We start from the raw sequence: 57,671 nt of genomic DNA on the forward strand, positions 1-57,671 counted from the left end.
GGCTGCGCGAGAATCCGGGCCCTGTGATCACCACCGACACCAAGGTGGCGCCGCCGTCGCGTGAAAGCATGAAGACGAATATGGAGGATCTGATCCACCACTTCAAGCTGTTCACCGAGGGTATGCACGTGCCCGAAGGCGAGGCGTATGCCGCCATTGAGCACCCGAAGGGCGAGTTCGGCATCTATATGGTGTCCGACGGTGCCAACAAGCCGTACCGGCTGAAAATTCGCGCGCCGGGCTTTGCCCATTTGGCCGCGCTCGACGAAATGGCGCGTGGCCACATGTTGTCCGACGTTGTCGCCATTATCGGTACGCAAGACATCGTTTTCGGGGAGATTGACCGCTAATGGTTACCAGTAATCTGACACCGGCAGCTACGCTGAGTGCCGATTCGCAAGCGCGGATCGATCGCGAGCTTGCCAAATATCCTGCGGACCAGCGTCGCTCGGCCTTGATGAGCGCCTTGCGCATTGCTCAGGTTGAACATCGCTGGTTGTCGAACGAGATCGTCGCTGTCGTCGCCGACTATGTTGGCGTTGCGCCGATCGCGGCGATGGAAGTCGCCACGTTCTACAACATGTTTGATCTTAAGCCCGTGGGTCGCCATAAGATTACCGTCTGTACCAACCTGCCCTGTGCCTTGTCGGGCGGGTATCAGGCCGCTGATTACCTGAAGAGCAAACTCGGCATCGGTTTCAATGAAACCACCGCCGACGGCAAGTTCACGCTGAAGGAAGGTGAATGCATGGGCGCTTGCGGGTACGCGCCGGTGATGCTGGTGAACAACCACAGCATGTGCAATCACATGACGCCTGAGGCGATCGACAAGAAACTGGCGGAGCTCGAATAAGATGACCGTTTACGTCAAAGGCGTCGTATTCGAGGGTGTTGATCTGGATGATCAAAACAGCTGGAAGCTCGACTCATATGTGCAGCGTGGCGGTTATGCCGCGCTGAAGAAAATCATCGCCAACAAAATCACGCAGGATGAAATCATCGCCGAGATGAAAGCATCCGGCTTGCGTGGCCGTGGCGGTGCAGGCTTTCCGACCGGGCTGAAGTGGTCGTTCATGCCGCGCAGCTTCCCGGGTCAGAAGTATCTCGTCTGCAATACCGACGAGGGCGAACCGGGTACCTTCAAGGATCTGGATATCCAGGTGTACAACCCGCATGCGCTGATCGAAGGCATGATCATCGGCGCGTATGCGATGGGCATCACCGTCGGGTACAACTACATCCACGGCGAAGTGTTCGAGGCTTATGAGCGCTTTGAAGTCGCGCTGGAAGAAGCCCGCGCTGCCGGCTTCCTCGGCGACAACATCCTGGGTTCGGATTTCTGCTTCCAGTTGCACGGCCATCACGGTTACGGCGCCTATATCTGCGGCGAAGAAACCGCCTTGCTCGAATCGCTCGAAGGCAAGAAAGGCCAGCCGCGCTTCAAGCCGCCATTCCCGGCCAGTTTTGGCCTGTATGGCAAGCCGACCACAATCAATAACACCGAAACATTTGCCTCGGTGCCGTACATCATCCGCGAGGGTGGGCAGAAATTCCTTGAGCTGGGCAAGCCGAACAACGGCGGCACCAAGCTGTTCTCGGTCTCGGGGCATGTGAACCGCCCGGGCAACTACGAGATTCCGCTCGGCACACCGTTCAGCGAACTGCTGGAAATGTGCGGCGGCATGCGCGACGGCAAGAAACTCAAGGCGGTGATTCCCGGCGGTTCGTCCTCCCCGGTCTTGCCGGCCGACATCATCATGCAGTGCACGATGGACTATGACTCGATTTCCAAGGCGGGGTCGATGCTCGGCTCCGGTGCGGTCATCGTCATGGACGAAACCACCTGCATGGTGAAGGCGCTCGAGCGTTTGTCGTACTTCTACTTCGAAGAGTCATGCGGTCAGTGCACGCCTTGCCGTGAAGGCACGGGCTGGCTGTATCGCGTTGTCCACCGGATCGAACGCGGCGAAGGCCGTCCGGAAGATCTCGATCTGCTGTTGTCCGTTGGCGGTAATATCGCCGGTCGGACCATCTGCGCGCTCGGCGATGCCGCCGTGATGCCGGTGCAGGGGATGCTCAAGCATTTCCGCAGCGAATTCGAACACCACATTGAACACAAGCAGTGCCTGGTTCCAGGCTTCTGAGTGGGTTTGGTTAAAAATTTGCCATTGAATCGAGTCGATCATGCTGGAAATTGAAATCGACGGTAAGAAACTGACAGTTCCGACGGGTAGCACCGTGATGGACGCCGCCAATTCCATTGGCGTGCACATCCCGCACTTCTGCTACCACAAGAAGCTGTCGATTGCCGCGAACTGCCGGATGTGCCTGGTTCAGGTCGAGAAAGCGCCCAAGCCGCTACCCGCCTGTGCTACCCCCGTCACCGACGGGATGAAGGTCTACACCCACTCCGATATGGCCGTGAAGGCCCAGAAGGGGGTGATGGAATTCCTGCTGATTAACCATCCGCTCGACTGCCCGATCTGCGATCAGGGCGGCGAATGCCAGTTGCAAGATCTGGCGGTCGGTTATGGTCAGTCGGGCTCGCGCTATGAAGAAGAAAAGCGCGTCGTCACCAACAAGAACCTCGGTCCGCTGATCTCGACCGACATGACGCGTTGCATCCATTGCAGCCGCTGCGTGCGCTTTACCGAAGAGATCGCCGGCTACCAGGAGCTCGGCATGCCGGGCCGTGGTGAGCACGTCGAGGTGATGAGCTTCATCGGCAAGACCGTGAACTCGGAAATCTCCGGCAACGTCATCGACCTGTGCCCGGTCGGCGCGCTGACCAGCAAGCCGTTCCGCTACAGCGCCCGGACGTGGGAACTCTCGCGTCGCAAGAGCGTGGGTGCGCACGACGGCTTGGGTGCCAATCTCGTTGTTCAGGTGAAGAACAACAAGGTGATGCGCGTTCTCCCGCTGGAAAACGACGCCATCAACGAATGCTGGTTGTCCGACCGCGACCGTTTCAGCTACGAGGCGCTCAACAGCGACGCCCGTCTGACGCAGCCGATGGTCAAGGATGGCGGCGAATGGAAGGTCGTCAGTTGGCAGGCCGCGCTCGAGCTGGTTGCGACCAAGCTCAAGGGCATTACCGCCAGCCACGGCGCCGACAGTGTTGCCGCGATCGCCTCGCCGAACAGCACGCTCGAAGAACTGTACCTGCTGCGCAAGTCGCTCGCCGGTCTGGACATCCGCAACCTCGAAGCGCGCACCCGTCTCGGCGACGTGCGCTTTGAGACCAAGGCTGCCGGCTGGCTCGGTCAGAGCATTGTCGACCTCGCCGCGAGCGAGACTGTGCTGGTGATCGGCTCGACCTTGCGCAAGGAACAACCGCTGCTGGCGCAACGGCTGCGCCAGTCGGTGAAGAAGGGCTTGAAGCTTGCCGTACTGAATCCGCACGACGATGAGCTGCTGACCAAGCTGGCCGGCAAGCTGATCGTTCGCCCTGACCAACTGGTCGAAGGCGTGCTGGCAGTGTTGAAGGGCACAAGCGAGATCACCGGCAAGGCCGTGCCGGCCGAGATCGATTTGGCAGGCGTTGACGTCTCGCTTGAGGCGCGTGCGCTGGCCGAGCTGATCGTTGCCGGTGAGAAGAAAGCACTGGTGCTCGGCAATATCGCCTTGCAGCACGAACGTGCTGCCGAACTGCATGCTGCCGCCGCTGCGCTGGCCGAGATCGCCGGTGCGACGCTGGGTCTGCTGCGTGACGGCGCCAACAGCGTCGGTGCCGATATTGTCGGTTTCGCCACGGGCAAGGATCTGATCGGCGCGAACAAGAAGGCCTACGTGCTGCTGCACAGCGAACTGGCCGATTTGCGCAACGGCGCCGCCGCCAAGGCTGCGCTGACCGGTGCCGAATTCGTCGTCGCGATGACGTCGTTTGCCGACGAAGCGCGTGACTACGCCGATGTGCTGTTGCCGGTGTCGCCGTTCTCGGAGACCTCGGGCACCTTCATCAATATGGAAGGCAAGCCGCAGAGCTTCAACGGCGTGGTTCGTCCGTTGGGTGAGTCGCGTCCGGCGTGGAAGGTATTGCGCGTGCTTGGCAACATCCTCGGCCTGAATGGGTTTGACTACGACAGCTCCGAAGCCGTGCGTGCCGATGTGCTCAACGACGATATTGCCAAGGTGCTGAACAACGCACCGGCCAAGGCAGCCGCGGTCAAGGCACAGGCCGCTACCGGTCTGGTTCGTCTTGCCGAGGTGCCGCTGTACGAAACCGATGCACTGGTTCGTCGTGCACCTAGCCTGCAAGCCACGGTTGACGCCGAATCGGCAGGGCAGTTGCGCGCGAATGCGGCAACGCTGGCTTCGTTCGGTCTGGTGGCTGGCGGGAACGCCCGCGTTCAGCAAGGCGGTGCTGCGGTGACGCTGGTCGTTGCCGAAGATCAGGGCCTTGCCGATCAGGTCGTGCGCGTGCCGTTCGGCCGTGCCACGCTGCTGCTCGGTTCGGGCGCCATCGAAGTAGTCAAGGCATAAGGGGACAAGCATGGAATTTCTGCAAACCACGCTGGGCCTCAACGAAAGCCTTGCATTCTTCCTCTGGACGCTGGCGAAGATCCTCTGCATCGTCGCCCCGCTGATGGGCGCAGTCGCCTACGCCACGTACGCCGAGCGCAAGGTCATCGGCTACATGCAGATCCGGATCGGCCCGAACCGGGTCGGCCCGTTCGGTCTGCTGCAGCCGATCGCCGACGGCGTGAAGCTGCTGCTGAAGGAAATCATTACGCCGAGCGCCGCGAGCAAGGGGCTGTATTTCCTTGCGCCGGTCATGGTGCTGGTGCCGGCGCTGGCGGCTTGGGCGGTCGTGCCGTTCTATCCGGGCTTCGTCGTCGCCGATATCAACGTAGGCTTGCTCTATGTGATGGCGATCACCTCGATGGGTATCTACGGCGTGATCATCGCCGGCTGGGCGTCGAACTCGAAGTACGCCTTCCTCGGTGGCCTGCGTGCCGCTGCGCAGGTGGTGTCGTACGAACTGGCGATGGGCTTTGCGCTGGTCGGCGTCATCATGGTGTCGGGTTCGCTCAACCTGACCGAGGTCGTCAACCAGCAAGGGCACGGTATCGGCGGTGGCTCGATCCTGTCGTGGAATTTGATCCCGCTGTTGCCGCTGTTCGTCGTTTATTTCATCTCCGGTGTCGCCGAAACAAACCGCGCGCCGTTCGATGTGGTGGAAGGCGAATCGGAAATCGTTGCCGGCCACATGGTCGAGTACTCGGGGATGAGCTTTGCGCTGTTCTTCCTTGCCGAGTACGCGAACATGTGGCTGATTGCCGCGATGGCGTCGGTGATGTTCCTCGGCGGCTGGCTGTCGCCGTTCCCAGAAAGCTGGCCGATCCTCGGCGCCCCATCCTTCCTGTGGTGGGTCGCCAAGGTCGCCTTCATGATGTTCCTCTTCCTGTGGTTCCGTGCCACCTTCCCGCGTTATCGCTATGACCAGCTGATGCGTCTGGGCTGGAAGGTGTTCATCCCGGTAACGCTGGTGTGGATTGTTCTGATCGGCGCGTGGATGCAAACCCCGCTGTCGCTGTGGAAGTAAGAAGGGATAGACATGGAAAATATTGCTCATTTCTTCAAGACCTTCCTGCTGGTCGAACTGGTCAAGGGGCTGATGCTCACGGGCCGGCACTTCTTCCAGCGCAAGATCACGGTGCAGTTCCCCGAGGAAAAAACGCCGTACAGCCCGCGTTTTCGCGGTCTGCACGCCCAGCGTCGTTATGCCAACGGGGAAGAGCGCTGCATTGCCTGCAAACTGTGTGAAGCGGTTTGCCCGGCGGTGGCGATCACCATCGAATCGGAAGCGCGCCCGGACGACAACACCCGTCGCACCACGCGTTACGACATCGATCTGACCAAGTGCATCTTCTGCGGTTTCTGTGAAGAAGCCTGTCCGGTTGACGCGATCGTCGAAACGCACATTCTCGAGTATCACGGCGAGAAGCGCGGCGACCTGTACTACACCAAGCCGATGTTGCTGGCCGTCGGTGACAAGTACGAGTCGCAGATTGCAGCCAACAAGGCGGCAGACGCCAAATACCGTTAACAGGGCCGATTCGCTATGACCGAAGTAATTTTTTATGTGTTCTCCGCGATCCTGCTGTTTGCAGGTTTGCGGGTGATCACCGCCAAGAACCCGGTGCACGCCGCTTTGTATCTGGTGCTGTCGTTCTTCAACGGCGCGGTGTTGTGGATGTTGATGCGCGCCGAGTTTCTCGCGGTGTCGCTGATCGTCGTCTACGTCGGCGCGGTGATGGTGCTGTTCCTCTTTGTGGTGATGATGCTCGATGTCAACTTCGAAGAGCTGCGCAAGGGCTTCTGGAAGTACGTTCCGGTTGCCGGCACCGTTGCGGTGGTGATGGCCGTCGAGATGGTGCTGATCCTGACGCACCGCGCCGCGCAGATCGAAGGTGCGCAGCTGGTGGATCATCCGGCCGGCTACAACAACGCCAAGGTTTTGGGTGAGCTGATCTACACGCAATACTTCTTGCCGTTCCAGCTTGCCGCTGTGCTGCTGCTCGTTGGCATGATTGCGGCGATTGCGCTGACACTCAGAAAGCGCAAGAACACCAAATATCAGAATCCGGCCAAGCAGATCAAGGTCAAGCGCGACGATCGCATCAAGATCGTCTCGATGCCGACCGAGGCACGTCCGAGCGTCGATGCCCCCAAGGCCGACGGCGGCGAAGTCTGAGCGGGCAGGGGAGAATAAATTGATCACACTGACTCACTACCTCGTGCTGGCGGCAATCCTGTTTGCGATTTCCGTGTTCGGCATTTTCATGAACCGCAAGAACCTGATCGTGTTGCTGATGGCCATCGAACTGATGCTGCTGGCGGTGAACATGAACTTCATCGCCTTCTCGCAGTTCCTCGGCGATACCGCGGGCCAGGTCTTCGTCTTCTTCATCTTGACCGTGGCGGCTGCTGAATCGGCAATCGGCCTTGCGATCCTCGTGGTGCTGTTCCGCAGCCTGCGTTCGATCGACGTCGAAGACCTCGATAGCCTCAAGGGCTGACCCGATAACAAGATCGACACAACAGGTAATGCCAATGGACATGAAAACGATCTACCTGCTCATCCCGCTCGCGCCCTTGTTCGGCGCGCTGGTAGCAGGTCTCTTCGGCTGGGCGATCAGTCGCCGTGCCGCACACTGTGTGACGATTGCCGGGGTAGCGGCATCGTTGCTGCTCTCCATCTTCGTGCTGAAAGGCATTCTTTTGGACGGCGTGCAGCCATTCAATGGGACGGTCTACACCTGGCTGACAGTCAACGGCGTTGAGTTCAACGTCGGTTTCCTCGTCGACAGCCTGACCGCGATGATGATGTGCGTGGTGACCTTCGTGTCGCTGATGGTGCATATCTACACCATCGGCTACATGCAGGAAGACCCGGGCTACAACCGCTTCTTCAGCTACATCTCGCTGTTTACCTTCTCGATGCTGATGCTGGTGATGGCCAACAACTTCGTTCAGTTGTTCTTCGGCTGGGAAGCGGTGGGTCTGGTCTCGTATCTGCTGATCGGCTTCTGGTTCAAGCGCCCGACCGCGACGTTTGCCAACCTGAAGGCTTTCCTGATCAACCGCGTTGGCGACTTCGGTTTCCTGCTGGGTATCGGTCTGGTACTGGCTTACTTCGGCACGCTTGATTACGCCGCCGTGTTTGCCCAGGCGCCTGCGCTGAAAGATGCCACCGTCACCTTGTTCCCGGGCGCGACCTGGTCGCTGCTGAGTGTGACCTGCATCCTGCTGTTCATCGGTGCAATGGGTAAGTCGGCGCAGTTTCCGCTGCACGTGTGGCTGCCCGATTCGATGGAAGGCCCGACACCGATTTCGGCGCTGATTCACGCCGCAACGATGGTGACGGCCGGTATCTTCATGGTCGCGCGCATGTCGCCGATGTTCGAGCTGTCGGATACCGCGCTGAACTTCATTCTGGTGATTGGCGCGATTACCGCGCTGTTCATGGGTTTCCTTGGCATCATCCAGAACGACATCAAGCGCGTGATCGCGTACTCGACGCTGTCGCAGCTCGGCTACATGACTGTGGCACTGGGCGCTTCGGCCTACTCGGTCGCAGTGTTCCACCTGATGACGCACGCCTTCTTCAAGGCGCTGCTGTTCCTTGGTGCGGGTTCGGTGATCATGGGCATGCACCACGATCAGGACATCCGCAATATGGGTGGTCTGCGCAAGTACATGAAGATCACTTGGATCACGTCCTTGCTCGGTTCGCTGGCGCTGATCGGTACGCCGTTCTTCTCGGGCTTCTACTCCAAGGATTCGATCATCGAAGCCGTGGCTGAGTCGCATCTGCCGGGCGCGAGCTTCGCGTACTTCGCTGTGGTTGCCGGTGTGTTCGTGACTGCGTTCTATTCGTTCCGGATGTACTTCCTGGTGTTCCATGGCAAGGAGCGCTGGATGCAGAATCACGATGCACACCAGCATCATGACGACCATGCGGATGAAGAAATCTCGGCCGACCATCATCACGGTCTGGGTCCGAATGACAAGCCGCACGAGTCGCCATGGGTTGTGACGCTGCCACTGATCTTGCTGGCGATCCCGTCGGTGCTGATTGGTTACTTCGCGATCGAGCCGATGCTGTACGGCAACTTCTTCGACGGCGTGATCTTCGTGAATCACGGTGCGCACGACGCGATGGCCCTGATGAAGGAAGAGTTTCATGGCCCGCTGGGCATGGTGACGCACGCTTTCTCGACGCTGCCGCTGTGGCTGGCGATCGCCGGTGTGGTCTCGTCCTACGTGTTCTACATGGTGGCACCTGCGATCCCGGCAGCAATCGACCGCTTCTTCACCACCATTGGTGTACGCAAGCTGCTGGAAGAGAAGTACTACATGGATCATCTGTACATCGACGGCTTTGCCCGCTTCGGTCGCGTGCTCGGCACGCTGTTCTGGAAGGTGGGTGACGTGTTGCTGATTGATGGCTTGATGGTCAACGGTACGGCCAAGGTGATCGGCCTCTTCTCGAAGATCACTCGCCGTTTGCAGACCGGCTACATCTACCACTATGCGTTCGCGATGATTCTTGGCGCGCTGGTGTTGATGACCTGGTGGCTCGGTGGCGTGCTGGTTAGCCAGTAAGCTCGGTTTGAATTGATAACAAATAGGTAAACTATGACGGGTAATCTTCTGAGCCTGACGATCTGGGTGCCGATCGTCGCCGGCCTCGTCGTGCTCGCAACAGGGGGAGACCGCAACGCCAACGCCGCGCGCTGGCTTGCTCTCCTTGGCGCGCTGGCCGGCCTTTTGGTCTCGGTACCGCTCTACACCGGTTTCGATGCGCTGCACGGTGGTTTGCAGTTCGTTGAATTCACACCGTGGATTTCGAGCTTCAACATCAACTACGCGCTCGGTGTCGATGGTTTGTCGATGCTGTTCGTGATCCTCAACAGCTTCACCACGCTAATGGTGGTGATTGCTGGCTGGCAGGTGATCCAGAGCCGCGTCGCCCAGTACATGGCGGCGTTCCTGATCATGTCGGGCCTGATCAACGGTGCGTTCGCCGCATCCGATGCGATCCTGTTCTACGTGTTCTTTGAAGCGATGCTGATTCCGATGTATCTGATCATCGGCGTCTGGGGTGGTCCGAACCGGATCTACGCATCGGTGAAGTTCTTCCTGTACACGCTGTTCGGTTCGCTGCTGACGCTGGTTGCCTTTGTGTATCTGTACCAGCAGGCTGGCGGCAGCTTCGTGATCGCCGACTTCCAGCGTTTGCCGCTGAGCATGGGCGCACAGGTGATGTTGCTGATCGCCTTCTTCTTCGCCTTCGCGGTGAAGGTGCCGATGTGGCCGGTGCATACCTGGCTGCCGGATGCGCACGTCGAAGCGCCGACCGGTGGTTCGATGGTGCTGGCCGCGATCACGCTCAAGCTCGGCGCCTACGGCTTTCTGCGGTTTGCGCTGCCGATCGCACCGGATGCTGCACGCGAGTACGCCTGGGTCTTCATCATCTTCTCGCTGATCGCCGTGGTGTATATCGGCCTCGTCGCGCTGGTGCAGACCGATATGAAGAAACTGGTCGCTTATTCATCGATCTCGCACATGGGCTTCGTCACACTGGGCTTCTTCATGTTTGCCGGCGGCACGCAGCTGAATCCGTACGCGGTTGAAGGTGCGATCGTGCAGATGCTTAGCCACGGCTTCGTGTCGGCCGCGATGTTCTTCTGCATCGGCGTGATGTACGACCGCGTGCATAGCCGCAAAATCGCCGATTACGGTGGTGTGGCTAACAAGATGCCGATCTTCGCCGCCTTCATGATGCTGTTCGCGATGGCCAACTCCGGCTTGCCGGGCACCTCGGGCTTTGTCGGTGAATTCATGGTCATCCTTGGCGCGATGCAAGTGAACTTCTGGTACGCCTTCGCTGCGGCTAGCACGCTGATCTTTGGTGCTGGCTATACGTTGTGGATGTACAAGCGGGTGATCTTTGGTGACGTTGCCAATGACCATGTGGCCGAGTTGCAGGATGTGAACAAGCGTGAGTTCGTTGTGCTTGCCATCCTTGCCATCGCCGTCCTTGGCATGGGTCTGTACCCGAAGCCTTTTGTCGACGTGATGCATGTGTCGGTCAATGACCTGATCTGGCACGTCTCGCAGTCCAAGCTCCAATAAAGAGTCACCGATGAATACCATGACCTGGACCAGTCTCAACGCTGGCGTCGCGACCCCGGAGATTTTCCTGCTCTGTGCGACCTGCGCCATCCTCTTGATCGACGTATTTATGAGCGACGCCAAACGCCACATCAGCTACATGCTGACGCTGGCCGCACTCGTCGCAACCGGTTGCCTGCTGGTAACCGGCTACTCGCTGCAACCGCAACTCGCTTTCAATGGCATGTTCGTCGCCGATCCGCTCGCTTCGCTCGCCAAGCTCGGCATGGTGGTCGGCGTGATCCTAATGCTCGTGTACGGTCGCGGCTATGCCGCGGCGCGCGGCCTGTTCCGCGGCGAGCTGTTCACGCTGACGCTGTGTGCGCTGCTCGGGATGATGGTGATGGCTTCGGCCGTCAACTTCCTCGTGCTGTACGTTGGCCTCGAGCTCTTGTCGTTGTCCCTGTACGCACTGATTGCACTGCAACGGACCTCAAGCCGGGCAACCGAAGCGGCGATGAAGTACTTCATCCTCGGCGCGCTTGCCTCCGGCCTGCTGCTGTACGGCATGTCGATGGTGTACGGTGCAACCCAAAGCCTGGACGTGTTCGAAATCGCGCAAAAGATTGCCAATGACGAAGCCAATCGTTTGCTGGTGGTTTTCGGCCTCGTTTTCATCGTCACCGGTCTGGGCTTCAAGCTGGGCGCCGTGCCGTTTCACATGTGGGTGCCGGACGTATACGACGGTGCGCCGACGCTGATCTCGCAACTGATCGGCTCGGCGCCGAAGCTGGCTGCATTTGCCTTCATCATGCGCATCCTCGCGCAGGCGCTCGAGGGTTTTGCCTTCGACTGGCGTTCGATGCTGATGGTGTTGGCGGTGCTGTCGCTGGTGATCGGCAACCTGACCGCGATTGCCCAGGTGAACATCAAGCGGATGCTCGCCTACTCGACGATCTCGCACATGGGTTTCCTGATCCTGGGCATCATGGCGGCGACGCCGGACGGTTATGCTGCGGCGTTCTTCTATGCCATGACCTACATGCTGACCACGGCGGCCGGTTTCGGCATCATCATGCTGCTGTCGCGTGAAGGCTTCGAAGCCGACCAGATCGCCGATTTCCGTGGCCTGAACAAGCGCAGTCCGTGGTTCGCCGCGATGATGCTGATCGTCATGTTCTCGATGGCGGGTATTCCGGTGTTTGTTGGCTTCTTTGCCAAGCTGGCCATCATTCAGGCCATCGTTGGTCTGGGGCTGGTGTGGCTGGCGGTGATCGCGGTACTGATGTCGGTGATTGGCGCGTTCTACTACCTGCGCGTCGTCAAGGTCATGTACTTCGAAGATCCGACCGATACCGCACCGGTACAGGCCGGAACCGATGCCAAGCTCGTGCTGTCGCTCAACTGCCTGATGCTGCTGGGCTTGGGGATCATGCCGGAGCGCTTGTTGTCGGCACTGGCTACGGCATTGCAGTTCTCGCTGCACACCGGACTCTAAAGCACGATGCTGGAAGTCATCCTTCTAGGCACATTGGCGGCGTTGGCCGCCAATGTGCCTTTTGTCTCCGCACGGCTCTTTTGCCTGCTGCCGCTGGCGAGCAAGCATTTCGGCTGGCGTTTGCTCGAGTGGTCGGTTTATTACGCGGCGATCGGTGCGCTGGCGTGGTTGCTTGAGTCTCGCCTGGCGACGCCGCATTCGCAAAACTGGCAGTTTTTCGTCACCACGCTGGCGATGTTTGCCGTGCTGTCGTGGCCCGGTTTTGTCTGGCGCTATTTCTGGCGTAAGCCAGGGCTGTAAACGCCAAGGTAAAGATCAAATCGAATCAAGGGTTTATCGAGTTGATCTTCGATTTTTTGCAGAGAGTGCTTGCTGAATCTTAGTCTTGCTGCTAATATGCAGCCTCTTCGTTAGGCACGTAGCTCAGCTGGTTAGAGCACCACCTTGACATGGTGGGGGTCGTTGGTTCGAGTCCAATCGTGCCTACCAACGAATTTGGAGATCAAATCATGTTTCGAACTCGCACTACTATCCAAGACTAAGTGGGTGGCCGTGCTGGCGGATTGATTTGATTGAATGAAAAAAGTGCGGCCTGGCCGCACTTTTTTTTCGTCTTCACTTATCGTTAACGACCAATCTCCCCGGTCTTGTTCAAAGGCGCTTGCCATGCCCGTCGTCACGCTTCCTGATGGTTCCCAACGCCAATTCGATGCCCCGCTGAGCGTGCACGATGTCGCCGCCAGTATCGGCGCTGGCCTCGCCCGTGCCGCTTTGGCCGGCAAGGTTGACGGTCAGCTGGTCGATACCAGCTATTTGATTGACCGTGACGTCCGCTTGGCCATCATTACCGATCGTGATGCGGACGGTCTTGAGGTGATTCGCCACTCGACCGCTCACTTGCTTGCCTATGCGGTAAAGACGCTCTTCCCCGATGCGCAGGTGACGATTGGTCCGGTGATCGAAGATGGCTTCTATTACGACTTCAGCTATACGCGCGCATTCACGCCGGAAGATCTGGTGTTGATTGAAAAGAAAATGTCCGAGCTGGCAAAGAAAGACCTGCCGGTCGAGCGCTATGAGCTGAGTCGCGACGAGGCGGTGGCCTACTTCAAGAGTATTGGTGAGGCGTACAAGGCCGAAATTATCGAAAGCATCCCGGCCGATCAGGCCTTGAGCCTGTATCGCGAGGGTGACTTCACCGACTTGTGCCGCGGCCCGCATGTGCCGTCGACCGGCAAGCTCAAGGTATTCAAGTTGATGAAGGTGGCTGGCGCCTATTGGCGCGGTGACTCGAAGAACGAAATGCTCACCCGGATCTATGGCACGGCTTGGGCCAAGAAGGAAGACCTCGAGGCCTACCTGCACCGGCTGGAGGAGGCCGAGAAGCGCGACCATCGCAAGATCGGCAAGGCGCTGGATCTCTTCCATCTGCAGGACGAAGCACCGGGTATGGTGTTCTGGCATCCGAAGGGTTGGGCGCTGTGGCAGTCGATCGAGCAGTACATGCGTCGCAAGCTGAATCAGCACGGTTATCAGGAAATTCGCACGCCGATGGTGATGGATCGCTCGCTGTGGGAGAAGTCCGGTCACTGGGAGAACTATCGCGATGGCATGTTCACAACCGAATCGGAGAAACGCGATTACGCGGTGAAGCCGATGAACTGCCCGGGTCATATCCAGGTGTTCAATCAGGGGTTGCGCTCATACCGCGACCTGCCGGTGCGCTATGCCGAGTTTGGTTCTTGTCATCGTAACGAGCCGTCCGGTTCGCTGCACGGCATCATGCGCGTGCGCGGCTTTGTTCAGGACGACGCACACATCTTCTGTACCGAAGCACAGGTGCAGCAAGAGGCTGCAGCCTTTATCGATCTGCTGAAAGAGGTGTACGCCGACTTCGGTTTCGACGAAATTCTCGTCAAGCTGTCGACCCGTCCCGAAAAGCGTATCGGTACCGAGGAGAGCTGGGATCGTGCCGAGGCCGCATTGGCTGCCGCGCTCGACTCCAAGGGTTTGGCATTCGAGTATTTGCCGGGCGAGGGCGCCTTCTATGGCCCGAAAATCGAGTTTACGCTGAAGGATTGCCTTGGCCGCTTGTGGCAGTGCGGTACCTTGCAGATCGATCCGAACCTGCCTGAGCGTCTGGGCGCCGAGTATGTGGGCGAGGACAACAGCAAGCATCGCCCGATCATGTTGCATCGCGCCGTGCTGGGTTCGCTCGAGCGCTTTATCGGTATTCTGATCGAGAACTTCGCCGGCTCCTTCCCGCTGTGGCTGGCGCCAACGCAGTTCGTCGTGATGAATATCTCTGACGCGCAGCGTGATTATGCCGACTTCGTTGCTCAAGCACTGCGTGAGAAGGGTTTCCGTGGTGAAGCCGACTTGAGAAATGAGAAAATAACCTATAAAATTCGCGAACATAGCATGCAGCGTCTTCCTTATCAGCTCATCGTGGGTGACAAGGAAAAGGCTGCCGGCTTGGTGGCCGTGCGTAGCCGCAGTGGCGAGGATCTCGGGCAAATGACGCTGGAGGCGCTGATTGAGCGTTTCAGCGGCGAATTGCTGTAACCCGTCCGCTGAAACGCACGGTTTTTCTTTTTCCAGATTTGGAGAACTGCAATAGCTGCGCAAGATAAAGAACCGCGGATCAACGGTGAAATCACCGGCCGTGAAGTGCGACTGCAAGGGGCCGAGGGTGAACAACTCGGTATCGTGGGCTTGCTTCAAGCAATGTCGATGGCCGAAGAGGCCGAGCTCGATCTCGTAGAAATCGCCCCAAATGCGCAGCCGCCCGTTTGCCGCTTGATGGATTACGGCAAATTCAAGTTCCAGGAATCGAAGAAGAAGGCTGCTGCCAAGTCGAAGCAGAAACAGATTCAGATCAAGGAAGTCAAATTCCGTCCAGGGACTGACGAAAACGATTACCAGGTCAAACTGCGTAATCTGGTTCGCTTCCTTGAGGAAGGCGACAAGGCCAAGATCACGCTGCGTTTTCGCGGTCGTGAAATGGCCCACCAGGAGATCGGCATGGCGCAGCTCAAGCGCGTCGAGGCTGATCTGACCGAACTGGCGGTTGTGGAGCAATATCCGCGACTCGAAGGTCGGCAAATGGTGATGATGCTCGCGCCGAAGAAGAAGTAAGCGCTAGCAGCAGAATAACGGCGTGGCGACAGCCGCCGTCGAGTTCCGGAAACGGAATCGTTGTCGCAACAAAAGCGGGGTGGCGGGCTTTAAGTCTCTCAGGAGCGCCTGTCGCCTGATCCAACACAACTTGGAGTGCATATATATGCCCAAGATGAAGACCAAGAGTAGCGCCAAGAAGCGCTTCAAGGTTCTTGGTGGCGGCGGCGTCAAGCGCAGCCACGCGTTCAAGCGCCACATCCTCACCAAGAAAACCACCAAGACAAAGCGCCAATTGCGCGGCACCAGCATGGTCGATCCGTCGAACATGGGCCACGTACGTGCAATGTTGCCCTACGCGTAACTCAAGGAGATAAGAGATGCCTCGCGTTAAACGTGGTGTAACAGCCCGCGCTCGTCACAAGAAGATCCTGAAACTTGCTAAGGGCTATCGCGGCCGTCGCAAGAACGTATACCGCGTTGCCAAGCAAGCGGTAATGAAGGCCGGCCAATACGCCTACCGTGACCGTCGTCAAAGGAAGCGTCAGTTCCGTACTCTGTGGATCGCCCGTATCAACGCGGCGTCCCGTGAGTGTGGTCTGGCGTACAGCCGCTTCATGAACGGTCTGAAGAAGGCCGGTATTGAAGTTGACCGCAAGGTGCTGGCGGATCTCGCCGTGTTCGACAAGCCGGCTTTTGCCAAGTTTGTTGAGCAAGCCAAGGTTAGCCTCGCTGCCTGATCGGTAAGTGCTTGAGAAGGGAGGCTTTCCGGCCTCCCTTTTTTATTGCCGTCGCACAGGCGGTGCTTTGTCGAGATGCGATAAGCGAATGGTTTGCCCAGACCCTTCGCTTATCGTTTTTCCTGACCCATCCGGGACCCCGACCATGGTTGCGAACGTACAAACCCTTCTTGAAGAAGGTCTGGCCGCGCTGGCGGCGACGAACGACGCGCAAGAGCTGGAGAACGCCAAGGCGCGTTACATCGGCAAGGAAGGCGCGATCACCGCCTTGCTGCGTCAGCTCGGCAGCTTGCCGCCGGAAGAAAAGAAAACCTTTGGTGCGACCGTCAATCAGGCCAAGCAAGCGTTTGAAGCCGCTTTGCAGGGTCGGCGCGATGCGCTGACCGCCGACAAGCTGGCGCGCCAGCTGGCTGCCGAAGCCCTCGATGTGACCTTGCCCGGCCGCGGTCTGCCGTCCGGCGGTCTGCATCCGGTGACGCTGGTGCAGCAGCGCATCGAGGCGCTGTTCCGCTCGATCGGTTTCGATGTCGCCGACGGCCCGGAAATCGAGAACGATTTCCACAATTTCGAAGCGCTGAACATTCCCAAGGATCACCCGGCGCGCGCGATGGCCGATACCTTCTATATCGAGGGTGAAGCCGGTGGCGAGCCGCTGGTGCTGCGTACGCATACCAGCCCGATCCAGGTGCGCTACATGCTGAACAATCAGCCGCCGATCAAGATCATTGCACCGGGCCGCGTATACCGCGTCGATTCCGATGCCACGCATTCGCCGATGTTCCATCAGATGGAAGGTCTGTGGGTCGAAGAGGGGGTGTCGTTTGCCGATCTCAAGAGCGTGATCGTCGACTTTCTGCGCAACTTCTTCGAGCGTGATGACCTGCAAGTGCGTTTTCGCCCTTCGTTCTTCCCGTTCACCGAACCGTCGGCCGAGATCGATGTGCTGGGCGAGCGCGGCTGGCTAGAAGTTGGCGGCTGCGGCATGGTGCACCCGAACGTGCTGAAGAATGTTGGCATCGATGCGGAAAAGTACACCGGCTTCGCCTTCGGCATCGGTCTCGACCGTTTCGCCATGCTCTATTACGGCGTTAACGATCTGCGCTTGTTCTTCGAGAACGATCTGTCGTTCCTCGCCCAGTTCGAGTAAATCCCGAACTACCGTATTCCTTTTCCTATGCCTGAATGCGGCTGTCGCCCGGCGACGGCCGCGCTTATCGGAGCAAGCGATGAAATTTTCCGAACAATGGCTGCGTAGCTGGGTCGATCCCCAGCTCGATTCGGAGCAGCTGGCGCATCTGTTGACCATGGCCGGCCTTGAGGTCGAAGAGAACGAACCGGCTGCGCCGGCGTTCGACAATGTGTTCGTCGCCGAGGTGTTGTCGATTGCCAAGCACCCGGATGCCGATCGCCTGAATATTTGCAGCGTCAATGTCGGTGAAGCCGAGCCGATCACCATCGTCTGCGGCGCACCGAATGTCGCCGCCGGCCTGAAAGTGCCGTGCGCGCGCATTGGCGCGACTTTGCCCGGTGACTTCAAGATCAAGCGTGCCAAGGTGCGCGGGATTGAATCGTCCGGCATGTTGTGCTCGGGTGATGAGCTTGGCATTCCCGACGGTATCGACGGTCTGCTGCTGTTGCCGGCCGATGCGCCGGTCGGTGCGCCGATTCGCGAGTATCTGAATCTCGATGACCGTTTGTTGACGCTCAAGCTCACGCCAAACCGTGCCGATTGCCTGTCGATCAAGGGTATTGCCCGCGAAGTCGCCGCACTGACCGGGGCTGTGGTCAAGCCAGTGTTGCCACAAGCCGTTGTGCCGACGATCGACGATGTTCGCGCCGTGTCGCTGCGCGCTGCCGAAGCGTGTCCTCGCTACGCTGGCCGGGTGCTGCGCAATGTGGACACCTCCGCACCGACGCCTGACTGGATGAAGCAGCGTCTGGCGCGCTCAGGGCTGCGCTCGATTTCGGCCGTCGTCGACGTCACCAATTACGTGCTGCTCGAACAAGGCCAGCCGATGCATGCCTTTGATCTGGCCAAGATCGACGGCGGCATCACCGCGCGGTTTGCCGTTGCCGGCGAGGCGCTGACCTTGTTGAACGAGAAGGAGATCAAACTCGAAGCCGACATGCTGGTGATCGCCGATGAGGCCAAAGCCTTGGCGCTGGCCGGCGTGATGGGCGGGCTGGATTCGTCGGTTGGCGAAACCACGCGTGAGCTATTCCTCGAGTCAGCGTATTTCGCCCCGGTCAATATCGCCGGCAAGGGCCGTCGTCTCGGTTTCTCGTCCGATAGCGCGCACCGGTTCGAACGCGGCGTCGATTTCGGTGCCTGCCGTGAGGCGCTGGAGCGTGCCACGCAACTGATTATCGAGATCTGTGGTGGCGATGCCGGCCCGGTGACCGAAGCCGTCGCCGAATTGCCGGCGCGCCAACCGGTGGCGCTGCGCGTGTCGCGCGTTGCCAGGGTGCTCGGCGTGAGTTTGTCGGCCGACGAGATCGTCGCCATCCTTGGCCGTATCGGCCTACCGACCGCGCTCGACGGTGACGTGGTCACTGTCACGCCGCCGAGCTTCCGTTTCGATATCGAAATTGAAGACGACCTGATCGAAGAAGTGGCGCGTGTTTACGGCTACGAGAATATCCCGGTGTCGGCGTCGAATGCTAAGCTGGCGATGTTGCCGCTGCCGGGTGATGCGCGCGGCAAGATGCTATTGAAGAACCTGTTGGTGGCGCGCGATTACCGCGAAGCGATCAACTACGCGTTTGTCGAAGCAAAGTGGGAAGCCGATTTTGCCGCCAATACCGCGCCGGTGAAGCTGATTAACCCGATTGCCAGTCAGATGAGTGTGATGCGCTCGACGCTGATCGGTGGCCTGGTCGCGGGCCTCAAGCACAACCTCAACCGCAAGCAAGAGCGTGTGCGCCTGTTTGAAGTGGCGCGCGTCTTCCACGGCGTGGCCGCCGAAGTGCAGCCTGAACGAATCGCCGCGCTGGCATGGGGCGCACGTGCGCCCGAGCAGTGGGGTGCCGGCAAGGACAAGGTCGATTTCTTCGATGTGAAGGCCGATGTCGAAGCGCTGATCGCGCCGCGCGTGGCCGAATTCCGCCGCGCCAATCATCCGGCACTGCATCCCGGTCGTTCGGCCGATGTGGTACTCGACGGTATCGTGATCGGTGTCGTCGGTGAACTGCATCCGCAGTGGGTACAGGCATACGAGCTGGGTTTGGCGCCGGTGTTGTTCGAGCTTGATGTGGCTGCTTTGCTGGCCGTGTCGCGGATCAAGGCCGAGGCCGTATCCAAGTTCCAGCCGGTGCGGCGGGATCTGGCGCTGGTGGTCGATGAAGCCATATCGGTGGCCGAGTTGCAGGCAGCATTCCGGGCGGTGAAAAACCCGTTGGTGACCGAGGTCGCACTGTTTGACGTTTACCGCGGCAAAGGTGTTGAGGAAGGAAAAAAGAGCCTTGCATTCAAGGTGTTAATCCAAGATACTCGGAAAAATTTGACCGATGAAGAGGTCGATGCCGCGGTTAGCCAGTTGCTTCGCAAGGCGGAAACGTGCGGCGCGATGTTGAGGGCGTAATGCAGTACGGAATCACAACAATGACGCTGACGAAGGCCGACCTTGCCGACATGCTGTTCGACAAGGTAGGTCTCAACAAGCGCGAAGCAAAAGACATGGTCGAGGCGTTTTTCGAAGAAATTCGCCTTTCGCTCGCCGAAGGGGATGTAGTCAAGTTGTCGGGTTTCGGCAACTTTCAGCTGCGCGACAAGCCGCAGCGCCCTGGCCGCAATCCAAAGACCGGGGAAGAAATCCCGATTTCCGCCCGCCGGGTGGTGACCTTTCACGCCAGCCAGAAGCTCAAAGGGCTAGTCGAACTCCACTATGCAAAGCACCAGCAACGTCGTCCCGACCAATGAGCTACCGCCGATTCCGGCCAAGCGCTATTTCACCATTGGTGAAGTGAGTGAGCTGTGCGGGCTGAAGCCGCATGTGCTGCGTTACTGGGAGCAGGAATTCACCCAGCTCAAGCCGGTAAAGCGGCGCGGCAACCGGCGCTATTATCAGCACCATGAAGTATTGTTGGTGCGGCGCATTCGCTCGCTGTTGTACGAGCAAGGCTTCACCATCAGCGGCGCCCGCAACCAGCTCGCGCATCTGGGTGAGGGCGCGGCGGGCAGCAATGAAATGACGGCTTCGGTGCGGCAGGAGTTGCAAGCCTTACTGGACTGGCTGAAGCTCTAGCGCGACGCGAGCGAAGACGTTATACTTCGCAACTCTCGGAATGTGGCGCAGCCTGGTAGCGCACTTGCATGGGGTGCAAGGGGTCGCGAGTTCGAATCCCGCCATTCCGACCAATTAGATTAAGGGGTTAGCTTCGGCTAACCCCTTTTTCATTCCGCGTTTTATTAGAAGTTCTTCTAATACGCTTTCGATATGTGCATGAAAAAGCCCGCTTCTGCGGGCTTTTTTGCGTCCTATCCGGCTTTTCTAGCGGGTAAATGCAACACCACCTCGCTGACTGGCATATCGCGTAATTTGATGTAGGTTTCCGTCATGCTTGTGTCGGTATGCGTGGCTCCAACACTGATTTGCCCGATGTTATAGCCGGCACGCTTCGCATCGGTCATCTTGGCTTCGCGCTCGATCGCCGGAGCGTGCAGCCGGTCGAACTCGGCCAGAACCCGGGCGCAGAACGGATGCAGCTGGGCCTTCGGGTCCGGATGCAGAAGATAGGCCGAATCGGTCTTGGCCAGATGGTCGCGGTAGATGCCGGAAAGCTTCTTGGCTCCCTCGGCTGGCACCTGAATCCGTGCATTCCCGAGCGGCGCATAGCCCATGTGGCTGAGCGTGCGCGCGGCGACCAGCTCGTGGCCGGCGTCGATCTGGGCCTGCGCCAGCTCGCACACCTGGTCTTCGCTCCAGCCGTGATTGATCAGTGTTTCCACTTTGCCGGCCAGCGATTTCTTGGTGTCGTCATCGATGTCATTGGCGGCATCGATGGTGTCGGACAGCAGTTTGCGGCGGGCGGCGGTGGTTTCGGACAGTTGGCGTGCAGCGGTCGCTTGTTCGGCCAGCGCCTTGTTGACCTGCGCGGTGACGGCATCCGCGTTCAGACCGCCGATCGACAGCTGGATCACCGGTGCGGCACCGGACGGCGCAGCGGCAGCGGCGAATGCTTCGGACAGCTTCACTGCGGCGGCGTCAAGCTCGGCGCAAACGCGCGCACACCGCGTCGTCGTCGGCCGCGAGCTTGATTGCTTCCTCGGCCGCTTTCAGGATCGCCGCGACGGCGGCTTCGGATAGGCCTTTGGCCTGCAGGTCTTGCTGCAGTTTCTTCGGGTGCGTGTTCATGGTCGTTTGAGTCTCGGATAGAAGTGTTCTTGCCGGTTCGGGGTGGATCAGGACGGGGGTCGGGTCGCCGTCGGAATCGCAGGACAGCGTGATGGGGGCGAGGCGCTTGATGACCGGGCGCACGGTCAGGCCCGCGCCGAGCAACACAGGACCGTGGGACTGACCCCGTTTGTTGTCCTGGTAGTTCTCGTGGTATTCGGCAGAGAGGTATTGGTAACCGCGTTGCTTTACGGCTTCGATGCCGAAGGGCGTCCATTCGACTTGCGCCCGCAGCCGGTCACCTTCCACGCGTAGCGCCAGAATCTTGGCGGCGGAGCCGTCGGCAGGCTTGTGGGCGACATCGAGGAAGATGTCGGTGCCAACGGTGCCGGCTTCGAAGTTCTTCACCATCGACAGCAACATGTCGCGGGTGATGTCGAAGCGGCCGTAACGGGGATCGGTGAAGCTGCCAGTGCGGGTGACGGTCACCCAACTGGTGGTTTTGTCGTCACCGGGAAGGCTGGCAATGCCGGCAAGGAGTCGCACTCGCCGGCTGTGGCCGTGGGAAAGTCGGATGTGTCGCGCTTGGGTCATCTCTGCCACCGTTGGAAACCCCAGCGGCCGGGAGGAGACCACTGGGAGCCGGTTGCCCAGCTGGTAGCAGATTACGAGGTGGTGTTACGCGGAATAAGGGGGGGATTGTGTGCGGGTTTCAGAGGTACTGCAATGTAGAGCTAATGTGGATTTTTATACCTCGCTCAATTGCAGCCAGGCGACTTTCAAAGTCTTTTATCCGTACGCCGCTATTTCGGTGCTGTGATAATTCAGAGTTTATCGCCGTATATTCTTTGAATGATTTTTGCAGTTTTTTGTCTTCATTGAAGTGAATTGATGATGACATTTCTAGGCTAAGCTCAGCAAATAGTGCCATTGGTTTTGCATTGGTTTCCAGATTGTATTTCTGGATTAATTCCATCGCTTTTTCGTTTTGCTCTTGGCCCATATTTTCATGCAATAACCTGATGCAGACATCAAGTTCAACCAACGCACGGCCGGCGGCTACCGAGGAACGGATGATCCTGCTTCCTTCGTCAGTGGTTCGCGCATGCTCTGCTTGTTTTTTCCAGCGATCGATTGCCCGTCAGGCAAAAACGGCAGTTGCACAGGTTGCTATGAACGACAATATTTCCAATAGATCACGAAACGTCGCGATCCAGAATGTATCCACTAAGTAATTAACGAATCTGGTCATGTTTTTTGTGCGAGTTATTTCACGGTGGATGCTCAGTCTAATACGGCCGCAACAAAATTCAACGTGTTTGGATGAGCTGGCCATGGGCAACTTGTGCGGTCAGGATACACGCCAGGCCCGAAACCGTATAAATCCGCACTGGCATGCGTGTCGCACACATCCCGCACCCGATGGTTCGGTGACAGCGTGAATTTCACGCCAATTATTCCATCCGTCTGAAACGCCGCGCCCATGTATGCCTCGCCGTGGGCGCGGTTGATCTCCGTCCTGAAAACCCGCTCGGCCTGATACACGATGCCCCGGCCATTCACTGGATCCGGTGCGCCAGTCATGAACTCGCGGATCGATGTCGACAGCGATGTCGCGCGACCGGCGTCTGCCGCGGCCAGTACGGACCTATCGACGGTTTCGCCACGGGCCCGTGCACGCATCGCAGCTTGGTGCGCGCTCTCGCCGTTGATGATGGCGAACTGGATGTGATCGGTCAGCGTCTCTACTGCGCCACGCTGGATGCGCCAGAGCCGCTCGGACAGCTGCAGCCCATCGCCGGCGGTGAAGTGGTGCATGAACGCCACGGCCTGGTGATTGATGCCAAAGAGCTGGGAGGGCGGTAGCAGTTGGCCGAAGGGTGCAGTACCGATGCTCACAGATTGCTCGATGCTGTGGTACAGGGTGCTGTCGCGGCGCCGCTGCAGGTGTTCCAGTTCTTTGCGCACGTCGCCCAGCAGCTGCTGCAGCTGCGCCAATGTGGGCCGGTCACCGGCACCGGCCGCTTGGCGGATACGGGATTCGATGGCATCGCCGGCGTCGTCGTACATCACGATCAGCTCGTCGACCGCCTGGTCGGTGTGAGTGTTGCGCTGGCGTACCGCTTCGAGCGTCGCCTTCCGGATCAGTGCGCCGCGTTCGCTGTTGGTTGGGCGTGCCGCAACTCATTCATGAAGCGGTACTTCACTCGGATTCCCTGGCAAAGTACCGCGGCTTTTTTAAGATGTCGCGCTCTTCTTTGGTACGCCTCAACTGAGCCCGCAGGCGAAGGGTTTCGCTCTTGGCCTCGACTAGATCGGCCGACCGTTTCTCGCTGTCATCCGGCACAACTGCGCTGCCACACTTGTAAAGGCTGTGGCTGGAAACGTCGGGTGCTCATGGACTTCCTCCGATGCACAAATCATGGGGCCGGAACGCTTACGGTCGTAAGGATAGTCCAATGTAATTAATCATTCGGAACTGGGCATCGAGGCCGCTTTCCCCGGCAATTTGTGGAGAACCGAATTTCTTAGGAGATTACTGTATTTCGTGAGTGCCGGATTGTCAGAGCAAGCCTGAACTTCTCCGGGGGGATCGTCGCACCGAGGCTCCCCGGGCGCATTCATCATCATTGCTTTTCTGTTACTAAAATACTATACATCCATTTCATCTTGAGTAAGATTTTGCATGGGCTTTTAACCTATTAGAGTCTGGCCTTTTATTTGACTTGTGCAAGGTGGGCGACATGAATTCGAGAGTAGAGCTGCACGGCGAGTTGGGTGGTGTTCTACGTGAATTCAAACGCACCTTTTGGGTATTGGCCGCTTTCAGTGCGACGATCAATGTGCTGATGCTGACCCCTTCTGTATATATGTTGCAGGTCTATGATCGCGTTTTGGTGAGCAGAAACGTGTCAACGCTATTGATGCTGAGCGTGATGGTGTGTGGCCTGTATATGTTGATGTCATTTATGGAGTTGGCCCGCTCGATTATTCTGATCAGAGTTGGCAATCAACTGGATATGGCGCTGAATCAACGCATATTCAATGCCGCGTTCGAGCGTAGTCTGCGGAGGGCGGGAGGAAATCCGGCACAGGCGCTGCAGGATCTTACGCAGGTTCGTCAATTTCTGACCGGAAATGGCTTGTTTGCATTTTTCGATGCGCCCTGGACCCCCATTTACTTATTGGCGACGTTTCTGATTCATCCCATTTTGGGGCTGATGACGCTGGCAGGTTCGATCATTCTATTCGGGCTTACTTGGTTGACCGAATATGCGACCAGCGGGCCGCTGGCTGAAGCGAACAAGGCTGCGATCGCTTCGGGCGCCTATGCCAACAACAATCTGCGTAATGCCGAAGTGATCGAGGCGATGGGCATGCTGCCGATTATCCGCGAGCGCTGGTTTGAAGGGCACCGGCGCATTCTTGAGCAGCAAACGCTGGCTTCGGATTCTGCGGCCCGGATTAGCGGGGTGACGCGCTTTGTGCGCATTGCGCTGCAATCATTGAGTCTTGGGGTTGGTGCCCTGCTGGCGATCGAAAACAAGATTAGCCCTGGCATGATGATCGCCTGTTCGATCCTGATTGGCCGGGCGCTCGGGCCTGTTGAACTGGCTATCGGTAGTTGGCGCCAATGGCTGGGCTGTCGTGCCGCTTGGGGACGGCTTGATATCTTGTTGCGCGAATTCCCCCCGCAATTGCCGCGTATGCCTTTGCCGAAACCGAAGGGCGCGATCTGTCTGGAGGCGGTCAGTGTTGCTGCGCCGGGAGGGGGGCAGGCTGTGCTTCGCGGCATTTCGTTTTCCCTGCCTGTGGGTGAAATGCTCGGTGTCATCGGGCCTTCCGGGGCTGGGAAGTCAACACTGGCACGGTTATTGGTCGGCGTGCTGACAGCGCAGCAGGGCAAGGTTCGTCTTGACGGTGTCGATGTCGCGCAATGGCCTCGCGAGGAGTTGGGCGCGTGGATTGGGTATCTTCCGCAGGATGTTGAATTGTTCGAAGGAACCGTTGCCGAGAACATTGCCAGATTCAACCCAGTGGATAGCGACGCTGTGATCGCCGCGGCCACCATGGCCGGGGTGCACGAGCTGATCCTCCGGCTGCCATTGGGGTATGAAACGCTGTTGAACGCCGATGGGTCTCCATTGTCCGGCGGCCAGAAACAGCGCATTGGTCTCGCCCGAGCAATATATGGCGAATCATCGCTGATCGTGCTTGATGAACCCAATGCCAATCTTGACGACGCAGGCGAGGGCGCATTGTTGCAGGCCTTAAAAGCGCTCAAGCATGCACGGCGAACGGTGGTACTCATCTCGCATCGACCGGCCGTGCTGGGTGTGGTCGATCAGGTGCTGGTGCTGGCGGATGGGGGAATCAAAATGTTCGGCCCTCGCGACGAGGTATTTAATGCATTGCGTCAGGCGAATGTCATCGCTGCGGCTGGATCGGCCGTAGCCCTGGTCAGGGAGTAATGTGATGACCAAACTCCGCGATTTCTTTCCGAAATCACGTCCCCGCGCAGACGGCGGCATTGATGTCGATGCGCGGCGACCGATGCGTCATGTGCTGTGGGTGATGCTCATTGCCTTGGGCGGTTTTTTCCTTTGGGCTGCCTTTGCGCCGCTTGATGCCGGTGTGGTGTCGAATGCGACAGTGAAGGTGGTGAATGACCGCAAAAAAATCCAGCATGAACGGGGCGGGATTGTTGAGGCCATTTGGGTGCGTGAAGGACAAGCGGTTCAGAAGGGGCAAGTGCTGATCCGATTGAATGCCACGCGTGCGATTGCCGAGCAGGGGGCATTAAGCACCGAATATATCGTGGCCTCTACGGTTGAGGATCGCCTTGAGGCGGAGCGGGACAGGCGCGAAGAAATTCGTTTTTCTCCCGCCTTGCTGGATCGTTTTGGAAATGATGCCCACCTGAAGGATGCGATGGAATTGCAGCGGCGGTTGTTTGCCACACGCCGTATTGCCTTGAGTGGCGAAATCAATATCTTGAAAGAAAGCCTGCGGGCGGCGCAGGAGCAGCTTGGCGGATTCGAGCGCGTCAAGGCAACGCGTGAGGCGCAACTGAGGTTTATTGGCGAGGAGCTGGTTGGTGTGCGGAGTTTGGCCGATGAGGGCTATGTACCGCGCAATCGTCTTCTTGAACTGGAGCGTAATGCCGCGCAACTCAATGGCGCTCTGGCCGAAGATATCGGCAATACCGGCAAGGTTCGGAACCAGATTTCCGAAATCAAGCTGCGGATTTTGCAGCGGGAGCAGGATCATCAAAAAGAACTGCAGTTGCAATTGACCGACGCACAAAGGGATGCGGCGATGCTGATGGATCGGTTGCGCGCAATTGATTACGAAGTCGCCAATGCGCAGGTGTATTCGCCTATCAATGGCATTGTTCTTGGCCTGAATGTGTCGACCCTGGGCGGGGTGATCCAGCCCGGTGCGCATCTTATGGATATCGTTCCCGAGCACGAGCCTCTGCAAGTTGATGCCATGATACCGGTGCATGCAATCGACAAGATGAAGGCGGGTTTGGCGGTGGATATCTCATTCCCGGCCTTTAACCATTCCAGTACGCCGAGTATTCCAGGCAAGGTTTTGACGGTATCGGCGGATAGCCTGATCGATGAATCCAGCAAGCTGCCGTATTACCTGGCCCAGATTGTTGTGACGGCCGAAGGAATGAAAATGCTCGGGGTCAATCAGATTCGCGCCGGGATGCCCGCAACGGTGACGATCAAGACAGGAGAACGCAGTCTGTTGAGCTATTTGCTCAAGCCCTTGCTCGAGCGCCTTGATGGCGCGTTCAAGGAGCAATGAATGCGCGCCGCCAAGCTGATTCTGGCCATGGTATGTACGGTGCCGCTTGCGCAGGCGATGGATCTGAAAGAGGCCTGGCAGCAACTGAAATCACAGGGGCCCGTCTATCAGGCTGCGATGTACGAGCGCGAAGCGGGGGTACTCAATCGCCAGCTGGGACTGGCTGGATTGCTGCCGCAGATCAGTGTAACCGCCTACAAAAACCGTGTTGATGGCCACAGTGATCAGCCCGATGTGCTAGGACGAACGCGGGAAAACAAGCTGGATTACGATGCCCAGGGGGCGGTTGCCCAGCTGCGGCAACCGTTGTTCAACTGGCAAAAATACGCCGAGTACCGCCAGGGCGAACAGCGCGCGCAATACAGCGAGGCGGTGTTCGATGCCCGTGCACAGGATTTGGCCATTCGGCTGGCTAACCGCTATTTCGATGTGCTCTTGGCAAGGGAAAGCGTCAGTCTGGCCGAAGCCAAGGCCCGTGCGTTCGAGGTGCAGCGCAGCGCGGCGATGCGGCGACATGCACTTGGCGATGGTACGGTGACCGATGTCGACGAGGCGACGGCCCGCCGCGACTTGGCACAGGCCGAGTACATTGAGGCGCAGGATAAATTGCTGATCGCGCGGCGCCTGCTGCAGGAAATGCTTGGTGAGAGTCTGACGTCGGTCGCTTCGCTGAATCCTGACCGTTTTGAGACACCGCAGATCGAGCCCCGTACCTTGCCGGACTGGATGGCGTTGGCTGAAACCGAAAATCCGTGGATACGTGCCCGTCGGCGTGCGCTTGCCGTCGCGGATGAGGAGGTCAGCCGCAGTACGGGTGGCCATTTGCCGACACTGGATCTGGTTCTCAGTTACAACGCCGGGGATAGCGAAACCATTTCAACGCTGGATCAGCGCAACCGCTATGGACTGATTGGGGTGCAACTGAGCATCCCGGTCTTCTCGGGCGGTGCGATCAGCGCGCAGGTTCGGCAAGCACAGGCGAATCGTGCCAAGACACAGGCCGAGCTTCATGCCGCACGGGAGGAGGTCATTTCGGATACCACGCGCGAATTTCGCGGTGTGCAAAGCGGTGAAGCGCGTATCCGGGCGCTGGAAACCGCCATCATTTCATCCGAACGCGCACTGCACTCGACGCGCAAAGGATTCATGGCGGGAACCAGTACCAATGTCGATATCCTCAACGCCGAGGAGAAAGTATTCGTTGCCCGGCGTGATCTCGTTGACGCCAAGCTGCGTTATCTGATGGCGCGGCTACGCTTGGCCGCAGCCGCTGGTGCGCTTGGCGACGATGATCTGGGATGGGCGAACGGCTACCTGACCGGAACGTTGGCGCTGGGGCCTTGATCACGTTCAGATCCGGTAAATACGGTTGGGGTGGGTGATGGTCGGGTCGACATGATCAATGGTGTGCAGGATCTGCTCGGGTGCTGCCAGGCCAGGAATCATGGTCCAGCGCGAGGTGGCATCGTTGCCAATGCGGAGCATGCCGGTATGGCTGGACACAATGCGGTCGATCTGCGGATCGGGGTCGAAAAAGCCCAACCGGTAACGCAGCTTGCGTAGTTCATCCGGGGAGCCGGTCAGCAGCAACCAGCCTGGCCCCAGCCGATTGCTTTGGGCATAGGCACGCAGCGTATCCGGGGTGTCAAGTTCGGGCTGCAGGGTGATCGAATACAGGAAGACGCTGCTGCCGACGCGCTCGCCGAGCTGGCGATGGACTTGGCGAAGATTGAACGTGGTCGCCGGACAGATGCCGCCGCACGATGCGTAGATCATGTTGATGACGACAAGTTTCCCGCGGATCAGATCATCGTAGAAGCGCACCGCACGCCCATCGTGGGTCTGGAGTGGCGTATTGGGAAACGGCGTCGCAACGTTTTTGCCTTGCGAGCGGCCGAGCCAGCCGCCCGCCATGAAGGCCAGTGCGCCGAGACTGGCACCGGCAGTGAGCATTCTACGCGTCAGCATAATGGTTCATCCTTACGTTAGACCTTAGTCCTCGATATCCCAACGCAGCATCATGGCGTGGTCCTCGTGGATCAGGTTGTGGCAGTGCATCACGTACTTGCCGGTGAAATCACGAAAGCGCAGGAAAATCCGGATCGTCATGTTCGGTTCGAGTACGAACACATCCTTGCGGCCGCGTTCATGCGGTGGGATGGGAATCTCGACGCCTTCGATGCTCTTCTTGAGAATTCGCCCCTCTTCGAAATGGATGTGAATCGGATGTGCCCAGCCACCGCTGTCGTTAACCAGCTCCCAGATCTCGGCGCTACCCCGTTTGATCTTGATGCGTGGTGCACGCAGGTCTACCACCTTGTCGTTGATGACCCACATGCCGTTCTTGCGTTCGAACTCCCAGCGCCTGACTTTGGCGCTGGCGATTTCGGCGGCGCTGATCGGGGGCAACTGCCGTAGCGTTGACGGGATGACGCTTGCATCCGGCTGCGATGGGTAGCGGTCGACGATGAGCTTAAGAACCCGCACGCCCGGTGCGCGTACATCTTTGGCCTTACGGGTTTCCTCCTGCCGCAGCCGGTTGACGATATAAAGCTCGGTACCGATGGGGTAGGCGGAAAAGTCGATCACGATATCGGCCCGCTCGGCGACGCCAAGACGTACCTTGGTCTGATGCCAGAGCGGTTCGGGCAGCAGGTTGCCGTCGTTGGCAAGGTAGGTGAATGTCTGGGCGACATCGTTGCGGTTGACGAGGTAGAACTCATAGAAACGGCTGGGGCCACTGTTGAGCAAGCGGAAGCGGTATTTGCGCGCGGCGACGCGCAGAACCGGTTCGATTTTGCCGTTGACGACGACCTTGTCACCCAGAATGCCGTCCGGGTTGAGCTGGTCATAAAGCAGCTTGCCCTGCTGGTCGAAGCGCCGATCCATGAAATTGAGCGGGTAGTCGTAGGGGCCGCTGGGCAGGCGCAGTGCCCGGGGATTGGGGTCGCGCTCGTTGCCGGAGTCGAGCTCGTCATACAGCAGGTAGAAGCCGGAAAGGCCGCGATAGACGTTGGGACCGGTGAAATCGAGCGTGTGGTCGTGATAGAACAAGGTACCCAGCGCCTCGCGCACGTCGCCATATCCGTTCTGAAACTGGTCATAGCCGGCGAGGATGTTCGGATAGAAGTGATCCTTGAAGCTCCCGGGGCTGGTCAGGCCGGGGCCGGCCTTGCTGGCGCTGAAGTAGTCGCCGGGAAAACCGTCGCTTTCCGACGCGCAGTGCAGATTATGCAAATGGGTGGAAATTTCCGGCGAGCCAAAGCCGACGTGGTTGCGTGGCAGCTCGTTACGGAAGCGACACAAGATCGGCTTGCCATAGTGGGCTGTGATGACCGGCGAGAAGATGGCCGGATTGCTGTTGGCGCCCTCGTAAACCCAGACCGGCTGGGCGGGGAGCGACGGATTGAACACCCAGCGCGGGCGTTCAACGGCGCGAAGTTCATACAGTTCGAGCTGGGCCGCACTGAGTTCGGCCCAGCGTTGATGCGGCAGGCGTCCGGCCTCGCCGAAGGCGGTATTCGCCTGCATGGTCGGGACGGGATGGAGGGTGGAAACATGAGGAACCGGGGTGATTTCCCGCGGCAGTTCTTCTCGCCATGGCAGTGTTGCCGGGCTGGGTGGCAGCGAGGGCGACGTTGACACATCATCATCGTCACCGGCCTGTCCTTGTCGGATCAGCAGCGCCGGTGCGGCCACCGACCCCAGTTTGAGAAAGCTCCGGCGGGACAGCGCCCACCGCTCTGGGCGCGTGCCCGTGTTCTGTTTTCTGTGCCACATATCCACCCCCGATCATGAATCGGCCATCGCATTTGCGGAATGATCCTGTTCCGGCGTGGTACGGGTTGATTGCCGCACCACGCCGGGTCGGGCTTAGCCCGCTAGGATGAAGTCGCTCTGCGTGATTGCATTGGTGCCCGTGCCATTGACGCCAACCAGCACGATCGTGTCGGCGCCGATCGTGACGCGCGTGTCATTACCGAGATCTTCGATCTGCACGCGGTTGGTAAAGTCGGCGGTGCTGATCCCGAGCGAGGAGATATCGAGCAGCTCCTGGCCGCCACTGACATTGGCATCGAAGTTGTTGATCCTGTCCTGTCCAAAGCTGGGTGCCGAGAACACGAAGGTGTCGTTACCGCCGCCAAAGAGCCCGAACACGCCCGCTCCGCCGGTCATGACATCGTTACCGCCGCCGCCTTCGATGATGTCGTCGCCGTCGCCTCCGTTGATGTTGTCGGCCGCAGCACCGCCGGTGATGCGGTTGGCCCCGGCATTGCCGCTCAGCGTTGCGCCATTGCTGCCGATGTGCACCAGCGTTTCGACGTTGTTGGCGAGGGTGTAGGTGCCCAGGGTTGACATGACCGTATCAATCCCGCCGTTGGCGGTTTCGGTGATCACGTCGCCGGCGACATCGACATAGTAGGTGTCGTTGCCGGCACCGCCGATCATGGTGTCGGCACCTGCACCGCCATTGAGCACGTCGTTGCCGCTACCGCCGCTCAAGCGGTTGGCGAGCGCGTTGCCGGTGCCGGTGAAATTACCCGTGCCGGTATAGCTCAGCTGCTCGACATTGTTGCCGAGCGTGTAGCTGCTCAGTGACGTCTGAACCAGGTCATTCCCGTCGCCGGCACTGGCGCCTTCGGTCACGCTATCCGCGGCATCATCGACCACATAGCTGTCGTTGCCGGCACCGCCAGCCATGGTGTCGGCACCCGCGCCGCCGTTGAGGGTGTCGGCACCGGCTTCTCCGAGCAGCTGGTCGTTGCCGTTGCCGCCGTTGAGCGCGTCGCTGCCGGTACCACCGCTGAGCATGTCGTCGCCATCCAGCCCGTTGAGGGTGTCGTTGCCGGCCATGCCGAGGATGATGTCGGCACCGGCGGTGCCGTTGAGCGTGTTGTTTGCGCCGGTGCCGGTGATCTGGTCACCGACCACGGCCGTTGCCACCGAGGTCAGCACTTCTTGAGTGCCGCGCTGGTCGGTGTAGCGGACGACAACCCGCAGCTGCTGGCCGACCTGTGCCTGGCCTGGCGTGAACGACGCCCCGGTCGCGCCGGCAATGTCGGTGAAGCCGCCGCTGCCGCCCAGCTGCCACTGATAGCTGAAGGTGACGCCCGCCATGCCATCGGCGTCGGCAATATCGCTTGTCGATACGCTCAAGACCTGCCCTTCGGTGGGGGTGGCATCGCTCAGCGCTAGCACGCCGGTCGGCGCATCGTTGACGTTGGCCACTGCCGTGGTCGCAGCCGAGATGATCTCTTCGGCCTGGCCACGATCATCGGTGTAGCGGACGATCACGCGCAGTTGCTGGCCGACGTGCGCATCGCCGGGGGCAAAGCTGGCCGTGGTGGCACCGGGGATATCGCTGAAGCTGTCACCGTTGCCGACTTGCCACTGGAAGGCGAGGGTCGCATTGCTCATGCCGTCGGCATCGACAATGGCACTGGTATCGATCGTCAGCAGCTCGTCCTCGCTCGGCGACGGGTTGCTGATGGCCGGCAGGCCGGTGGGCAGATCGTTGATATTGCTGACCGGCGCGGTGATATCCGACGTCAGCCGCTCGGTATTGCCCTGATTGTCGATGAACGACGCCACCACCCGCAGCGCCTGGCCGACCTCGGCATCGCCGGGCTGGAAGGTCGGGCCGGTGGCGGCTTCACGCCAGCTGCCATCGGCGTTTTGTGCCTCCCAGATGAAGGTGACGTTGGCCGGGTTGATACCGTCCGGGTCGACGATGTTGCCGAGCGATGCCGTCAGTACCTGATCCTCGGCCGGTGTGGTGGCGTCGATCACCGGCTGGCCGCTGGCCGCGCGGCTCTGGTTGATCGGGGCGGTCTGTGCGGAAACGACGCGCTCGGGGGCGCCCTGACCGTCGATGAACGAGGCGATCACGCGCAGCGGCTGCCCCAGCAGCGGGATCTGCAGGTTCTGGCCACCGACCGTGGCACCCGGGGTGAAGTTGGGGCCGGAGCCTATGGTGGCCCAGACGCCTTCGTCGGTGAACACCTGCCATTCATACCGCAGCGAGCCGGCGACAATGCCGTCCGCATCGGTAACGCCGCTGAAATTTGCCGTCAGCGTTTGCCCCATGGACGGACTGGTATCGCTGAGGGTGATTTCGCCATCCGGCAGGGCATTGTCGCCGGCGACGCGCACGGTTTGATCGGCGAACTGCAGCCTTTCGATATTCTGCAAGGTGTCGACGCCGTCGAGCAGCGTGCCGCCGGTGTGCGCGACGGTCATCGTGCCATCGTCGTTCCGGGTGATGGTGTAGTTGTCCATCACTTCGGAAAACACCGCGGTATCGACCTCGCGCGCCGCGTTATCGGTACCGAGTATCTCGCGGATGATGTGCAACTGTTCCGGCTTGATCCTGCCGGCCAGGATCTCCTGCTGCAGCTCGCCCTTGAGCCAGTCATACGAGGCGATGTCCACTGCCGGATTGGCCGGGTCGCGCACGCCGATGCGTACATTCAGCCAGGCGTCGCCATCGATGAAGTCGTCGGCGCCACGGCCTTCGATCCGGTCGCTGCCGGCGCCACCGAGGAGTACATTGCCGGCGGCGTAGGCGAGGCTGTCCGGGCGCGCATCTGTCGCGGCGGGCGCCAGCCCGAGCAATTGCCGCAGCCCGGCAATCCGGTCTATGCCTTCCTGCGTGAGTACATGGGTGTCGAGCGTGAGCTCGGGAACCGTTTGCACAATCGAACGATCGTCGCCGATCAGGGTGTCGTTGTACTTCCAGCCCGACAAGCCCTCGACCTGGTCGAAACGGTTGCGCAGGATGTCGGCCTGTTCGGTGGCGAAGATCGGCACTTCAAGATCGGCAAAGGCGTCGCGCTCCATCCCTTTGTGTATGACCCAGTCGAAGCCGAACATCCCTTCGTTGCGATGGATGCCCAGCCCCTGAACCATGATGTCGTCGCCGGATTCGGCGTCGTAATCACTGTCATTGCCGCCGCCAAACAGGACGTCGTGGCCGATGACCGGGCTGTTGAAAAACAACTCGGAGTTCTCGCCTGCCAGCGTATCGAAACCATCACCGCCTTCGATCCAGTCATCGCCCTCGTTGCCGTGCATGAGGCTGGCCCCGGAGCTGCCCAAGATGAAGTCGTTGCCCTCGCCGGCAAAGATTTCCTTGCTGTCCGAGCCGCCGACGATGAAGTCGTTGCCATCGTTGCCGAACAGCAGGTCCAGGCCGTTGCCGCCGTGGATGATGTCGTTGCCTGCACCGCCCTTGATGACGTCCGCTTCGCCGACGTCGACGCCACGATCGGTCAGATAATCATCGCCGGCGCCGCCGAACAGGTGATCGACGCCGTAACCGCCCTCGATGCGATCGTTGCCGCCGTCGCCCCAGACGGTATCGTCGCCATCGCCGGAGATCAGCCGGTCATCTTCCTCGGTGCCGCCCAGAACAATGTGGCTGCCGCCGTGGTATTCCAGCACGTCCAGATCACCATCACCGTCCAGATCCTTGCGCACGACCAGCGGGCTGAGTGCTTCAAGGATGGGATCGCTGCCGGTTGGATCCGCGCCGATCTGCAGGCTTTGATCCATCTCGAGGATGTGCTCGACGGCCTGGAACAGCGAGCCGGGCAGGTGGGACGAACCCGGCCGGCCGAGGTCGGTATTGGCCATCACCAGTTCGGCGAACGAGTTGCCTTCCAGCTCGTTCAGCAGATTCATGCCCTGGGTGCGGCTGAGGTAGTAGAAGCGGTCGCCGGCCTGGAGTTTCTCCATCTGCGCTTCGAAAACGAAGGTGAAGGTCGAACCGAGCATGCCGCCGAAAGGCATTTTTTCCTCGGCCAGACCGCCGATCCACAGGTCGATGTTGTTGAGCCCGGTCTCGGTGTTGCTCCACCGGTCACCAGTACCGTTGAGGTACTCGACGCGGTCGGCCGGTGCGCCGGCCCCGCCCGTGACCAGCAGCGTTGCCGCCGCGCGCTTTGCATCCAGCGTGTCCGCACCGGTAATGCTCTCGTGGGTGCCGTAAGCGGCGATGAAGTTGATGACCGACGCCGGGTTCTTGATGTGCTGGGCAAAATCGACCCAGCTTGTGTACGGCCTGAGCTGGGTGTCGCCGGTCATTTCATAGAACTGTGCCCGGGCATGGTTCAGCGAGGGAACGCCGGTCTCGCGGGCCCGGGCGATGTTCAGTGCGGCCAGATCCAGTGGCAGGCCGACCAGATTGTTGCGCAGGGCTTCGGTGACGAATTCATCGATTTCATTGCCAACCTGCCGGGTCATGCCGCGGATGATCGCGCCGGCAGCCTCGTCGGCGCTGACGGTTCCGTTCCGGTCGAACTCGATCGGGTTGAGGAAGCCCTGAATCAGGTCGATGCTGGTGTCGTTCATCTCGCTGTCGAGGCGCGCAATCGTTTCGGTGAGCATCGAGTGGCCGAAGCGGTACACCACATGGGCGAACTCGGCAACGATGGCCGGGTTGATGTCGACGCTGTTGGTGAAGACGAAAAGGTCGACGTTGGGGGCGACGGTACGGGCGAACTCCTCGAACACGAGATGCTGATACTGCATCTCATTGGCGAAGCGTGCCGCCTGGAACAAGCGCTCGCCATCCCATTCCAGCGCGGCTATGGCGGCCGGATCGGTCGGAATCGCATCGACATCGGTACGCAGCCAGCTGTTGAGGAAAGCCAGGTCGCCCGATTGCAGAATGATCCCCTGGTTCTGCTCGACCAGCCGATTGTGCTCGGAGTGGAAAACATGATGAACCGTGGTCAGGCCGATGTTTTCGTTGCCGCGGCCGTCGCCGGTGATGAAATGGCGGTCGAGCAGCTCGTTGTCGTACTTGCCGGCGGTCGAGGTGCCATCGCCGTTGGACATCCCCGTTTCGGTGTCGTTGTCCGCATTGAGAACACGCTGGCCGTTGATCGTGGTGAACTTCGGCGCCGCCGCATGGGCGATATCGTCGAGGAACGCATGTCCGGTGCGCAGGGCCATTGCGGTCGAAACGGGCAGATCCGGATTCCCTTCGACCAGGACGATGTTGCCCTCGGCATTGACGACGAACATTTGTGCATAGCCGTTGGGGCCGCGGATGAACATGCCGTATTCATCGGTGAGCAGCTGCGGCACGTTGGTCACATCGGCGTCGGTCAGATCGATGCCAAGCAGCGTGCGACCCTGCTCCTTCACATCGGCCCAGGTGGCCAGACCGCCGTTGCTGCCGTCCAGCAGCAGACCGGTCGCAACGGGCTTGCCGTCATCGAGTGCGTATTCGCGCAAAAAAACCTGATGCGAGGCGCTTGAGGTGTAGGTCTGGTTCTGGTCGATAAAGGGCGTGGTCTGGTTGACGTGTTCGCGCACATCGTCGTCGGTGCCGAGCACACCATCCGCGCCGGGCTGGTTGGTGGCCCGTGTCAGCATCATGAAGTTGGGTGCGCCTTCGACATACAGGGGGTCGTCCGGCAACAGCGGAATCATCACTACGCCGCTGCCACCCTTGTTGACCAGATCCAGCCCATGGTCGAAGAACTGGCCGAACAGCGTCATCCAGCCATTGAACGGCGCGCTCAGCCCTTCGTCGGCGGCGACGTTTTCGATCAGCAAGCTGCCGTTGAGGTCGAAGGCCGGGTTGTCGCCGGCAGCGCCGACCGCGGCGGGATTGCTTGCGGTCTGGTCGGAAATCAGGTTGCTGATCGTACGTGGTTCGCTGTCTCTGACCACGCCGGTGGTGACAAAGTATTCGGCGCGGAATTCCGGGTCGAGCAGGCGCAGCATGATCTGATCGGCCGAGCCGTAATGGGCTTGCCCAGGCATCAGGTTGTTGTAGATACCGCTGACCGTTCGCAAGCCATGGGGAAGCATCGAATTGCCGACGAGATCTGCGAGATTGCCGCCGGCGCTATGCGCCTCGGCGATATGGATTTGCCGGAGAATGAATTCGAGATCGGCTTTATTAAGGGTGATCATTTTGTGCATCTCCATTGATATGTTTTTTTGAGGGGGAGGCCCCCTGTGCATGCGGCATCGCATCATTGATGCGGTGACATTCATGCTTTATTGGCGCGCAGCCGTACGACGCGCCTGCATTTTCGGGTTGCGAAAATGGGCGTCTTATCGGGAATTGCCGATTATTGGGTGCTGACAATACAAGAACGTCAATATGTGCTTTGGGCTGACGTTCGCTGGTTTTATTGGTGACTGTCTTGGTCAGTCGGTGGGGGAAATAACTGGTCGGTAATTGGTATTGCTACATGCTCCATATTGACTCGGCTACAGCCAAGCTAGGTTATGGGCCTGTACGTTAAAAGGCATTTTCAGAATGGTTCCGCCGTTTATCTGCGTATAACAGCATGTTTTTGTTTTTTTGTTGCGCGCTGCTGATTCGTGTGCGTGATTGCATTTCCTTGCGAAGGCTTTATCAAGGCTTTCTGGTAACTATTTAAGAATAGTAGAATTTGATTGTTTAATTATTTTTCGCTGGATGGTTTTTTTTTGTGAACGTGACTACGTCAATGCTGGAATTGCCGGCCATTCCGATTTTGTGAAATAAAAAGAAATTTGGGAGGATTATTTGAAATAAAACTGTAAGAATGTTTTGAGCTGAGGAGGCTGAGCGCTCGGCCCCGTTCATGCCTGACATCACGACATCAGCGTCGTCAGCCGATGAGCGGCTGGCACATTTGCAGCGGCAAACTGGCTTGATTCGTTGTCAGCTGCCAGGACATCCGGTCCGTGTCGTTCAGCGCGGGGTGCTCGGTGGTGTTCGGGCTTGCGTTTGCATTGATCACCAATGCGTCAAGGGGCCGCCAGATTAAATAGGCTGGTGGCCCGGCACGGCTGGTCTGGATGGGGGCCGACTGCTACACTGCGCTCCTTTCTGATACGGGGCCAAGTCATTGTGAATAAAGCACCTTTTTCGAGTTTGGCCCTGTCCGACGCCTTCCTTGCCAACCTCGATAGCCTGGGCTACCAGCACATGACGGCTATCCAGGCGCAGAGCCTGCCGGTGATCCTCGACGGTCACGACCTGATCGCGCAGGCCAAGACCGGCAGCGGCAAGACCGCGGCCTTCGGCATCGGCATGCTCAGCGCGCTGAACCCGCGCTTCTTCGGCATCCAGGCGCTGGTGCTGTGCCCGACGCGCGAACTCGCCGATCAGGTGGCCAAGGAGCTGCGCCGGCTGGCGCGGCATATCGACAACGTCAAGATCGTCACCCTGTGCGGCGGCTCGCCGATGGGGCCGCAAATCGGCTCGCTCGAGCACGGCGCACACATCGTCGTCGGGACGCCGGGACGGATTCGCGACCATCTCGGTCGCGGTACGATCGATCTGACGACCATCAGCACGCTGGTGCTCGACGAAGCCGACCGCATGGTCGACATGGGCTTTTACGAGGACATCGCCGGCATCGCCAGCGCTTGCCCGAAAAAGCGCCAGACGCTGCTGTTCTCGGCCACCTATCCGGACACGATCCGCAAGGATTGCGCGCGGCTCTTGAAGCTGCCGGTCGAGATCAAGGTTGAGTCGCAGCACGATGCCAGCAAGATCGAGCAGCGTTTTTACGAGGTCGAGCACGAAGAGCGCAACGCCACGGTCGCGGCCTTGCTGGCGCACTACCGTCCGAAGTCGGCGCTGGCGTTCTGCAATACCAAAATCCATTGCCGCGAGCTGGTCGAAGAGCTGCGCGACCAGGGGTATTCGGCGCTGGCGCTGTACGGCGATCTGGAACAGCGTGATCGCGACGAGATCCTGCTGCAGTTCGCCAACCAGAGCTGCACCGTGCTGGTGGCGACCGACGTCGCCGCGCGCGGTCTCGACATCACCACGCTCGATTACGTGATCAACGTCGACGTGTCGCGCGATACCGAAATCCACATCCACCGCATCGGCCGCACCGCGCGCGGCAAGGAGCGCGGTCTGGCGCTGAGCATCGCTTCGCCGCAAGAGAAGAAATGGGTCAAGCTGATCGAGGAATACCAGGGCGGCCCGGTGCGCTGGTTCGGCACTGATACGCTTGAGCCGACCAGCGCTGCGCCACTGTTGCCGCAAATGGTGACGCTGTGCATCGCCGGCGGCAAAAAGGACAAGCTGCGTCCCGGTGACCTGCTCGGCGCGCTGACCGGCGATGCCGGCATCAACGGCGAATGCGTCGGCAAGATCAATGTCTTCGATCACCTGACCTATGTGGCGCTCGACCGGCGCATCGCCGACAAGGCCTTCCAGCGCCTCTCAAGCGGCAACATCAAGGGTCGTACCTTCAAGATGCGCTTTATCGAGGGCTGATTTCATAGCAGCTCAGGCGCTGCATTGCGCTGCCCGGTGCGCGAAGCGCCGGGTTCTGACTGCGTGTGCCGGCATGGCTTGTAAGCCGCTCATGTTAGAATCGCCGGCTAAATCAATTCATTCGCGCTTCGGGGAGTTCTCATGTCCGGCAATTCGCTCGGTTTGTTGTTCACCGTTACCTCGTTCGGCGAATCGCACGGGCCGGGCATCGGCTGCATCGTCGATGGTTGCCCGCCGGGGCTGGCGCTCTCGCTTGATGACATCCAGCTGGAACTCGATCGCCGCAAGCCCGGCACCAGTCGCCATGTGACCCAGCGCAAGGAGCCCGACATCGTCGAGATCCTCTCCGGCGTGTTCGAGGGCAAGACCACCGGTACGCCGATCGCGCTGCTGATCCGCAACCAGGACCAGCGCAGCCAGGACTACGGCAAGATCGTCGAAACCTTCCGCCCCGGTCACGCCGATTACACCTACTGGCACAAGTACGGCATCCGCGACTATCGCGGCGGTGGCCGCAGCTCGGCGCGTGAAACCGCGGTGCGCGTCGCTGCTGGCGCGATCGCCAAAAAGTGGCTGAGCGAAAAATTCGGCATCGTCATTCGCGGCTATATGAGCCAGTTGGGCGAAATCGACGTCCCGTTCGTGAGCTGGGATGAAGTGGATCAGAATCCCTTCTTCGCGCCGAACAACGCCATCGTGCCGCAGCTTGAAGACTATATGGACGCGATCCGCAAGGAGCGCGATTCGGTCGGCGCCAAGATCACCGTCGTCGCCGAGAATGTGCCGGTCGGCTGGGGCGAGCCGGTGTACGACCGCCTCGACGCCGATATCGCCTTCAACATGATGAACATCAACGCGGTGAAGGGCGTCGAAATCGGCGCCGGTTTCGCCAGCGTCGCCCAGCGCGGCTCGGAGCATTGCGACGAACTGACGCCGCAAGGTTTTGCCACCAACCACGCCGGCGGCGTGCTCGGCGGCATTTCCAGCGGTCAGGATATTGTCGTCAATCTCGCGGTCAAACCCACGTCGAGCATCGCGCAGGAGCGTCGTTCGATTGACAAGCAGGGCAACCCGGTGATGATGGCGACCACCGGCCGCCACGATCCGTGCGTCGGCATCCGGGCGACGCCGATCGCCGAGGCCATGCTGGCGCTGACGCTGATCGATCATGCGTTGCGCCATCGCGCCCAGTGCGGCGATGTCGTCGTCGATACCCCGCGCATTCCCGGCAAGATTGCCTGATGGCGGGTTGGAAGGGAGGGCGGATGATGCGTGCGCTTTTATTGCTGTCGATGCTGGTTCTGCTGGCCGGGTGCGCAACGTCGCCGCCGACGTTCAAGTCCGAAGTCAGCATCCGCCACCAGATGGCGTCCGAAGTCGCCGGCAAGCGGTTTGCCTTCAAGCGTGACGCCAGCCAGAGTCAGAGCCTGCTGCAACGCGAAGTCGAGCACGATGTCGCCGTGGCGCTGGAGGGCCATGGTCTGCAGCTGGAAACCAGCGCGGCACGCGCCGACTGGCTGGTCGAGCTGGCTTATGGCGTCGATGACGGCAAGACCGTGACCTACAACCAGCCGGTGTGGGGAACGACCTACTACACCTATTACCGCCGGGTGTACTCCGGTAACAGCTATGTCGTGGTGCCGTACTACTATCCGAGCACCGAGGTCGTCGGCTCGCAACAGGTGTCGGAAACGGTGTTCACCCGCTATCTGGCTGTCGACATCTACGACCGCAAGGCGCTGGCCAGGAACGACTTCGCCAAGCTCTACGAGGGCGAGGCGAAGAATCACAGTCGCAGCGACAAGTTCGACAATGCGCTGCCTTACCTGACCCAATCGCTGTTCCAGTCCTTCCCGGGTCTGACCGGTACCCGCACGATTCAACTGGCGCTGCCGCCGCAACCCTGATCCCCATCGACGATGACGCCAGACCAATACTGCGAAGACAAGGCCGCCCAGAGCGGTTCGAGCTTTTACTACAGCTTCCGATTCCTGCCGCTGGAAAAGCGCCGCGCGATTACCGCGCTGTACGCGTTCTGTCGCGAAGTCGACGACGTCGTCGATGAAACGCACGACGAAAACGTCGCGCGCACCACCTTGGCGTGGTGGCGTGGCGAAATCGACCAGATGTACGCTGGCAACCCGCAACATCCGGTGACCCGCGCGCTGCTGCCGGTGCTGAAGACCTTCAATCTGAGCCGTGAGCATTTCCTCGAAATCATCGATGGCATGGAAATGGATCTCGATGAGGCGCGCTACAACAGCTTCAAGGATCTGCAGCTGTACTGTTATCGCGTTGCCTCGGTGGTCGGGCTGATGGCGGCCGAGATTTTCGGCTACACCGATCGTAAGACGCTCAAGTATGCGCACGATCTGGGCATTGCCTTTCAGCTTACCAATATCATCCGCGACGTCGGCGAGGATGCGCGCCGTGGCCGGCTGTACCTGCCGGTGGACGAGCTGCAGCGCTACAACGTGCCGGCCGCCGATATCTTCAATTTCCGCCAGACCGCCGAGTTCAAGTCGCTGATGGCGTTCCAGATCGACCGCGCCGAGCAGTTCTACCGGCAGGCGTTCGAGCAACTGCCCAAGGCCGACCGCAAGGCCCAGCGGCCCGGCCTGCTGATGGCGGCGATCTACCGTGCCACGCTGGAAGAAATCCGCCGCGATGGCGCCGACAAGGTGCTGAACCAGCGGTTGAGCCTGACGCCGATCCGCAAGCTGTGGCTGGCGTGGCGAACCTGGTGGTTTGGCTGAAATCAGGCGGCTGCGCCTGCGCATCTCGCTTCCGTCCGATGCTCGAAATCCTCATGGACATTGAGTCCACTCCGGTTTCTGCGCTTCGGGCGAAACCGACCTGCTTTGGCTCGCTCGCCTGATTCGGTCTATTCCAAGCCTGAAAACCGAAGCGCCTGCTTCGCGTTGAATGTGTCGGTGCCTGAATATCTGCGCATCACCGATTCTGGCCGCCGAGACTGAATGGACGTCCTTTTGCAACGATCCCTGAATACTTCTACCCATATCGCCGTCCTCGGCGGCGGTTACGCCGGCATGGCCGCAGCGGTCGAGCTGGCCGATGCCGGTGCGCGTGTCACGGTGTTCGAAGCCGGGCCGGTGCTTGGCGGCCGGGCGCGGCGGGTGAGTATCGATGGGCGCGAGATCGATAACGGTCAGCACCTGCTGATCGGCGCGTATTCCGAGTTGCTAGGGCTGATGCGTCGCGTCGGCGTCGATCCGGACTTCGCTTTCGTGCGCACGCCGCTTGATCTGGCCGTCGAGCCCGGTTTCCGGCTGCGGGCACCGAAGCTGCCGGCGCCGCTGCATTTGGCCGTGGCGCTGCTTGCTGCCCGTGGCCTGAGCTGGCGCGAACGCTGGGCGCTGATCCGGGCGATGCGCAGCGCCGAAACATCGCGCTGGCGCTTGGTTGACGATCTGCCGGTGGCCGACTGGCTCGCCGCGCAAGGCCAGCCCGTGCGGCTGGTCGAGGCATTCTGGCGACCGCTGACGGTGGCTGCGCTGAATACCCCGCTGGAAACCGCGTCGACCCAGGTGCTCTTCAATGTACTGCGCGACAGCCTCGCCGGCAGCCGCTCGGCGTCCGATCTACTGTTCCCGCGCATCGATTTTTCCGCGCTGTTTCCCGATGCGGCGGCACGCCATGTCGCTGCGTCAGGCGGCGAGGTGCGCCTGAATGCGGCGGTGAAATTGCTCGTCCGGGATGGTGATGGCTGGCTGGTTAATGGCGAGCATTTCGACGGCGTGGTCTGTGCCTTGCCGCCGCACCGTGCCGGCATGGCGCTGGGTAGCGTCGATGCATGTGCGCCACTGGTTGCGCAACTTGCCGCGTGGGATTACCAGCCCATTGTGACGGTCTATTTGCAGTACCCGGCTTCAGTGACGCTGCCGCAGCCGATGGTCGGTCTCGCCGCCGGGGTCAGCCAGTGGATTTTCGATCGCGGCCAGACGCACGATCAGCCAGGGCTGATCGCCGTGGTGCTGTCGGCGCGTGGCGCACACTCCGACTTGAGCCAAGCGCAATTGATATCCGCCGTCGTGGCCGAACTCGATACGGTCTTTGCTTGGGGCGAGCCCGGCTGGCGCCGCGTCATCGCCGAAAAGCGCGCGACCTTTGCCGCGACGCCGGGCTTGTGGCGACCGGCCAATACCACAGCCGAGCCGAGCTTGTGGCTGGCCGGCGATTACACCGCCGGCGATTATCCGGCGACGCTGGAGGGTGCAATCCGCAGCGGCCAAACGGCGTCCCGTGGGATAATCGCCGCATTCTTAGCAGGAACAATACTATGAGCGACTGGAAAAATTATCAGCCTACCGCCGATGCCTTCGTCGGCCGGGTCATTCTCGTCACCGGTGCCGGCCAGGGGCTGGGCGCCGCCGCGGCACTGGCGCTGGCGCGGCAGGGCGCAACGGTGATCTTGCTGGGCCGCAGCGAAAAGAAACTCACCCGCATTTACGACGACATCCGCGCTGCAGGCTGCCCGGAGCCGGCGGCGGTGCCGATGGATCTGGCCAAGATCGGCGAATCCGAGATCGCGCAGCTCGGTGTGCTGATCAACAGGGAGTTCGGCCGGCTCGACGGCATTCTGCATGCGGCCAACGGCTTTACTTTCCTCTCGCCGCTGGCGAACCAGAAGCTCGACGAGTGGGTCGAGCAATTCCGCGTCAACGTGGCCGCGCCATTCGCGATCACCCGCGCTCTGATGCCGCTGTTGACCAAGTCGCCGGATGCCGCGGTGCTGGTGATCGGCGAAGAGCACGCGCTCGACGCCAAGGCGTACTGGGGCGGCTATAGCGTGTCCAAAATCGGCCAGCAAAACTGGGTCAAGATCGCTGCCGACGAGTGGGATGCCTATCCGCAGCTGAGAATCAACTGGTTGATCCCGGGGGCAATCCACTCGCCGTTCCGCACCAAGTCGCATCCGGGTGAATCCCCGGATACACTGCCGGAGCTGGAAGCCCTTGTTCCGTCACTGCTTTATTGGCTCGGGCCGGCAAGCCACGGCCAGAGTGGACAGTCGCTGAGCTTTAAAAATTAAATTTTTGATTGTAAAAATGTACTATGAACTTATTGCGAAAATGAGACACTTACACGTGTGACTCGGGCGCAAGCCCGGAGCAGATTGGTCTGAGCGAGTCCAGTTTGCTTGAGCGTCTCATCTCTCCCTGTAGCAAGTTCCACCCCGCCGCGTGCGGGGTGTTTTTTTGCCTGTTGATTGGGGCGCCGCCCGCTCGGTGATAGCCTGCGGGTGTTGAATACCCGGGCCGACTGCGTGCGATGCAAGCCCGGAATCTGGAGGTGATGTGGACAAGGACGCTTTGCTCAAGATGGCGGACACCGGGCGCGATAGCGCCTTGCTGCGGCTGTCGATCGGCACGATTTATCTGAACGAGGGTGAGGCCGGGCCGGCGGTGCTGCATTTGCGCAAGGCGGTCGAGCTTGATCCGGATTATTCGGCTGCCTGGAAGCTGCTGGGCAAGGCGCTGCTGCTTGGCAATCAGCCCGAGGCCGCCGAGCAAGCATGGCGCGACGGCTTGGTCGTGGCCGAGCGTCGTGGCGATATGCAGTCGGTGCGTGAAATGACCGTGTTTCTGAAGCGGATCGACAAGTCTCGCCAGCGCGGCGACGGCTGATTCTTTGGTGTTTTGATCGGCCGACCGAACGTAAGCCCCGGCGGCGCGCCTGAGCCGTTGCCGGTACAATTGCGAATGCACTTTTTTCCTTTCTGTTTTCGATGACACTCGCCGAGCTATTTGCCGATGACGGCCCCCTTGCCGAGGCATTTCCCGGCTACAAACTACGCCCGCAGCAGCTGCAAATGGCCGAGGCTGTTGAAGCCACGCTGAACGAGCGTGGTCAACTGATCGCCGAGGCGGGCACCGGTACCGGCAAGACCTTTGCCTATCTGGTGCCAGCACTGCTGTCCGGCGGCAAGGTCATCGTTTCGACCGGCACCAAGACGCTGCAAGACCAGCTCTTTGCCCGCGATATTCCGACCGTGCGCGATATTTTGAAGGTGCCGGTGACGATTGCGCTGCTCAAGGGGCGTTCCAATTACGTCTGCCACTATCACCTCGAGCAGGCACGCCACAACGGCCGTTTCCGTTCGCGTGAGGACATCATCGATCTGCAGAAGATCGAGCACTACGCCAAGCTGACCCAGTCCGGTGACAAGGCCGGTTGCGCCGGCGTCGCGGAAAATGCGGCGATCTGGCAGCAAGTGACCAGTACGCGTGACAACTGCCTCGGTCAGGATTGCCCGAGTCACAAGGATTGCTTTGTGATGAAGGCGCGCAAGGACGCGCAGGAAGCCGATGTGGTGGTGGTCAACCATCATCTGTTTTTTGCCGATGTCTGGCTGCGCGACGAGGGCGCCGGCGAGCTGCTGCCGGCGTGCAACGCGGTGATTTTCGACGAGGCGCATCAACTGCCCGAGGTCGCCAGCCTGTTTTTCGGCCAGACGATCGCGTCTGGGCAACTGGTCGAGCTGGCGCGCGATGCGCGCGCCGAAGCGCTGGTCGTCGCCAAGGATTACGTGCATCTGCCGCAGGCGGCCGAGGCGCTGGAAAAAGTGGTTCGCGATTTCCGGCTGGCGTTCCGGCCCGAGCCGGCACGGCACCCGCAGCACGAGCTGGCTGACAAGTACCCGAAATATGCCGACGCACTCGATGCACTGGCGCTGCAACTGGCCAATATCACCGCCGAGCTGGAAAAGCAGGCCGAGCGCGGCGAATCGCTGGCCAAGTGCTTCGAGCGCGCCAAGGCGCTGCGTGACATGCTGGCGGCGTGGCTGGAGCCCGACGATGCCGAGTCGGTGCACTGGATCGACATCACGCCGAACGGTTTCCTGCTGCACGCCACGCCGCTGAATATCGCCGAACTGTTCCGCAAGCAGCTGCAAGCCGGCCAGAAGGCCTGGGTGTTCGCCTCGGCGACGCTGGCGGTGAACAACAGCTTCAAGCATTTCCAGCACGAACTCGGATTGTGGGATGCGCGCTGCGAAACCTGGGACAGCCCGTTCGACTACAAGCAGCAGGCCGCGCTGTACGTGCCGCGCGACATGCCGCAGGCCAATTCGCCTGAATTCACCGCCAAGGTGGTCGAGCGCGCGTGGCCGCTGCTGCAACTGACGCAAGGCCACGCCTTCCTGCTGTTCACCAGCCTCAGGGCGATGCGCGAGGCGCACGAGCTGGTGACGCAGCGCCTCAAGGATGCCGGGCTCGACTGGCCGGTGCTGCTGCAGGGGCAGGGGAGCCGCACAGAATTGCTCGATCGCTTCCGTGCGTCGCCGAACGCCATCCTCGTCGCCAGCCAGACCTTCTGGGAAGGCATCGACGTGCGCGGCGAGCAGTTGTCGCTGGTGGTGATCGACAAGCTGCCGTTCTCGCCGCCCGATGATCCGGTGCTGTCGGCGCGGGTCGAACAGCTGGCGAAACAGGGCCGCAATGCCTTTATCGACTACCAGCTGCCGCACGCGGCGATCACGCTCAAGCAGGGCGCGGGACGGCTGATCCGCGATGAAACCGATACCGGCATCCTGATGATTGCCGACAACCGCCTTGTCGACAAACCGTACGGCAAGGTGTTGTGGAAGAGCTTGCCGCCGATGTTCCGCACCCGCGAGCTGGAAACCGTCCAACGTTTTTTTGAGGCAAAGCGCCAGAATGGCAGCGAAACGGCGTAATCAACGCGGCGGCTTCTTCCGCCGGATCAAACAACTCTTCGTGCTGCTCGTGTTGCTGCTACTCGCTGCGGCCGGCGGGCTGTACTGGTATGCGACCACGCCACAGGCGCAGCCGGTGCCACTGACGTTCAACGTCGGCCCCGGCAGTGTCAAGCGCATCGCCGAACAGCTGGAAAAGCAGGGCGCGACCGATTCGGCGCTGCTGTTCCGCGTGCTTGCGCGCGTCTCGGGCAAGGAGACCAAACTCAAGGCTGGCGTTTACCGTATCGAGGCCCCGATCGCGCCGTGGGCTTTGCTTGATAAGCTGGCGCGCGGCGATGTGGTCGAGGTGGTATTTACCATTGTCGAGGGCTGGAACTGGCGCGAGCTGCGCCGGGCGCTGACCGCCGAAACGCAATTGCAGGGCGATCTGGCGACGCTTGACGATGCGGCGCTGCTGAAGACGCTGAAAATCGACGCCGACAGCCCGGAAGGCCAGTTCTTTCCGGATACCTACCATGTGAACCCTGCCAGCTCCGAGCTGGCACTGCTTGGCCGTGCGCACGCGCGGATGCAGCAGAAGCTTGACGCCGCCTGGGCGCAACGCGCACCTGATCTGCCGCTGAAAACGCCGCAGGAGGCGCTGATCCTGGCATCGGTGATCGAGAAGGAAACCGGCCACGGCGGCGATCGGCCGATGATCGCCGGCGTGTTCGCCAACCGCCTGAAGATCGGCATGCGCTTGCAGACCGATCCGACGGTAATTTATGGCATGGGCGAGGCGTATGCCGGCAAGCTGCGCAAGATCGACCTGCAGACCGATACGCCGTACAACACCTATACCCGCGCCGGCCTGCCGCCCACGCCGATCGCCATGACGGGCGAGGCTGCGCTGATGGCGGCAGTGCGCCCGGCCGCAACGCAGGCGTTGTATTTTGTCTCGCGCGGCGACGGTACATCGCAGTTCTCGGCCAGCCTGGAAGAGCACAACTCGGCGGTGAATCGCTACATCCGCGGCCGTTGATCCTTACCGAGGCGCGCGGAAAAATCATCGCCGAACGCATCGACCGCTGCCCAGTCGGTGTATTCGATCACGGCATCCGGGTCGGTCGGGCCGCCGCTCATTTTCATGATCATGCGGATCATCATCCGGTCATACCAGCGGTAACGCGGGTAATCGAGCCGGCCGGCGAAGGCGATGGCAAGCATGGGCTTCAGTTCGTGCCGCGCCAGCCATTTGCCGAGGTAGACATTGTGCTCGGCAGTGTGGTGGCCGCTCTTGCGGGCACTCAGGTTCACCGAGGCGACCGCCAGCGATTTACGCCCGAGTATCCCCCTGTGCTGCTGTAGAAAGCGCTCCGCCTCGCGCAGGTGGCGCCCGTAGCGAACGGCGGCGATGACCATGATGGCGGATGCATCCTCCAGCATCGTGGCATCGGTCTGCAGGCCGTGCGGGTGCAGCGTCAGATCGTGCCGTCTTGCGGCGATGCCCCGGTTTTCGAGTCGATGGGCAATCCGCTCGGCGATACGGGCGGTCTGACCATCGCGGCTGGCGTAGCAAATCAACGGTATTTTCATGGTGAATCAAGCTTATGCCGCTTGCGACCCGGATGCTTTGTGCCTTGTCAGTCGCGATCACCGGCGTGCAATACCGATTGGTAGTCTCAGGGAAAATCACTACTAAATTATGCTTGATGCTTATGTTGCACTGCGTAAAATCAAATCACGGTTTCGCCTTGGCTATGTATCGAATCCGATACGGCGCTTGATTTGCGGCTGGCCGAGAATGAGCACCTCCGGGTAGAACGACGGCGGTGAAATGCGCTAAAAATCAAGGCGTTATTATGGTCGCCATACCAGGGCGACAAAGGGTCTCGGTGGCCCACCCATAGCTACCGGCGACCAGTGCTCGTTCGACCCCCGGGTAGGGTTACGGAGTTTTCCCTACCTACCGATGAGGTGGTTATTGCATTGCGGTGTAGTTCCGGCAATGCAATTACAAGGAGGTCGCAATGAACGGACAGAATTTAAGGGCGGATACAGGCGGTGCGCGCGGCCACGAAGTCGTGCGATGTCGCGATTGCAGTATCACCCATCAGCGTGTCAACGCCTTGGGCGTATGCACCGCCTGCATGACGATGCGGGCACTTGATTACGCGGCCAGACGCACGACGGGTTATCACAGCGTCGCGTCCCGCAACTGAACATCGATCTGGCCTCCCGGCCGGGGCGTTGTAGCACGGCAATCATCACGGCAATTCAGAGCCGCGCCCACAAGGCGCGGCTTTTTTTTTGCATGGATCGGGGCCAAAAAAAACGGGCCATCAGGCCCGTTTTCTCGCTATGTACCGATCAGTGAATACCGCCACTTTCCCTGTAGCGGTTCTCCAGCCAGCTCACCCCGGCCGCCATCACCAGCGTCAGCACCAGATAAATCAGCGAGATCATCAGGTACGGTTCCCAATAGCGCGAATAGGCGCCGGCGACGGTACGCGCGGCATAAGCAAGTTCGGCAAGGCCGATCGCCGATACCAGCGAGCTATCCTTGAGCAGCATGATCGCCTCGTTACCCAGTGGCGGCAGCATGCGGCGGAAGGCCTGCGGGACAATGATGAAGCGCATCGTCTGCCAGTAGTTCATCCCGAGCGAGCGGCTCGCCTCGAACTGGCCCTTGGCAATCGACTGGATGCCGGCGCGGAAGATTTCGGTGATGTAGGCGCCCGAGTTCAGCGTCAGCGCCACCAGGCCCGACATGAACGCGCCGTGTTCCTGGCGCAGTTCGGCGGCCAGATCGCCGCTGATCAACATGCCGTCGACTGGGTGTACCAAGAGCGGCATCACCGCGAAGTGGATCAGCAGTATCTGCACAAACAGCGGCGTGCCACGGAAAAAGGTGACGTAGGCATTCGCCGGCCACCGTGCAAGGCAGCGGACGACATATTTCCACGGGCCGTGTTTGACCTCGGCAAGCCGGGCCATGCCCATGACCAGGCCGATCAGCGTGCCAAGCACGACAGCGATCAGCGTGATCCCGATCGTCATCTTGGCGCCATCGATGAACAGGGCGCGGTATTCCCAGATGATTTGCAGCTGAAAGTGCTCGAAGAGCGGCACGTTTTGCTGGATCTGAGTCCAGAATTGGTCGAAGTTCATGTTGCTCAGTGTGGTTTCAGCATAAAAGAAGCGCAACCCGGAGTACGAGTTGCGCTTTATGGATTGCAGATTTTACCGTGGCTGGCGCTTACTTGCCGAAGTACTTTTTATAGATCTTGTCGTAGGTGCCGTCTGCCTTGATCGCCGCCAAACCCTTGTTGATTTCCTGTACCAGCGCCTTGTTGCCTTTCTTCACCGCAAAGCCGTAATACTCCTTGGCGAAGGTGGTGTCATCGATCACTTTGAGCTTCTCGGTCTTGTTATTGGCGATGAAGTTGACCACCACGCCGTTATCGGCGACGACGGCGTCGACTCCGCCGTTCAACAACTCTTTCATCGCCAGCGGCGTCGATTCGTAGCGCCTGATATTCGGGTTGGTCTTGCCGACCAGCTTCTGCGTCACTTCATCGCCGGTGGTCCCGGTCTGTACGCCGATCTTCTTGGTCTTCAGGTCGGTGAACTTGGTGATTTTGCTGTTCGGGCCGACCGCGATCAGTTGCTTTGCTTCGAAATAGGGCTCGGAGAAGTCCATGGTCATCTTGCGTTCGGGCGTGATCGTCACGGCCGACGAAATGATGTCGCGGTCGCCGGTCGACAGCGTGGCAAAGATGCCTTCCCATGGGGTGTTGACGAACTTGACCTTGAAGCCGGCCTTGGCCGCGACGGCGCTCAGCACTTCGATGTCAAAGCCGACGACCTCCTGCTTCTCGTTCAGCGATTCAAACGGAGCGTAGGCGGCGTCGGTCGCGACCTGGTAGGTCTTGCCTGCGGCATGCGCCGGGGTGGTGGCGAGCAGGGCTGCAGCCATCATTCCAGCGAACAGGGCAGAGGCGGTCAGCTTCATGGGGAATCCTTTTTTGACTTTGTGAGCATGCGCGGCACATTAGGCCGCGTGAGGCTTACTAGCAGCCTGATTCCCTGAGACTAGAGGGATGTTTCGTTGCGCAGTATAGGGATATACCCTAGTTGCCATATTGGTTTATGGTGTTGATTTCAAAAGACTTTTTGATGATTTTTTCGGCGCTTTCTTTAGCCAGTTTTCTTGGTAAGAATCGGCTCGTTCACTGGAGTGGAAGCAAAAAAACCGCCCCGGAGGGCGGTTTTTATGGCGCTGACATCGATCAGTTATCGCGAGTCTCGATCTGCACCAGCGGCGTATTGCCTGCATCGACTGTTGCATCAGCGGGACGGCGCGGCGCGCGCACGGTATGCGCCGGCGCTACCGGCTCATCGTTCACCACCTCGGCGACCTGAACCGTTTCCACTTGCTGTAGCGACGAAGCCTCAACGCTGACGTGCTGCTTTTGCGTATCGGCACGGCGGCGGCGTGGTTTTGCCACGGTTTCGACCACCGGCTGCGCGAGCTCGGCGTGGTTGCGCGTCGATACCATCACCAGACCAGCTTGTTCCGGTGTGGCAATTTCAAGGTGAGGCGCGGCAGCGGCGGCTGGCTCGAACGACAGGGCGGCTTGGCTCGGCTTGGCAGCCGGTGCTTCGGTCGCCACGACGGATTCTTCTGCCTTGGTCTCGACTTGCGGCGCTTCTGCTGCGGCGACTGGTGCAGCTTCAACTTCAACGGGCTGGACGGCTTCGGTAATGGCCGGAGCCGATTCGACGATGGCCGGAGCTTCGCTGATGATTGCGGCGGGTGCTTCAGCAGCCACGACCACCGCGGCAGCGACGGCGACCGGCTGGGTTGCGATGACTTCGATGGCTGCCGGTGCGCTGGTAATTGCAGCGACTTCAGTCACGGCCGGAGCCGCCTCGACTGCAGATGCGGCGGTTTCAGCGCTGGTTTCAACGGCTTCATCGGTCTGCTCACCGCGCTCACCACGGTTGCCACCACGACGGCCACGACGACGACGGCTACGGCCTTCACCTGCTGCCTCGCTCGCCGGTGCCTGCGGCACATTGCCCTCTTGCTGAACGGCTTCTGCGGCGAGAACTTCGACCTCGACCACTTCATCTTTCACTGGGGCAGGTTGCTGCGGGCGCTCGTTGCGCGGGGCGCGGGGTTCACGCGGCTGGCGTGGTTCACGCGGTTCGCGTTGCTCGCGCGCTTCGGTATTGCGCTCATTACGCGTGTCGTTATTACGGTTGTCACCGCGTTCGGCCCGATCGCCACGCTCACCGCGTTGCTGCTCGCGCGATTCATTGCGCTGCTGGCGGGCATTCAGATCTTCCTCGATGCGCGGCGGCTTACTGCGGCGATCCTGGCGACCCTCGTTGCGCTGCTCGTTATTACGACCCTGACCTTCGCTACGCTCGGCGCGATCGCCACGTTCGTTGCGCTGACCGCGGTCATTGCGTTCGCCACGTTCACGGCGCTCACCACCGCGGCCCTGACCTTCGCGGCGGCTATTGCTCTGCTGCGCGCGCTTGGGTTGTTCGGCTTGCGGTGCCGGAGCTTCGACCTGTGCTTCGCCACGGAACCAGCTGACCACGCGCGTCCACAACGATGGACCGGCGATGACGACCGGCGCAACTTCCGGTTTGGGGGTGTCTTGCTTGGAGATCGGCGCCGGTTGGGCCGGAGTGATGCCCTTGACGGCCGCTTCCGGACGCTTGGCCATCTCTTCCTTGGCCCGGCCCGGCTGGTACGCTTCTTCGCTCGGCGCTTCGACCATGCGGTACGACGGCAGCGATTCGTCAAGCAGGTTCAGATCATCGTGACGCAGGCGAACGATGCTGTAGTTCGGCGTTTCAAGGTGCGTGTTCGGGATCAGCATGACGCCAACCTTCAGGCGGGCTTCGACCGAGAACAGCTCGCTGCGCTTTTCGTTCAGCAAGAAGGTGGCAACGTCGACCGGCACCTGCGCGTGGATCGCGCCGGTGTTGTCCTTCATTGCTTCTTCTTGAATGATGCGCAGGATGTGCAGCGCCGACGATTCGGTGCCGCGGATAAAGCCGGTGCCATGGCAGCGCGGGCAGGCGATATGGGTGGTTTCTTCCAGCGACGGCTGCAGGCGTTGACGGCTCAGTTCCATCAGGCCGAAACGGCTGATCTTGCCGGTCTGTACCCGGGCGCGGTCGTGATGCAGCGCATCGCGCAGGCGGTTCTCGACTTCGCGCTGGTTCTTCGGGTTTTCCATATCGATGAAGTCGATGACGATCAGGCCGCCGACGTCACGCAGACGCATCTGTCGGGCGATTTCATCGGCCGCTTCAAGGTTGGTACGCGCCGCGGTTTCCTCGATATCGGAACCCTTGGTCGCGCGTGCCGAGTTGACATCGATCGAGTACAGCGCTTCGGTCTTGTCGATAACGATGGCGCCGCCGGACGGCAGCGACACTTCGCGGGCGAACGCGGTTTCGATCTGGTGTTCGATCTGGAAGCGCGAGAACAGTGGAACGTCGTCCTGATACAGCTTGACCCGGTTCACATTGCCCGGCATCACGTGGCTCATGAACTGGCGGGCTTGTTCGTAGATGTCTGCCTTGTCGATGAGGATTTCACCGATTTCGGGCTGGAAGTAATCGCGGATCGCGCGGATGACGAGGCTCGATTCCTGATAAATCAGGAAGGCGCCGTTCTGTGTGGTGCCGGCACCTTCGATGGCGCGCCACAGTTGCAGCAGGTAGTTCAAGTCCCATTGCAATTCTTCGGCGGCACGGCCGATCGCTGCGGTACGCGCGATCAGGCTCATGCCGGCCGGGGTTTCCAGCTGGTCCATGGCCGCGCGCAGTTCCTGGCGCTCGTCGCCTTCGATGCGGCGCGAAACGCCACCACCGCGCGGGTTGTTCGGCATCAGCACGAGATAACGACCGGCGAGGCTGATGTAGGTGGTCAGCGCCGCACCCTTGTTGCCACGTTCGTCTTTTTCGACCTGAACGATCAGTTCCTGGCCTTCGCGCAGCTGATCGGCAACGCGACCGCGGCCGCCATCGCCATCGGCGAAGTAGGTACGGGCGATTTCCTTGAACGGCAGGAAGCCGTGGCGATCGCAACCGTAGTCAACGAAGCAGGCTTCGAGGCTGGGTTCGATGCGGGTGATGACACCCTTGTAGATGTTCGATTTCCGCTGTTCTTTCCCAACGGTTTCGATATCGAGGTCAATCAGTTTTTGACCATCGACGATCGCAACGCGCAGCTCTTCGGCCTGCGTTGCGTTAAATAACATGCGTTTCATGAGGGCTCCTGCACGCACTCGCACGGCAGGGAAGCCCGGCTACGCCAGCCGCCCGGCTAGCGTGATGTCGCGGAGCGTCTTCTAGGGCTGCTCGGCGCATCTTTGCATTAAGGCGATTACGGGCGACTGGGGGTGTTCTGGCTCCAGAATCTGACTATTTGAGGGTCAATGTCGGGGCCGGCTTGGCCGGGCAAACCAGCGCCGATCTATGGGCGCTGGCGGGAATCCGATGAGTGCGTGAATGGTATGAATGAATTACCATCGCTACTTAATTTGCGGTGAGCGAAATTAACCGCAACCCGGGACAAGGTCCTCGGTGCAGGACGTCTGGCGATGCCCGCGCTCGCACTCGTTGGCTCGATAAACGATCGAGATGGTGAGGGGTACAGCATGCTGTACGGCGGGAAGGGGGTCGCCGGCGTATCCGGACTTGAGAACCAAAGAACGGGATCAAAAACGGGCCGTGTTGAAGGCCGGCGCTGTCCGGGCGGTGTCGCAGCGATTTCGCCTGCGAAGCCAGCAAAAACGGGCAGCGTGCCAACGAGTATAAGTCAATATGTCTGAAACGAGCAAAGCGTCTGTCACATTCGTCGAGATCGGCCCCGAAGAGGCCGGACAACGGATTGATAACTATCTGATTCGCCATTTGAAAGGCGTTCCGAAGAGCCATGTCTACCGCATCGTTCGCGGCGGTGAAGTGCGCGTCAACAAGGGCCGCATCGACGTGACTTATCGGCTGGCCGAGGGTGATGTGCTGCGGATTCCACCGGTTCGGGTCGCCGAGCGCCCGGCCAGTACCGCTGCGCAGGCGGCCAGTGGGCAGCTGGCGCTGGAGATCCTGTTCGAGGACGATGCGCTGATTGCGATCAACAAGCCCTCCGGGATTGCGGTGCATGGTGGTTCCGGAATCAGTTTCGGGGTGATCGAATTGCTGCGCGCGCAGCGCCCGCAAGCAAAATTTCTGGAGCTGGTGCATCGGCTCGATCGCGATACCTCGGGCATTTTGCTGATTGCCAAGAAGCGCTCAGCCTTGGTCAAAATGCATGAAATGCTGCGTGACAATCATCAGATCGATAAGCGCTATCTGGCGCTGGTTGAGGGCGTTTGGCCCGAGCCGCGCAGCCATGTGCGCTTCAAGCTGCTGAAGTACGAAACGCCCGAAGGCGAGCGCCGGGTGAAAAAGTCGGCCGATGGCCTGACCTCGCATACCGTGGTCAATCGCAAAGCCAAGTTCACCGATTCGTCTTTGCTTGAGTGCGAGTTGAAAACCGGCCGCACCCACCAGATTCGCGTGCATCTGGCCGAGAGCGGCCATCCGATTCTCGGCGACGATAAATATGGTGATCCGGCCGTGAACCGGCTGCTGCCGCGTGCCGGACTCAAGCGACTGTTTCTGCACGCTTGGCGCTTGACGCTGTCGCATCCGCTCACCGCCGAAAAGCTAGAGCTGGAGGCGCCGCTGCCGAAAGAATTGCAAACCTATCTGGATACCCTTGCCGAATGACACGACGCTTTGATTTGCTGGTTTTCGATTGGGACGGCACTTTGATGGATTCGACCGGCACCATTGCCAGATCGATCCAGTCCGCCTTTGGTGATGTGGGCCTGGCCGTGCCGTCGGATCACGATGCCCGCTATGTGATCGGCTACGGCCTGAACGAGGCGATGCAATACCTCGCGCCGGATGCCGACGAGGCGACCATCCGCCGCATCGTCGATGTCTATCGCCATCATTACCTTTCCGGCGACCATGCGCTGATGTTGTACGACGGCGTGCGCGAAGGCTTGGCGGCGTTTGCCGATGCCGGCTTCGAGATGGCGGTAGCCACCGGCAAGTCGCGCGTCGGCCTCGACCGCGTGCTGGCATCGACCGGTCTGGGTGAGTATTTCGTTGCCACGCGTACTGCCGACGAAACCTTCTCCAAACCACATCCGGCAATGCTGGAGCAGCTGTTCGACGTAACCTTCACCAGCGCCGATCGCGCGCTGATGATCGGCGACACCAGCCATGATCTGCAGTTGGCGATCAACGCCGGTTGCGCCAGTCTGGGCATGAGTTACGGTGCGCATCCGCTGGATCAGTTGCAAGCGTGCGCGCCGCTGGCGATTTTTGATGATTTTCCGGCGCTGACACGCTGGGTGCTTGCACATGCTTGAAGTGGCGCCGATCTGTGCTGCCGAGGCGCTGGTCGATGGCGGTATGGGCGTGCGTTTCAGAGCCGAGCGCGCTGGCGTGCCGGTGTCGGCGTTCGCGGTTCGCCACGAAGGCAAGGTTTACGCCTACGAAAACGCCTGCGCGCACATCCCGGTCGAGCTCGATTACCGCGATGGCGAATTCTTCGATCTGTCACGGCGCTATCTTGTCTGCGCCACGCACGGCGCCTACTATGCGCCAGAGACCGGGGTCTGCCTTGGCGGGCCTTGTCCTGGACGAAAACTCGCGCCGATCGGCGTGATCGAACGTGATGGCGCCATCTGGCTTGGCGCTTGATACCGACTGAATCAGATAACTAGATACCGACCTAGAACCGACAAGGCATCGACACATGCAAGAACCTTGGGAACGCCAGGCACTGGCCGATCTGCTGCAAGCAGGCATCAAAGAGCAGCGCCATGCGCGCCGCTGGAGCATTTTCTTCCGGCTGATGGGCTTTGCCGTGCTCTTTCTGTTGCTGGCTGGCGTGTTTGGCTGGTTCGGCTCGACGGAGCTCGATAGTGTCTCGGTCGGTCCGCATACTGCGGTCGTCCGGCTTGATGGCACGATCGCCGCTGGCGACGAGGGTGATGTGGGGCCGACGATCGAAGGCCTCAAGGCTGCGTTCGACGACAAGAACACCAAGGGTGTCGTGCTGCAGGTGAATAGCCCGGGTGGTAGTCCGGTGCAGGCCGGCCAGTTGAACGATGCGATGCGTACCTTGCGCAAACAGCATCCGAAAGTGCCGCTTTATGTTGTCATTGATGATATCTGCGCATCGGGCTGCTATTACGCCGCGGTTGCTGCGGACAAGATTTTCGCCGACAAGGCCTCCATCGTTGGCTCGATCGGCGTGCTGATGGATGGTTTCGGCTTTACCGGTGCGATGGACAAGTTCGGCGTCGAGCGCCGCCTCGTGACCGCAGGCGCGAACAAGGGCTTCATGGATCCGTTCTCGCCGCTGAACCCGGCACAGCGCGGCAAGGCGCAGGCGATGGTCGACGAGATCCATCAGCAGTTCATCGATGCGGTCAAGGCTGGCCGGGGCAAGAAACTGGTGCAGGATGATCCGGATCTGTTCTCCGGTCTGGTGTGGAGTGGGGCGACCGGTATCAAGCTCGGGCTGGTTGATGCGCTC

At 60.1% G+C, this 57,671-nt stretch carries 47 protein-coding genes, 2 tRNA genes and 1 pseudogene (2 of these 50 only partly in view); 38 read left to right on the plus strand and 12 right to left on the minus strand.

All coding sequences use genetic code 11. The annotated features are described in order from the left end of the window. The 22 genes from JLC71_RS01430 to JLC71_RS01535 form a co-directional block, all read left to right on the plus strand. Positions 1-350: the 3' end of an NADH-quinone oxidoreductase subunit D gene (locus tag JLC71_RS01430; RefSeq protein ID WP_200916913.1), read on the plus strand. Its footprint begins 907 nt before the window's first position; the window shows 350 of its 1,257 coding nt (coding positions 908-1,257); its start codon lies off the left edge, out of view; it ends in the stop codon at positions 348-350. Further along, positions 350-853, plus strand: coding sequence for an NADH-quinone oxidoreductase subunit NuoE (gene nuoE / locus JLC71_RS01435; RefSeq protein ID WP_200916914.1), 504 nt, complete (start codon positions 350-352; stop codon positions 851-853). The genes JLC71_RS01430 and nuoE overlap by 1 nt, the downstream gene beginning before the upstream one ends. Before the next feature lies 1 nt (position 854). Then, on the plus strand, positions 855-2,144 hold the full coding sequence (gene nuoF, locus JLC71_RS01440) for an NADH-quinone oxidoreductase subunit NuoF (RefSeq protein ID WP_200916915.1): 1,290 nt from the start codon (positions 855-857) through the stop codon (positions 2,142-2,144). 40 nt (positions 2,145-2,184) lie between these two features. Further along, positions 2,185-4,482, plus strand: coding sequence for an NADH-quinone oxidoreductase subunit NuoG (gene nuoG / locus JLC71_RS01445; RefSeq protein WP_200916916.1), 2,298 nt, complete (start codon positions 2,185-2,187; stop codon positions 4,480-4,482). A 10-nt stretch (positions 4,483-4,492) separates the two neighbouring features. Further along, positions 4,493-5,545: an NADH-quinone oxidoreductase subunit NuoH gene (nuoH, locus tag JLC71_RS01450; protein WP_200916917.1), complete on the plus strand. Its 1,053-nt coding sequence runs from the start codon at positions 4,493-4,495 to the stop codon at positions 5,543-5,545. A 12-nt stretch (positions 5,546-5,557) separates the two neighbouring features. Further along, the gene (gene nuoI / locus JLC71_RS01455; RefSeq protein ID WP_200916918.1) at positions 5,558-6,049 is read left to right on the plus strand and encodes an NADH-quinone oxidoreductase subunit NuoI; all 492 of its coding nucleotides are present in this window, start codon (positions 5,558-5,560) and stop codon (positions 6,047-6,049) included. Positions 6,050-6,064: 15 nt separating this feature from the next. Continuing rightward, complete coding sequence (locus JLC71_RS01460; protein ID WP_200916919.1) at positions 6,065-6,697, plus strand: NADH-quinone oxidoreductase subunit J; 633 nt, start codon at positions 6,065-6,067, stop codon at positions 6,695-6,697. Between the two features lie 19 nt (positions 6,698-6,716). Then, positions 6,717-7,022 carry an NADH-quinone oxidoreductase subunit NuoK gene (gene nuoK / locus JLC71_RS01465; protein ID WP_200916920.1) on the plus strand — a complete coding sequence of 102 codons (306 nt, stop codon included), beginning with the start codon at positions 6,717-6,719 and terminating at the stop codon, positions 7,020-7,022. Positions 7,023-7,056: 34 nt separating this feature from the next. Then, positions 7,057-9,111: an NADH-quinone oxidoreductase subunit L gene (gene nuoL / locus JLC71_RS01470; protein WP_200916921.1), complete on the plus strand. Its 2,055-nt coding sequence runs from the start codon at positions 7,057-7,059 to the stop codon at positions 9,109-9,111. A 33-nt stretch (positions 9,112-9,144) separates the two neighbouring features. Continuing rightward, a complete protein-coding gene (locus JLC71_RS01475) occupies positions 9,145-10,644 on the plus strand; it encodes an NADH-quinone oxidoreductase subunit M (RefSeq protein ID WP_200916922.1) in 1,500 nt (499 codons plus the stop codon). A 19-nt stretch (positions 10,645-10,663) separates the two neighbouring features. Beyond that, entirely contained in the window at positions 10,664-12,121 is a 1,458-nt protein-coding gene (gene nuoN / locus JLC71_RS01480; RefSeq protein ID WP_200918225.1) for an NADH-quinone oxidoreductase subunit NuoN, read from the plus strand. 6 nt (positions 12,122-12,127) lie between these two features. Next, a complete protein-coding gene (locus tag JLC71_RS01485) occupies positions 12,128-12,421 on the plus strand; it encodes a DUF2818 family protein (protein ID WP_200916923.1) in 294 nt (97 codons plus the stop codon). 112 nt (positions 12,422-12,533) lie between these two features. Next, positions 12,534-12,610, plus strand: a tRNA-Val gene (locus JLC71_RS01490). A gap of 177 nt (positions 12,611-12,787) precedes the next feature. Then, the gene (thrS, locus tag JLC71_RS01495) at positions 12,788-14,686 is read left to right on the plus strand and encodes a threonine--tRNA ligase (protein WP_200916924.1); all 1,899 of its coding nucleotides are present in this window, start codon (positions 12,788-12,790) and stop codon (positions 14,684-14,686) included. A 51-nt stretch (positions 14,687-14,737) separates the two neighbouring features. Then, positions 14,738-15,259, plus strand: a complete 522-nt coding sequence (gene infC, locus JLC71_RS01500; protein ID WP_200918226.1) for a translation initiation factor IF-3 — start codon at positions 14,738-14,740, stop codon at positions 15,257-15,259. A 145-nt stretch (positions 15,260-15,404) separates the two neighbouring features. Continuing rightward, positions 15,405-15,602 carry a 50S ribosomal protein L35 gene (gene rpmI / locus JLC71_RS01505; protein ID WP_200916925.1) on the plus strand — a complete coding sequence of 66 codons (198 nt, stop codon included), beginning with the start codon at positions 15,405-15,407 and terminating at the stop codon, positions 15,600-15,602. A gap of 16 nt (positions 15,603-15,618) precedes the next feature. Next, a complete protein-coding gene (gene rplT, locus JLC71_RS01510) occupies positions 15,619-15,978 on the plus strand; it encodes a 50S ribosomal protein L20 (RefSeq protein ID WP_200916926.1) in 360 nt (119 codons plus the stop codon). Between the two features lie 145 nt (positions 15,979-16,123). Further along, positions 16,124-17,125, plus strand: a complete 1,002-nt coding sequence (pheS, locus tag JLC71_RS01515) for a phenylalanine--tRNA ligase subunit alpha (protein ID WP_200916927.1) — start codon at positions 16,124-16,126, stop codon at positions 17,123-17,125. Positions 17,126-17,204: 79 nt separating this feature from the next. Further along, positions 17,205-19,559 (plus strand): phenylalanine--tRNA ligase subunit beta, encoded by a 2,355-nt coding sequence (gene pheT / locus JLC71_RS01520; RefSeq protein WP_200916928.1) that lies wholly within the window; start codon positions 17,205-17,207, stop codon positions 19,557-19,559. Between the two features lie 20 nt (positions 19,560-19,579). After that, complete coding sequence (locus JLC71_RS01525; protein WP_200916929.1) at positions 19,580-19,897, plus strand: integration host factor subunit alpha; 318 nt, start codon at positions 19,580-19,582, stop codon at positions 19,895-19,897. Next, complete coding sequence (locus tag JLC71_RS01530) at positions 19,863-20,222, plus strand: MerR family transcriptional regulator (protein ID WP_200916930.1); 360 nt, start codon at positions 19,863-19,865, stop codon at positions 20,220-20,222. Before JLC71_RS01525 ends, JLC71_RS01530 begins: the two co-directional genes overlap by 35 nt. 36 nt (positions 20,223-20,258) lie before the next feature. Beyond that, positions 20,259-20,335 (plus strand) — tRNA-Pro (locus tag JLC71_RS01535). A gap of 120 nt (positions 20,336-20,455) precedes the next feature. Here JLC71_RS01535 and JLC71_RS01540 read toward each other — a convergent pair. The 5 genes and pseudogenes from JLC71_RS01540 to JLC71_RS16370 form a co-directional block, all read right to left on the minus strand. Further along, positions 20,456-21,118 carry a hypothetical protein gene (locus tag JLC71_RS01540; protein WP_200916931.1) on the minus strand — a complete coding sequence of 221 codons (663 nt, stop codon included), beginning with the start codon at positions 21,116-21,118 and terminating at the stop codon, positions 20,456-20,458. 64 nt (positions 21,119-21,182) lie between these two features. Beyond that, a complete protein-coding gene (locus tag JLC71_RS01545) occupies positions 21,183-21,905 on the minus strand; it encodes a phage protease (RefSeq protein ID WP_200916932.1) in 723 nt (240 codons plus the stop codon). Between the two features lie 118 nt (positions 21,906-22,023). Beyond that, the gene (locus JLC71_RS01550) at positions 22,024-22,356 is read right to left on the minus strand and encodes a hypothetical protein (RefSeq protein ID WP_200916933.1); all 333 of its coding nucleotides are present in this window, start codon (positions 22,354-22,356) and stop codon (positions 22,024-22,026) included. Positions 22,357-22,595: 239 nt separating this feature from the next. Then, complete coding sequence (locus JLC71_RS01555; protein WP_200916934.1) at positions 22,596-23,381, minus strand: hypothetical protein; 786 nt, start codon at positions 23,379-23,381, stop codon at positions 22,596-22,598. Between the two features lie 107 nt (positions 23,382-23,488). Next, positions 23,489-23,697: pseudogene (locus JLC71_RS16370) on the minus strand (IS3 family transposase); the annotation flags it as partial. Between the two features lie 358 nt (positions 23,698-24,055). Between JLC71_RS16370 and JLC71_RS01560 the strand changes: the two are divergent. The 3 genes from JLC71_RS01560 to JLC71_RS01570 are packed head-to-tail and all read left to right on the plus strand — an operon-like array spanning position 24,056 to position 28,475. Continuing rightward, positions 24,056-25,783 (plus strand): type I secretion system permease/ATPase, encoded by a 1,728-nt coding sequence (locus JLC71_RS01560; protein ID WP_200916935.1) that lies wholly within the window; start codon positions 24,056-24,058, stop codon positions 25,781-25,783. A 4-nt stretch (positions 25,784-25,787) separates the two neighbouring features. Further along, on the plus strand, positions 25,788-27,131 hold the full coding sequence (locus JLC71_RS01565) for an HlyD family type I secretion periplasmic adaptor subunit (protein WP_200916936.1): 1,344 nt from the start codon (positions 25,788-25,790) through the stop codon (positions 27,129-27,131). Beyond that, positions 27,132-28,475 (plus strand): TolC family outer membrane protein, encoded by a 1,344-nt coding sequence (locus tag JLC71_RS01570; protein ID WP_200916937.1) that lies wholly within the window; start codon positions 27,132-27,134, stop codon positions 28,473-28,475. It begins immediately after the preceding gene. Positions 28,476-28,481: 6 nt separating this feature from the next. On the opposite strand, the gene JLC71_RS01575 is transcribed toward JLC71_RS01570, so the two are convergent. From JLC71_RS01575 to JLC71_RS01585, 3 genes are all read right to left on the minus strand, one after another. Beyond that, positions 28,482-29,099, minus strand: a complete 618-nt coding sequence (locus tag JLC71_RS01575; protein WP_200916938.1) for an SCO family protein — start codon at positions 29,097-29,099, stop codon at positions 28,482-28,484. A gap of 24 nt (positions 29,100-29,123) precedes the next feature. After that, the gene (locus JLC71_RS01580; RefSeq protein WP_200916939.1) at positions 29,124-30,662 is read right to left on the minus strand and encodes a multicopper oxidase family protein; all 1,539 of its coding nucleotides are present in this window, start codon (positions 30,660-30,662) and stop codon (positions 29,124-29,126) included. Between the two features lie 342 nt (positions 30,663-31,004). Then, entirely contained in the window at positions 31,005-37,061 is a 6,057-nt protein-coding gene (locus JLC71_RS01585) for a peroxidase family protein (protein WP_200916940.1), read from the minus strand. A gap of 931 nt (positions 37,062-37,992) precedes the next feature. Between JLC71_RS01585 and dbpA the strand changes: the two genes are divergently transcribed. The 9 genes from dbpA (at position 37,993) to mltG (ending at position 48,080) form a co-directional block, all read left to right on the plus strand. Continuing rightward, the gene (gene dbpA, locus JLC71_RS01590; RefSeq protein WP_200916941.1) at positions 37,993-39,378 is read left to right on the plus strand and encodes an ATP-dependent RNA helicase DbpA; all 1,386 of its coding nucleotides are present in this window, start codon (positions 37,993-37,995) and stop codon (positions 39,376-39,378) included. Positions 39,379-39,519: 141 nt separating this feature from the next. After that, positions 39,520-40,620, plus strand: a complete 1,101-nt coding sequence (aroC, locus tag JLC71_RS01595) for a chorismate synthase (protein ID WP_200916942.1) — start codon at positions 39,520-39,522, stop codon at positions 40,618-40,620. A gap of 26 nt (positions 40,621-40,646) precedes the next feature. Next, positions 40,647-41,285 carry a DUF4136 domain-containing protein gene (locus JLC71_RS01600; protein ID WP_200916943.1) on the plus strand — a complete coding sequence of 213 codons (639 nt, stop codon included), beginning with the start codon at positions 40,647-40,649 and terminating at the stop codon, positions 41,283-41,285. A gap of 12 nt (positions 41,286-41,297) precedes the next feature. Beyond that, positions 41,298-42,134 (plus strand): presqualene diphosphate synthase HpnD, encoded by an 837-nt coding sequence (gene hpnD / locus JLC71_RS01605; protein WP_200916944.1) that lies wholly within the window; start codon positions 41,298-41,300, stop codon positions 42,132-42,134. Positions 42,135-42,368: 234 nt separating this feature from the next. Beyond that, the gene (gene hpnE / locus JLC71_RS01610) at positions 42,369-43,682 is read left to right on the plus strand and encodes a hydroxysqualene dehydroxylase HpnE (protein WP_200916945.1); all 1,314 of its coding nucleotides are present in this window, start codon (positions 42,369-42,371) and stop codon (positions 43,680-43,682) included. Further along, the gene (locus JLC71_RS01615) at positions 43,679-44,431 is read left to right on the plus strand and encodes an SDR family NAD(P)-dependent oxidoreductase (protein ID WP_200916946.1); all 753 of its coding nucleotides are present in this window, start codon (positions 43,679-43,681) and stop codon (positions 44,429-44,431) included. Before hpnE ends, JLC71_RS01615 begins: the two co-directional genes overlap by 4 nt. Positions 44,432-44,696: 265 nt before the next feature. Beyond that, on the plus strand, positions 44,697-45,026 hold the full coding sequence (locus JLC71_RS01620; protein WP_236250940.1) for a tetratricopeptide repeat protein: 330 nt from the start codon (positions 44,697-44,699) through the stop codon (positions 45,024-45,026). A 101-nt stretch (positions 45,027-45,127) separates the two neighbouring features. Beyond that, a complete protein-coding gene (yoaA, locus tag JLC71_RS01625; protein ID WP_200916947.1) occupies positions 45,128-47,077 on the plus strand; it encodes a DNA repair helicase YoaA in 1,950 nt (649 codons plus the stop codon). Beyond that, positions 47,058-48,080: an endolytic transglycosylase MltG gene (mltG, locus tag JLC71_RS01630; RefSeq protein ID WP_236250941.1), complete on the plus strand. Its 1,023-nt coding sequence runs from the start codon at positions 47,058-47,060 to the stop codon at positions 48,078-48,080. The genes yoaA and mltG overlap by 20 nt, the downstream gene beginning before the upstream one ends. Here mltG and hemG read toward each other — a convergent pair. The 4 genes from hemG to JLC71_RS01650 form a co-directional block, all read right to left on the minus strand. Next, positions 48,062-48,634 carry a menaquinone-dependent protoporphyrinogen IX dehydrogenase gene (hemG, locus tag JLC71_RS01635; RefSeq protein ID WP_200916948.1) on the minus strand — a complete coding sequence of 191 codons (573 nt, stop codon included), beginning with the start codon at positions 48,632-48,634 and terminating at the stop codon, positions 48,062-48,064. The genes mltG and hemG overlap by 19 nt on opposite strands. Positions 48,635-49,408: 774 nt before the next feature. Next, entirely contained in the window at positions 49,409-50,209 is an 801-nt protein-coding gene (locus tag JLC71_RS01640; RefSeq protein WP_200916949.1) for an amino acid ABC transporter permease, read from the minus strand. 88 nt (positions 50,210-50,297) lie between these two features. Then, entirely contained in the window at positions 50,298-51,020 is a 723-nt protein-coding gene (locus JLC71_RS01645) for a basic amino acid ABC transporter substrate-binding protein (protein WP_491523251.1), read from the minus strand. 310 nt (positions 51,021-51,330) lie between these two features. Next, on the minus strand, positions 51,331-54,339 hold the full coding sequence (locus JLC71_RS01650; RefSeq protein WP_200916951.1) for an Rne/Rng family ribonuclease: 3,009 nt from the start codon (positions 54,337-54,339) through the stop codon (positions 51,331-51,333). 556 nt (positions 54,340-54,895) lie between these two features. On the opposite strand from JLC71_RS01650, the gene rluC reads away from it, so the two are divergent. The 4 genes in view from rluC to JLC71_RS01670 are tightly spaced (at most 55 nt apart) and all read left to right on the plus strand, a layout consistent with a single transcriptional unit that may run on beyond the window. After that, on the plus strand, positions 54,896-55,843 hold the full coding sequence (gene rluC / locus JLC71_RS01655) for a 23S rRNA pseudouridine(955/2504/2580) synthase RluC (RefSeq protein ID WP_200916952.1): 948 nt from the start codon (positions 54,896-54,898) through the stop codon (positions 55,841-55,843). Then, a complete protein-coding gene (locus JLC71_RS01660; RefSeq protein WP_200916953.1) occupies positions 55,840-56,496 on the plus strand; it encodes an HAD-IA family hydrolase in 657 nt (218 codons plus the stop codon). Before rluC ends, JLC71_RS01660 begins: the two co-directional genes overlap by 4 nt. Continuing rightward, positions 56,489-56,830 carry a Rieske (2Fe-2S) protein gene (locus tag JLC71_RS01665; protein ID WP_200916954.1) on the plus strand — a complete coding sequence of 114 codons (342 nt, stop codon included), beginning with the start codon at positions 56,489-56,491 and terminating at the stop codon, positions 56,828-56,830. The genes JLC71_RS01660 and JLC71_RS01665 overlap by 8 nt, the downstream gene beginning before the upstream one ends. A gap of 55 nt (positions 56,831-56,885) precedes the next feature. Further along, positions 56,886-57,671, plus strand: partial view of a S49 family peptidase gene (locus JLC71_RS01670; RefSeq protein ID WP_200916955.1) — the 5' portion only. 156 nt of this gene lie beyond the right edge of the window; 786 of the gene's 942 nt are visible here — the first part of the coding sequence; it begins with the start codon at positions 56,886-56,888; the stop codon falls past the right edge of the window.

Origin of the sequence: Jeongeupia sp. HS-3, assembly GCF_015140455.1 — a bacterium.
Lineage (GTDB): Bacteria > Pseudomonadota > Gammaproteobacteria > Burkholderiales > Chitinibacteraceae > Jeongeupia.

Bases quoted from the DNA above. Each gene is read 5' to 3' on its own strand.
- JLC71_RS01485 (WP_200916923.1), top strand. From the start codon at position 12,128: ATGCTGGAAGTCATCCTTCTAGGCACATTGGCGGCGTTGGCCGCCAAT.
- JLC71_RS01525 (WP_200916929.1), top strand. From the start codon at position 19,580: ATGACGCTGACGAAGGCCGACCTTGCCGACATGCTGTTCGACAAGGTA.
- JLC71_RS01585 (WP_200916940.1), bottom strand. From the start codon at position 37,061: ATGATCACCCTTAATAAAGCCGATCTCGAATTCATTCTCCGGCAAATC.
- nuoN (WP_200918225.1), top strand. From the start codon at position 10,664: ATGACCTGGACCAGTCTCAACGCTGGCGTCGCGACCCCGGAGATTTTC.
- JLC71_RS01650 (WP_200916951.1), bottom strand. From the start codon at position 54,339: ATGAAACGCATGTTATTTAACGCAACGCAGGCCGAAGAGCTGCGCGTT.
- aroC (WP_200916942.1), top strand. From the start codon at position 39,520: ATGTCCGGCAATTCGCTCGGTTTGTTGTTCACCGTTACCTCGTTCGGC.
- JLC71_RS01660 (WP_200916953.1), top strand. From the start codon at position 55,840: ATGACACGACGCTTTGATTTGCTGGTTTTCGATTGGGACGGCACTTTG.
- JLC71_RS01530 (WP_200916930.1), top strand. From the start codon at position 19,863: ATGCAAAGCACCAGCAACGTCGTCCCGACCAATGAGCTACCGCCGATT.
- thrS (WP_200916924.1), top strand. From the start codon at position 12,788: ATGCCCGTCGTCACGCTTCCTGATGGTTCCCAACGCCAATTCGATGCC.
- hpnD (WP_200916944.1), top strand. From the start codon at position 41,298: ATGACGCCAGACCAATACTGCGAAGACAAGGCCGCCCAGAGCGGTTCG.
- JLC71_RS01615 (WP_200916946.1), top strand. From the start codon at position 43,679: ATGAGCGACTGGAAAAATTATCAGCCTACCGCCGATGCCTTCGTCGGC.
- pheS (WP_200916927.1), top strand. From the start codon at position 16,124: ATGGTTGCGAACGTACAAACCCTTCTTGAAGAAGGTCTGGCCGCGCTG.
- pheT (WP_200916928.1), top strand. From the start codon at position 17,205: ATGAAATTTTCCGAACAATGGCTGCGTAGCTGGGTCGATCCCCAGCTC.
- nuoH (WP_200916917.1), top strand. From the start codon at position 4,493: ATGGAATTTCTGCAAACCACGCTGGGCCTCAACGAAAGCCTTGCATTC.
- JLC71_RS01555 (WP_200916934.1), bottom strand. From the start codon at position 23,381: ATGTACGACGACGCCGGCGATGCCATCGAATCCCGTATCCGCCAAGCG.
- JLC71_RS01575 (WP_200916938.1), bottom strand. From the start codon at position 29,099: ATGCTGACGCGTAGAATGCTCACTGCCGGTGCCAGTCTCGGCGCACTG.
- rplT (WP_200916926.1), top strand. From the start codon at position 15,619: ATGCCTCGCGTTAAACGTGGTGTAACAGCCCGCGCTCGTCACAAGAAG.
- JLC71_RS01475 (WP_200916922.1), top strand. From the start codon at position 9,145: ATGACGGGTAATCTTCTGAGCCTGACGATCTGGGTGCCGATCGTCGCC.
- hemG (WP_200916948.1), bottom strand. From the start codon at position 48,634: ATGAAAATACCGTTGATTTGCTACGCCAGCCGCGATGGTCAGACCGCC.
- JLC71_RS01665 (WP_200916954.1), top strand. From the start codon at position 56,489: ATGCTTGAAGTGGCGCCGATCTGTGCTGCCGAGGCGCTGGTCGATGGC.
- JLC71_RS01640 (WP_200916949.1), bottom strand. From the start codon at position 50,209: ATGAACTTCGACCAATTCTGGACTCAGATCCAGCAAAACGTGCCGCTC.
- nuoF (WP_200916915.1), top strand. From the start codon at position 855: ATGACCGTTTACGTCAAAGGCGTCGTATTCGAGGGTGTTGATCTGGAT.
- JLC71_RS01645 (WP_491523251.1), bottom strand. From the start codon at position 51,020: ATGATGGCTGCAGCCCTGCTCGCCACCACCCCGGCGCATGCCGCAGGC.
- JLC71_RS01570 (WP_200916937.1), top strand. From the start codon at position 27,132: ATGCGCGCCGCCAAGCTGATTCTGGCCATGGTATGTACGGTGCCGCTT.
- JLC71_RS01545 (WP_200916932.1), bottom strand. From the start codon at position 21,905: ATGACCCAAGCGCGACACATCCGACTTTCCCACGGCCACAGCCGGCGA.
- mltG (WP_236250941.1), top strand. From the start codon at position 47,058: ATGGCAGCGAAACGGCGTAATCAACGCGGCGGCTTCTTCCGCCGGATC.
- JLC71_RS01565 (WP_200916936.1), top strand. From the start codon at position 25,788: ATGACCAAACTCCGCGATTTCTTTCCGAAATCACGTCCCCGCGCAGAC.
- yoaA (WP_200916947.1), top strand. From the start codon at position 45,128: ATGACACTCGCCGAGCTATTTGCCGATGACGGCCCCCTTGCCGAGGCA.
- rpmI (WP_200916925.1), top strand. From the start codon at position 15,405: ATGCCCAAGATGAAGACCAAGAGTAGCGCCAAGAAGCGCTTCAAGGTT.
- rluC (WP_200916952.1), top strand. From the start codon at position 54,896: ATGTCTGAAACGAGCAAAGCGTCTGTCACATTCGTCGAGATCGGCCCC.
- JLC71_RS01600 (WP_200916943.1), top strand. From the start codon at position 40,647: ATGCGTGCGCTTTTATTGCTGTCGATGCTGGTTCTGCTGGCCGGGTGC.
- nuoI (WP_200916918.1), top strand. From the start codon at position 5,558: ATGGAAAATATTGCTCATTTCTTCAAGACCTTCCTGCTGGTCGAACTG.
- nuoL (WP_200916921.1), top strand. From the start codon at position 7,057: ATGGACATGAAAACGATCTACCTGCTCATCCCGCTCGCGCCCTTGTTC.
- JLC71_RS01560 (WP_200916935.1), top strand. From the start codon at position 24,056: ATGAATTCGAGAGTAGAGCTGCACGGCGAGTTGGGTGGTGTTCTACGT.
- JLC71_RS01460 (WP_200916919.1), top strand. From the start codon at position 6,065: ATGACCGAAGTAATTTTTTATGTGTTCTCCGCGATCCTGCTGTTTGCA.
- nuoG (WP_200916916.1), top strand. From the start codon at position 2,185: ATGCTGGAAATTGAAATCGACGGTAAGAAACTGACAGTTCCGACGGGT.
- JLC71_RS01580 (WP_200916939.1), bottom strand. From the start codon at position 30,662: ATGCAGGCGAATACCGCCTTCGGCGAGGCCGGACGCCTGCCGCATCAA.
- nuoE (WP_200916914.1), top strand. From the start codon at position 350: ATGGTTACCAGTAATCTGACACCGGCAGCTACGCTGAGTGCCGATTCG.